The following is a 56,929-nucleotide window of genomic DNA, read 5'->3' on the forward strand; positions in this document are numbered from 1 at the left end:
CGTCCTCGAGGAACTCGAAGTAGGGCACGTTGATCGATTCGACGGTCTCGCCGTCGATGTGCCACTCGTCGTACTCGGACTGCATGCGCGCGTCGAGGAGCGTGACGTCCTCGCCCGCGTCGATACGACGCTTCAGTTCGTCGGGGGCGATCGATTCGACCGAAACGTCTGGCGTTGGGAAGTCCATGTCGTCCATCGTGTACACCGTTCAGTATCGGCCGCTCCCACATAAGAGTTTGCATAGTAATTCTACAATTGCACAATACCACTACTCGTGCTGATCACTCACCTGGCTCAGAAGGCGACATAGCGTGCAATGGGTGGGGCCATACCGATATCCGCTCGGTAGAGGAGTTCGTATACTGCACAATAACCGACATCCTTTTATGGTCGTAACCGATATTGTACGATAGCTCCAAGACAGAGCACATAGAAACCATGAGTTCGGAATACACCACCACGGAGACGCTCGACGTGAAAGGACAGTCCTGCCCGATGCCCATCGTGAAGACCAAGGGCGCGATCGACGACCTCGAGGCCGGCGACGTACTCGAAGTCGTCGCGACGGACTCGGGCAGCATGAGCGACATTCAGGGCTGGGCGGACGGCACCGATGGCGTCGAACTGCTCGATCAGGTCGAGGACGGCGACCTGTACACCCACTACGTCAAGAAGACGGCGTAAGATGAGTACCGACAACCCCACCACCTCGGTCGACGACCCCGACGGCGAGATCGACGCCGCGGAGCTGCAGGCGCTTCGCGAGCGCATCGACGAGCTAGAGGAGTCGGTCGCTGAGATCGACGACGCCGACGACCAGGGGAAGATGACGATCGTCGCGACGCAGGGGACGTTCGACATGGCGTACCCCCCGCTGATCCTCGCGAGTACGGCGGCCGCCTTCGGCTGGGACGTCGTCGTCTTCCACACGTTCTGGGGGCTCGATATCCTCCACGAGGAGAAATCCCAGAACCTCAAACTGAGCGCCGTCGGCAACCCGAACATGCCCGTCCCGAACGCGCTCGCCGCGCTTCCTGGCATGGACGCGATGGCGACGAAGATGATGCAAAAGCGCATCGACGAGAACGGCACGGCCACCATCGAGGAGTTGATCGACCTCTCGCTCGAGAGCGGCGTCGACCTGCAGGCCTGTCAGATGACGATCGAGTTGATGGACTACGACGAGGACGACTTCTACGACGGCGTCACCACCGGCGTCGGCGCGGCGACCGCCCTCCAGCATATGGCCGAATCGGACGTGCAACTGCTCGTCTAACCCGTGAGGAACGAGAATTCGGGCGGCGATGGAGCGCTCCAGTTGGAGACGCGGCCGAGCATGCGCGTCGTCCGCGCGGTCGCCGAGGCGGACGGCGTCGATCCCGTCGATCTCCAGCCGCCGCTCAACGACGTCGTCAACGCGTCGGCGCTGGATCGCCTGTTCGAACCACCTGGAAACGGAGCGGTCCGCCGTGGCCGGGTGTCGTTCGACTATCGCGGCTACGACGTGACGGTTCACTCGAGCGGGCGCGTCTCGCTCGAATAACGGCGCACTTCTCACCGACGAGTTCCGACGGCTCGATCACCGCAGCCGGTCGATCAGGTCCGCGAGCCGATCGGTCGATCTGCCCGTGAGCAGGTTCACCAGCGTTTGGCTCCGATCGTACGTTTTCTTCAGCGATCGAATCCGCTCGAGGTCCTCCTCGGCGCGCTCGGAATCGGCGTCCTCGAGTTTGGTTTCGGCGGACTCGAGCGCACGAGACATCAGATCGATCTCGCGCTGGACCTCCCGCCGCAGGAACTCCTGAACGACGTGCCAGAAGTCTGTCTCGGCTTCGTAGAACGCCTTTTTCCCCTCTCCGGGGAGGGAACGGCGGTGGACGAGGTGGAGTCGTTCCATCGTCTTCATCGCGGTGCTCACCGTGGATTTGGCGTACCCGCTTTCCTCGACCAGTTCGTCGAGTGATACCGGTGCGTTCTCGAAGAAGAGGGTCCCGTACAGCCGGCCGTAGCTTCGGTTCAGACCGTACACTTCGGCGCTGCGTTCGAGCGCTTCGATGACCTCCTCGCGAGCCGCAGCCACCGGATCGGTGTCGTCGTCGCTGTCGTTCATAGTATTCGGTATCTGCCGAAAATACTAAACGGTTCGCTTCCGCATATTCGGAATGAGCCGAATATGATGAACGAAGTAACCGAGCGAACGAGCACTGGCAGAACGGGCGAGACAGACGGAACGGAGCCCGATGTGGCGCTTCGCGGGGACGGACTGACGAAGACCTACGGTTCTCGACTCCCGTTCACGAGGACTGTCGACGTCCTGGAGGGGGCCGACATCGAGGTCCGGTCGGGCGAAATCGTGGGCATCGTGGGCGCGAACGGTTCCGGAAAGTCCACGCTGATGAAGATCCTCGTCGGCGCGCTCGAGGCGGACGCCGGGACGGTCGAAACCAGCGGTCGCGTCGGGTGGTGTCCGCAGGAGGGGCTGCTGTACGACCGGCTCACGATTCGAGAGACGTTCCGGCTCTTCGGGGAGGCATACGGGATGAACGACGAGGAGATCTCGTCGGCCCGCGACAGGCTCGCCTCGCAACTCGACTTCGAGCGGTTCCTCGACTACCGGATCGACCACCTCTCGGGGGGCAACCGCCAGAAGGTCAACCTCGGCGTCGCGCTGATGCACGACCCCGACGTGCTCCTGCTCGACGAGCCGTACACGGGCTTCGACTGGGAGACCTACCTCGCGTTCTGGGACCTCACCGAGGACCTCGTCGAGCGCGGGACCGCGATCGCGGTCATCAGCCACCTCATCAACGAGCGCGAGCGCTTCGATCGCATCTACGAGCTCCGCGACGGGCGGTTACACCCCGACGAGGTGGCCTGAGATGCGCGCGGTGACCGGCACCAGGGCGCGGCTCGCGGAATTTGGCCGTCAGCCGACCACGCTGGCGCTGCTGCTGCTCCTCCCCCCGGTCGCGATCGAAGTCTACGGGACCGCGCTCGAGTCGTTCCCGGCGCTGCCCGGCCTCGAAGCCGATCCCGCCACGGTCGGCCGGATGACGGGGACCCTGTTCGCGGTCGCCTTTCTCGCCGGCCTCATCGGTCTCTTTCAGGTGATCAGCGCCCGGAGCGGCGACGAGCGGCTCGCCCTCTGTGGCTTTCCCCGCCACACCCTCCTCGCGACGCGGCTCGCGACGATGCTCGTCGTCTCGAGTCTCGGTGCCGTCGTTGCCTTCGGAGTTTTCGCCTGGCGGACCGCGGTCGCCGCGCCCGCCCTCGCGTTCGGCGTGCTGGTGCTCGCCGGGCTGCTCTACGGCCTTTTCGGCGTGGTCGTGGGAACGCTGCTCCCGCGGGACCTCGAGGGATCGCTGGTCCTCGTCTTCCTCGCCGACCTCGACAACGTCCTCTCGAGCGACCTGTTCGACGTGGGCCGAGTCGCCGAGTTCGCCCCGCTGTACCATCCTCACGCGCTCTTCGAGGCCGCCGTCCTCGAGGGGACGCTCGCCGAGAGCCACCTCGTCCCGGCGCTCGCGTATCTGACCGCGCTGCTCGCGGCCGCGTTCGTCGCGTACACCACCGTCACCGGCGAGGAGGGGGTGCTGGCATGAACCGAACGCTGCAGTCGGCCGCGATGGGGGCGCGCCAGATCGGACGAACCCCTGTCCTGCTCGGACTGCTCGTCGTCTTGCCCGCCTATCTCGTCGGCGTCTTCACGTACGTCGCGCCGGACTCGCGAGTCGCCTTCGAACTCGAGGGCGGTGAGACGGTTCGCGTGAGCCTGACCGAGGCGTTCCCCGCGTTCACGACGCCGATGGTCGCGGCGCTGCTCGCCGGCATCGCCGGCCTGTTCCTGATTCAGTCGACCGCCGACGCCGACGCGCGGCTCGTGGTCGCCGGCTACCGCCCCGCCGAGGTCGTCTTCGCCAGGCTCGCGCTGCTGGCCGGCGTGAGCGCGCTCGCCACCCTGGTCGCCGTGGGCGTGATGCGGGTCGCGTTCGCACCCGACCGCCTCGGCTGGTTCGCCGTCGCGGTCCTCCTGACGGCCCTCATCTACGGCACGCTCGGCGTCCTCGTCGGCACGCTGCTCGATCGTCTTCCGGGCGTCTATCTGGTGCTTTTCGGCTCGATGATCGACCTCTTCCTCTTCCAGAACCCGCTGGCGACGGAGACGCCCGCCGTCGCGCGGATCGCGCCCGGGCACCACCCGCTGCGGCTCGCGATGGACGCCGGTTTCAGCGGCCGCATCGCCCTCGAGCCGCTCGCCTGGAGCGTCGCCGTCCTCGCCGTCTGCGGGGCGCTCGCGGTCGCCGCGTTCTACCGATCGGTTCGAACGTAGCTGCCGTTTTCGTCGTGGAGCGGCGGACCGCCTGCGACACGGGCTCCGGCGCTGTGCTGGCCATCGATTGCCGCTATCTATGACAGTCCGGATAGGATAGAGATGGCAATACCGACTCTACTGAGGGCGATACCGACCGAAACGCAGGACCGGGGGGCGACACCTCAGTCAGTACATATCGCCGAATCGAACAGCGGGATAGGGGTCTGATTCCATGTCCGTAGTATCGGTGGGTCCGCGTCGACCACGCCAGCAATCCGCTCACCTATGAGCTCATCTGAATCTACCATCCGCGTCGACCGATTCGTTTCGAACCTCCGCGCGTTCAGGTATCGCGAAGTGATGATGGCCGTCGCCACGCTCAGCGTGATCGCGGGAGCGATCGTCTTCTTCCCCGGCAGAGAGAACGTGAGCGCCGGCATCCAGTCCGACGTCTCGATCGGCCTGCTCGCGGCGTTCGTGCTCGTCGCGATCGTCGCCGGCATCGTCAAGGGGATGATCGGGTTCGGCTACGCGCTGATCACGACGCCGATCTTCGCGTCGGTGATCGATCCGACGTTCGCGGTCGTCGTCCTGGCGATTCCGCCATGGATGATCAATATGTTCCAGATCGGTGAGACCGACACCGGACTCGAGTTCGTCCGCGAGGAGTGGCTCCTCGTGGCGCTGGCCGTCGCCGGGACCGTCCTCGGTGTCGCCTTCCTCGCCGAGTTCAGCACCGGCCCCATCGTCCCCTTCCTCATCGGCCTGATCATCTTCGGCTACGTCGTCTTCCAGTTCGTCCAGAACTTCGTGACGGTCGAAGAGGCCCACCACCCGATCGCGCTCGGCACGGCCGGCTTCCTCGAGGGGTTCCTGCTGGCCGTGGCGAACCTCGGCCCGCTCCTCCCCGTCTACTTCCACACCTTCGAGCGCGACGCCGAGCGGTACATCGGCGGGCTCTCGATGGTGCTCGGAACGGTGTTCACGATCCGCCTCGTGCAGATGGCGCTGTTCACCGACCTGCTGACGACCTATCGACTGTGGCTCGGCTCGGTGATCGCCGTGGTCACGATCGTCGGCCTGCTGCTCGGCACGTACCTCCGCCGGCTCGAGGTCGACGAGGACCTGTTCAACTGGTTTGTCGTCGGGCTCCTCTTTCTCATCTCGCTCAATATCTTTCGGAACACCGTTCCCGCGCTGTTCTTCTAGACGCGCTTCCGGCCGTCTACGGACGGGAACGGCCGACTTCACTCGTCTTCCGCTCGCCAGTCCCACGGTGCCGTCACGAGGACGTAGCAGCCGACGCCGAGGAGGAGCAGCCCGTAGAACTGCGCTCGAGACCAGTTCGCCGACAGCGACAGCAGCGTGAGCAGGAGGACCCAGCAGCCGACGACGACCAGATCCGCGAGCAGTCGCCCGGCGGTGGTGGCGCCCGCTCGATATCGCGACCGCTGTCGGTCGCGTTGGTCGGGTGCGCTGCGATCCCCGCTCATAATTCGCCCCGCGACGCTCGAGTGGACGGCGCTCCGTTCGTCACTGATCGTCGTGATGGTGCCATCGTTCAGAAGTGGTAGCCGTATCGTTCGGTGAGTCGGTACGCAGCCGTTCCCCAGATGTAGTTCTGTCCCGGCCACCAGGTCCGGGCGTTGTTGAAGCCGGCGACGAGTACACCCCGATCCGGGGCCGCGGGGTCCGCTCGGAAGCTCACGGAGCCGCTGTCGCCGTCGGCCATGTCGCGTTCGTCGCCCCATCGGAGCTGGCCGTAGCGGGGCGACTCACCCGTAAGCGACGTGACGGCGTCGATCCCCTCGATTTGGCCCGCAGTCCGGCCGGTCTTGGCACCGACCTTCGTGAGCGACTTCTCCCGGGCGACGAGGTCGGCCAGACCGAGTCGGGTGAACTGGCCGCGGACCCGTTTTCTCGTCGGACCGGCGATCACGCTGTCGGGACGGTACGGGCTGTTCGGGGCGACCGCGACCACGTCCTCGATCGCGTGGTCGGCGTAGACGCGACCGATCGGGACCGCCTGCCCGTTCTCGAGCGGAAGTACGAGTTCATCGGTCGCGGGTTCGGTGCCCCCGAACGTGTGACTGGCCGTCGCGAACAGCGCCCGCTTCCCGCTCGGGTCGTAGAGCGTCGGCGTGAGCGTCGCCCTGCTGTAGCCCGCTCGACAGGCGACGCCGCCGGGAACCCGACCGTCGTCGACGTGAGCGACGCGCCTGAACTGTCCGCCGTCTCGCTGGGTCGTCGCCGCTTCGCCGCGCTCGATTACGTTGACGTCGTACGCGACCTCGTCGACGATCGTCTCGAGGAACTCGAGCGTCTGGTCGAAGTCCCGCGCGGAGACGTCGACCGTGATCGCCGCGCCCGGATCGTCGTAGCTACCCGGAACGACCGCGCTGCCGAGGTAGCCAGTCACACCGGTCCGGGCGAGGCGTCGGTTGAGTTCGAACGCCTTCGTGACCGCGGCGTACCAGTCGGCGGGGACGGTCCTCGTCCGTTCCTCGATCGCCCAGGGATCGCTCGGATCCGGTCTGACGAGGGCGGTCGCGATAGAGACTTCCCCGCCGCTCGCGCCCAGAAAGTCCTCGACACCGAGAACGTGGGCTACACCCAGCGCGTAGCCGGCCGTGCCGACCGTCCGGAGGAACTCGCGGCGGCCGCTCCCGCTTCTCGAGCCCCGCTCGCGGTTCGTCGATGTCATACTCTCGGTGGAGAACGACGCCGGCCGGGCCGAACGCATGGCGGCGGCGACCTCGCGTCAGCACCGAGTAAGGGGCGCGGTGGTAATGATCTTTCTGCCGGTTCCCACTGTGTGAGACGTTACCACTCCATGACGCGGTACGTTCGCCGGCCGTCCTCGCCGGTCAGGCGCGGTCGCGAAGCGCCAGTCCCCCGAGCCCGACCGCACCGACGCCGGCAACCGTCGCGGCCGCGAAAAACACACCGCGGACGCCCGCAAGTGGGACCGCCAGACCGAACGCCACCGGCGAGAGGAACTGGCCGGTGTAGCCGACGGAGGCGAGATAGGAACTGAACTGCCCCTGGCGGTCCGGTGGCGCGAACGCCTCGACCCACGCGAACGTCGACGGAAAGACGAGTCCGAGTCCGAGCCCGAACAGGACCACCGGGAGTGCCGCACCGACGGCCGTCCCGACCGCGGTCGCGAGTCCGAACCCCGCGATCCACAGGCCGAGCGCAGTGAACACGAGCGCGGATCGATCGACGCGACTGACGAGCCTGTCGTACGCGACCGCCGAGATGCCGCCGGCAGCACCGTTCGCGGCCAGATAGAGGCTGATCTCGAGCGAGGCGGTCACGCCGATGCCGGCCAGGAGCTGGGGGTAGAAGACGACGATCGCATACAGGAGCGCGTTCGCCCCGAAGTAGAGCAGGTATACCAGCGGCAGTCCCGGCTGGCGACGGAAGACGGCGAGGACCGTCGAAACGCCGCTCGGATCATCGCTGGCTGTGCCGCTGCCGTCCGCCCGGCCGGCGGCGCCATCCACGGACCGCGTCTCGGGAATCGTCACCGCCGCGAGGGCCCCGAGCGGGAGCGCGACGAGGTAGACACCGAAAGGGAGGTTCCACGCGAGGGTGCCGGCCGCCCCGCCGATCAGCGGCCAGACGGCGGCCCCGGCGCTGTTCGCGCTGCTCCGAAGGCCCAGCGCTCGTTCCATCGCCTGCCCGTCGTAGAGTTCGTAGATGAGCACGGTCACCGACGTGTACACCGCGGCGGTCCCGAGCCCGAGGACCACTCGAGAGGCCAGTAGCGGGTAGAACGAATCGACGAAGAGCCCTGCGCCCCCGCCGATCCCGTAGACGGCGAGCCCGCCGACGAACGGCTTCCGCGGGCCGACCCGATCGACGAGCGACCCGACGAACGGACTGGCGAGGACGATCACGCCCCCGTGGGTGGTGATGATAAGTCCCGCCGCCGAGCCGGAGACCCCCAGCTCGCGCTGGATCTGCGGGACGACCGGGCCGAGAATCGCCCCGGCCATGACCGTCAGCGTCGCCGCGGCGACCAGCACCCAGAGCGAGCGCTGGCGCTGTTCCGAAACCGTCACTGTGCAGTTCTCGAGAGCCGACGCTCAACAGGGTTGTGTTCGCGGTGATCCGGGTTCGTCCGTGATACGCCTCGTGTCCAGAACGTCCACGGACGGTTCCGCGAGTTTATTACTCGCACGCACCTTATACCGGCGATGACTGTCGACGAATCCGGAACGACGATCGACGCGGCGACGGCCGTCCGCGGCGGTGCCGCGGGGGTCGGGTCGTTCCTTCTCGGCTATCTGTTCACGTTCCTGTCGGCGGCCGACACCGGGGTCCGCGTCGCGGGCGCGTTTCAACCGCTGGCCAGCGCCGGCGGCCGCTTCGCGCCCGCCTGGAAGGTCGCCGGCTGGCTGTTCCTAGACGGTCACGCCGTCGGCACTCGCTTCGACGGTCGGACCGTCGACGCCGTCTCGCTTGCCGGCGTCGAGTTCCTGTATCTCGTCCCGCCGCTCCTGCTCGTCGCCGCCGGTGCTCTCGTCGCCGTTACGTCGGCCAGCACGACGCGTCGGCAGGGGCTGGTCGACGGCGCGACCGTCACCGTCGGCTACCTGCTTTTCGTCGTCGTGTTCGCGATCCTCACTCAGCACGGAAACGTCCGCCCGACGCTCCTTCGTGCGCTCGTCGTCGCTGGCGTCGCCTATCCGGTCGCGTTCGGCGGCCTCGGTGGCATCCTCGCCGTCGTCGCTCGAACCGACCGCTGACCGGCCACGGCGGGTGAAGAACTCCGGGAGAAACAAGTAACTGGGTGCGTGGTATATCATACCAAGTCAAATGTCGACAGACAACAGAGAGGATATCCGCGACCGGATCGAAAATAAGCGCGACGATCTCGTCGATCTCGTGAGCGAACTTGTCAATCAACGATCTGTTACCGGAAACGAAAAGCCCGCTCAGGAAGTGGTCTCGTCGCGCCTCGAGGCCCGCGGTCTCGAGGTCGATACGTGGGAACCCGATGCCGACGAACTGAGAGACCATCCGGGGTTCTTCGAGACGTCGTCCTACGTAGAGCAGGGGTACGACGACCGTCCGAACGTCGCAGCGACCAGAGACGGCGTCGGAGACGGTCGGTCACTGACGCTCAGCGGCCACGTCGACGTCGTTCCGGTCGACGAGGACGAATGGAGCTACGATCCGTGGGACCCCACCGTCGAGGACGGCCGCCTCTACGGCCGCGGCAGCAACGACATGCTCGGCGGCGTCGCGTCGATCATCGTCGCCTACGAGGCGCTCGACGAACTCGACATCGAACTGGCGGGCGATCTCACGATCCAGACGACCGTCGAGGAGGAAGACGGCGGCCCCGGCGGCGTGCTCTCCGCGCTCGAGCGCGGCTACCAGCCCGACGCGGCGATCATCACCGAACCCTCCGGCCTTCCGAACATCGGAATGGCGAGCGCGGGCGTCATGTACTTCCGAATCGACGTCCCCGGAAAGTCTGCGCACGCCGCTCGAGGCTACGCGGGCGTAAACGCCATCGGAAAAGCGGCGGAGATCTACCGGGCGCTCGACGAACTCGATCGAGAACGGAAATCGCGCATCTCGTACGAACCGGCGTTCCGGCAGAATCCGAGGCTCGAGGGCCACGAAACGAATCTGAACGTGGGCACCATCGAAGGCGGTGACTGGCCGTCGACGGTCCCCTCCGGCGTCGTGTTGGAGGGACGCATCGGCTGGCCGCCCGGCGAAACGCGCGAGGAGGTTCGGGCGGACGTGGAAGCGGCCGTCAGAGAGGTCACCGAGACCGACGAGTGGCTGTCCGACCATCCGCCCGAGTTCGAGTGGGTCGGCTGGAACGCCGCCCCGCACGAACTCGACACCGACGAGGAAATCGTCCAGCTCGCGCGGGAGAACGCCGAGACGATCACCGGCGAGACGACGACCTTCGGCGGCGGGAGCGGCGGGAATGACGAGCGATTCTACAACCGCTACTACGACATCCCCTGTCCCTCGGTCGGGCCGCGCGGCGAGAACATCCACGCTGCCGACGAGTACGTGGAGATCGACTCGCTCGTCGAGACGGCACAGACGCTCGCGCTGACGGCTGTCGACTGGTGCGGAACCGCGGAGTAACTCACAGCTGGCGGGTTCCGTCCACTCGTACGGGCGACCGTATCGATTTTAGGACGAGAAGTGAACGGCTACGTATGGACGATGTACACAAACTCGAGATTCCGACGCCGTTCGGCGTGGGTCGGGTGAACTGTTACGTCTTCGCGGCGAACGGGCTGACGGTACTCGATCCCGGGCCTGCGACGGAGTCGGCCTACGACAAACTCGCGGCCGGACTGGACGCCCACGGCTTCGCCGTCGCCGATGTGGACCGGGTACTCATCACGCATCCCCACATGGACCACTTCGGGATCGCCAATCGAGTCGTCGAGGAATCCGGCGCCCGGACCGTCGCACACCGGGACGCCACGAGACACCTCGCCGACCCGATCGAGCACTTCGACCGCGAGCAGGCCTTCTTCCGACCGTTTCTGGAGTCGATGGGAGTGCCGGAACAGATCGCCGGAACGGCCGTCACGCTCCCCGAAGCGTACACGGACTATCAGGAACCCCTGGCGGTCGACCGCGAACTGACCGACGGCGACGTCGTCGACGTCGGCGTCGATCTGACGGCAGTTCACACGCCCGGCCACGCACCGGGTTCGGTCTGCTTCGTCCCGTCGACGGAGTCGGTCGCGTTCACCGGCGATCACGTGCTCCAGCACATCTCTCCGAATCCGCTCCTCACGGTCGCACCGGGGACCGACGACGAACGAACGCGGAGCCTCCCGGCATATCTCGACTCGCTAGACAAGATCCGAGCGGTCGAGGCGGCGGTCGGCCACGGCGGCCACGGGGAGACGATTCCGGACCTGAACGGTCGCGCCGAAGAGATCCTCGACCACCATCACCGCCGAAAGGAGCGCATCGCGGACATGATCGACGAAACGGGTCCGATGACGGCTTACGACGTCATGCAGGAGATGTTCCCCGACCTCCCGGCAACGGAGGTCTTCCCCGGAATGTCCGAAGTGATCGGCCACCTCGACCTGCTCGAGGACGAGGATCGCGTCGCGATCAGCGAGGAAGATGGCGTCACGCAGTATGCGCTGCGGTGATACGGTTGGTGGGTCGTGACGGCGACTCCCGACGGATGCCACGGTACGGGCCGACAGTATGTCAGCAGCCTCGACGCAGTGGGCTACTACGTCAGGGCGGTGCACTGCCGAGGACATCCCGTAGCAGCCAGTGTCCTTCCTCCTACCCGTCGACGCGAACGGCAGCGAGCGCGGTGAGCCGACAGACGGTGAGCCCAGTGGGTCGGGAACCGGATGGTTTAGGCCGATCGCTGGTGACCGGCGTGGCATGACACAGTACTACGAGGATCTGGCCGTCGGTGACACCTTCGAGACGGGCGGCTACACGATCACCAAAGACGAGATCGTCGAGTTCGCGGAACAGTTCGATCCCCAGCCGTTTCATATCGACGAGGAGGCAGCCAAGGAGTCGATGTTCGGCGAGTTGGTCGCGAGCGGCCTTCACACGCTCTGTCTGTCCGTCCGCCTGTTCGTCACGGAGATCGTCAACGGCGAGGTCGATCTCGCGAATATGGGCGGACTCGGGATGGACGACCTGCGCTGGCACCAGCCGGTCCGGCCCGGAGACACGCTCCGCGTCCGGGCCGAGGTGCTCGAGAAGACGCCCTCGACGAGCCGTTCGGACCGCGGATACGTCGAGTTCCAGCGTACCGTGTTCACCGACGGTGACGACGAAGTGATGTCGATCCGTTCGCACAATATCGTCCGCCGCGCCGACGCCGGTAACTAGCGGTCGAATCGGCGTTCGAGCGAACCGGAGCGCTGCCCGCCACAAACGTTACTGTGACCGGGGTGGCAACACTGCTCGTGATAGAAGATGACATTACCGGAGCGATCGAAGCCGCAGCGGCGGTCTACGGAATACCCCTCTCCGACGAGGGGCGCGAGGAATACGCCGCCGAGGCGGAGGCGACTGCCGAGTTGCTCGGCGGTCTCGGCCCCACCGCCTTCGAGTCCGACGCCGCGGAGAACGTCAGGGACGGGTCCGACCCGTACAACGCCTTCCTGTATCGGTGCGAACTGTCCGGTGCCGAGACGGGGCCGCTCGCCGGACTGGACGTGGCGGTCAAGGACAACATCGCCGTCGCGGGCGTGCCGATGACGTGCGGCTCCGCCGCCCTCGAGTTCGAGCCGGCGTATCACGCGGCCGTCACCGAGCGGTTGCTCGGTGCGGGTGCGACGCTGGTCGGGACGACCAACATGGACGAGTTCGCGTACGCCACCACGAGCGAGACCTGCGCTCACGGTCCCGTCGAGAACCCCAGCGCCGAGGGCGTGCCGGGCGGCTCCTCGAGCGGAAGCGGAGCGGCCGTCGCGGCGGGGCTCGTCGACGCGGCGCTCGGGACCGACACCGGCGGCTCGATTCGGATCCCCGCCTCGTTCTGCGGCGTGGTCGGGTTCAAGCCCACGTTCCGGACCGTGCCGCGCTTCGGCTTCGCGGACCTCGCGATGTCGCTCGATCACATCGGGCCGCTCGCGCCCGACGTCGAAACGGCGGCCACCGTCCTCGAGGCAATTAACGGCCCCGACCGCCGGGATCCCTCGACGAAGGGGATGCGAACGCCCAGCCCGACCAGCGGGCTAGATACTGATGTCGACGGGACGACGGTCGGGCTCGTCACCGAAGCACAGGAGAGCGCCGACGACGACGTGGCCGCGGCCGTTCGGCGAGCAGCCGACCGATTAGAAGCGGCGGGCGCGACCGTCGAATCCGTGTCGCTCCCGGAGTTCGACGCGCAGGCGCTGGTCAACGCAGCCGTGACCGGCACGGAGTTCACGACGCTGGTCGCTCAGGCGGGCCAGGACTACGGGGTCGGGACCGGCTACAGCGAGCCGTGGCGCGAGGCGGTGGCGGCGATGGACGCGGACGAACTGGGCGAGAACGTCCGCGCTCGTCTCGTCGTCGGGCGGGCGTTGACGGAACTCGACGACGGTGCGGGCTACGTCGCCGCACAGAACGTCCGTCGAGAGTTCGCGGACACCGTCGACGAGCGCCTCGAGGCCCGCGACGCGCTCGTGTTGCCGACGACGCCGATGACCGCGCCCGATTACGGCGATGTCACCGACGATGCCGACCTCCTGCGGACCCTCGCCAACACCAGTCCGTTCAACCTCACCGGCCACCCCGCGCTCTCGGTCCCGGTTACGACGGGCCGGGACGGAAACGGCGATCCGATTGGCTGTCAGTTCGTGACCGACTGGTACGACGAGGCCACGGCCGTCGCGCTCGGCAGGGCGCTCGAGACCGACCGGTGACCGAGCGTCGGGCACGACACAGGGTGTGGCGGTCGGTCTCGTGTTCGGTCCGCTGCCATAGCACAGCTCGTACTCTGGCTCACGTCTCGAGCGAGACGGGTTCGACCGTCGCGGAGGGTCGACAAGGAGGGGTGTCACTGGCGGGCCAACGGGAAGGGGCACCACTAGCAGGCCACTACGATGGTCCCCCGCAGAGTACGGTGTGGTACTGAAGCGGATCGCCGGCGTAGATACACGGCATGGCCGCTTCAGAACCGTGCCCGAACTGTGGTGAAACCGATGTCTGGCTCGAGGAGCGAGCCCATTTCATCCAGTACGGCTGCAACCTGTGTGACCACACGTGGCAACGGGATAAGCGCACGTGAGCCGCGACGGGGTCGGCGAACCCGGCTTCAGCGAACGTGTCGTTCAGATCGAGTGTTCAGTGGCTACTATAGCCATCGCCGGAGCGGAACCCGTCGGTTCACTTACTAGATATGGCGCCAACCAGGCTATTTGTGACATGTATTTTACTATCTCATCTAGGAATTTTTATCCAGTAAGAAACCGACTAACACAGTATGTACGATCTCACCGCCTTCCAGCGTGACCTGTTGTACGTGATCGCCGGCCAGGATGACCCGCACGGACTCGCGATTAAAGACGAACTCGAGGACTACTACGAGAAAGAGATCCACCACGGGCGGCTCTACCCGAACCTCGACGATGTCGTCGACAAAGGACTCGTCGAGAAGGGCGAACTCGACCGTCGGACGAATTACTATACGATCACGGCCCGCGGCCGGCGCGAGCTCGAGGCCCGTCGAGAGTGGGAAGACGAGTACGTCGGCGAGTTACTCGCAAAACCGAAGTGACAGTGAGCGCGTCATCGGGGTGACACCATTTCAGAGGTCTGATCTGCTCGAGTGTGGAAGTAGAACTATCCTCGAGGACCGCTCAGCGGCGGTGGGGAGGAGACCCTCTGGAGAACGGAACTCTTCCAGCGGAGCGACAGGAACCGCTGTTTTCGGCTCTCGACTACGCCGATCGGTACTCGAATCGGAAGAGATGCCTTTTATCTGGGCGGCATCGAACCGTTGGGCACTGCTATGGAGTCTAACGATCGTGCTATCGTGAGTTTCGCGATGTTGTCTCACGCGATGGTACATACGTACGAACTCTCTATCCCGATCCTCATGCTGCTGTGGGCGGGCGAATTCTCGATTTCGATCGGGTTCCTCGCCGTCGTGGTCGCTGCCGGTTACGCGATGTTCGGGTTGGGGGCCCTTCCGGCCGGTGTCCTCGCGGACATCTACGGCTCGCGCCTGCTCATCGTCTGCTGTCTCGTCGGGATGGGTGCATCGTTTCTCGTCTTGAGTATCGCTCCGAGTCTGCCCGTCCTCGTCCTCGGACTGGTCTGTTGGGGGATCGCAGCGAGCATCTACCATCCGGCTGGCCTCTCGTTGATCAGCACGGGCGTCGTCGATCGTGGATCGGCGTTCGCGTACCACGGCATGGCGGGGAACGCCGGGATTGCACTCGGCCCGCTCGTGACCGCACTCCTCTTGCTCGTCGTCGACTGGCGGCTCGTCACTGCGTTCCTCTCGGTTCCCGCGTTACTCGTCACACTGTACGCGTTTCAGGCTCGGTTCGACGAGACCGCGGGGACGAGGGACCGACAGGAGGAGACCGATTCGAGCGATGGGGCATCGGTAACCTCGCTGTCGGAACTGTGGGCCGGTTCGAAAGCGCTGTTCGCCACCGGTTTCAGCCTCGTCTTCGCGATTGTAATGCTCAACGGGCTCTTCTACCGCGGGACGCTGACGATGCTGCCGGAGATACTCACCACGTTTCTCGAGCCCATCGTCGGGGACCTGCAGGTATTCGACCCGAGTTCCCCGATGGCGGAAGAATTCGAACCGTCGCGGTTCTTCTACACGGGGCTCCTGGTGGTCGGCATCGGTGGGCAGTACGTCGGGGGGAAGCTCACCGAACGAGTCGCGACCGAACGGGGACTCATGGTAGTGCTGGCATCGCTTTCGGTCACTGCGCTCGCGTTCATCCCCGCAGCACGGGCCGGTATCGCCACCCTCGTATCGATCAGTGCGGTACTCGGCTTTCTCCTCTTTATGATCCAGCCGCTCTACCAGGCGACGATCGCGCGATACTCTCCGGCGGACGCTCGCGGTCTCTCGTACGGCTTTACGTACGTCGGCACGTTCGGAATCGGGGCCTTCGGTGCCGCCATCACCGGGGTTATTTACGAAACGTTCGGTGTGTTCGCGATGTTCGCGACACTCGCCGGGTTCGCGCTCCTCGCAGCCGCTCTCAGTTATTCGCTGGTGGCTAACGGTTCCGCTGGAGCGGACTCGAGCACGGCTGAATCCGGTGGCGATTAGGAAGTTCCGAACTGCGGCCGGGAAGCGCTGCTGTTCTGAGCCCCCGTATACCGTGCGACCGCGCGTGACTCGTCGCCGCCGATGCTTTCGTATCGGCGGCGCCGAAAGGGTCGAACACCATAGTATGGCGTCGCTTCTCACGTTCGACGACGAACTCGTCACGGGGCGAATCGCGGACCGTCCGAACCGATTCGTCGTTCGCGTCCGGTTCGACGGGGAACCGAAGCGGGTGTTTCTGGGCGATCCCGGCGCACTCGAGGGGATACTCGAGCCCGGACGAGAGATCCTCTGCTCCCCCGTAGACGACGCCGACCGAGCCACGAACTACGATGCGATCGCGATCGACGTCGATGGAACGTTCGTGAGCGTCAGAACAGCGCTCGCGAACGATCTGTTCGAGGCGGTACTGACGAGAGGCGCTCTCCCCAGCTTCGAGAACTACGAACTCCGTAAGCGAGAACCGCAACTTCCCGACCACGGTCGAACCGATTTCCTCCTCCACGATCGATCCGAATCGCCCGTGTACGTCGAGGTCAAATCCTGCACCCACGTCGAAGACGGCGTCGCGAAGTTTCCCGACAGACAGACCGAACGCGGGCGCCGGCATCTCCGAAGCCTCGAGGCCCTCATCGACGATGGCTACGAAACGCACGTCGTGTTCGTCGTGCAACGTCCCGATGTCGATCGGTTCCGACCGTATCGAGCTGTCGATCCCGAATTCGCCGAGTTACTCGCGCGGGTTCGGTCCGTCGGTGTCGGGGTACACGCTCTCACGACCGAGTTCGATCCGCCACACTACCGACTTCGGAACGCGTCGCTTCCGATCGATCTCACGTCGTAGGACCGACCGTTGGTGTGTTACCCGGGTCAGCTCGAGTCGACATTCGACTCAGTTCCGGGCTTCAACCGCGGCTCTCGACGGCGTATCGATCGCGGATCGAGGTCTCGATCTCTACCCCGTCGAACGATACTGCATCGACCGCGAATCGCGTCACCGTCCCTCGAACTCCGGTTCCCGATCCTCCTGGAAGGCGGCGACCGCTTCCTCGTGGTCGGCCGTCTGCGAGCAGATCCGCTGTGCGCGGGTGGCGTCCTCGAGCGCGCGCTCGAGGTCGACGTCGAAGCTCTCGTTGACGAGTCGCTTGCTCTGGCCGAGTGCGATCGGTGGACGCCCGGCCAGTTCGCTCGCGAACGATGCGGCCGCCTCGAGCAGGTCGTCCGCGGGGACCTGCTCGCGCGCGAGGTCCCACTCGACGATCTCCTCGCCGGCGAGTTTCTTGCCGGTGAAGATGAGTTCTTTCGCACGCTCCTCGCCGATCAGCCGCGGCAGGAGGAAGGCACCGCCGTCGCCGGGGACGAACCCGACGTCGATGAACGTCTCGCCGATGACTCCCTCGTCGCTGACGATACGGAAGTCACAGGCCAGCGCCGTATCACAGCCGGCCCCGAGGGCGTAGCCGTTGACCGCCGCGATGACCGGCGTCTCGATGCCGCGGATAGTCCGGACGACGTTCTGAAACAGTCCCAGCCCCGTCTCGTACTCGGCGAAGTCCATCTCCGGGGTCAGGGGCATATCGTTCAGGTCTACGCCGGCACAGAACGCGTCGCCGGCGCCGGTAAGGACGATCGCACGGACCTCGTCTCGGTCGTCCAAGCGTTCGAACGCCTCGACTGCGCCCCGAAGCAGGGGTTCGTTGTACGCGTTCATCGCATCGGGTCGGTCGTACGTGACGCGGACGACGTGTTCGGCGGTCTGTTCGACTTCCAATGGCGCGTCGATTTCGATCATCGGTTGCTCCTCGTGAAGGGTGTTTCCAGCTATCGACTTGTACGGTTCCATCGGACTTGAAGGAAGCTGTGACATCGACTACGACGACGCCACCCTCCTGTTCTCAGACACCGACCAGACCCGGATGAGTCCCTCACAACCTCGTCGATCGAATTGGCAGCGAATAGACGGTTGTCTGGAGCCTGTTTGCGACGAAAATTACGAACGGACGACAGGGTAGGATGCTCCGACAGGGATTCGAACCCTGGTTATTGCCGTGAGAGGGTACGTCTTGCCTAAGTGACATACCCTGGTGCTTGCCCTCGACCCTTTATCCCGCATCGCCTGTTTTCGCCCGTGTGGTCGTCTCTAACGGGTTCGAGATTCATATAACACGGTGCAGTTGCCGAAAAGGCAATTGGAGTTCGTTGGATTCTACCCAGACCAATGCCCATCGGAGCCAAAGAACGGCAAACGCCTAGGTTCGCGGGGGTATATATGCGAGGCCAGAATGGGGGCTTCTCTCCATACAACCTATCACGAACAAATCGAGGGTTTATATTGCTGAATAGAGAGTGTAGTCAGCAGGTAGTTGCTATGCGCTTCTGAGGATTTCAACAGAGCCTGAATTCTCGGTCGTCCCCCGTTGCGGTTTTTCGAAAAGCAGCTAGATGTTCTCAAGATCGTGTCCCTGCTTATCATCGTTATTGTCACCATTTGAAGCGGAATAACAGAATTGCTCAACTAAGGAACCCCGTTGTGGTATCCCTCCCAAGGACTATTCTGCTGTTAGATGACCAGACGCTATGCGGTCAAATAGCGTGGCCCAAGGAACGCCAGAAGGAGTCACACGGCGACAGCTACTCCAATATACCGGTGTGACAGCCCTCTCTGGCACTGTCGCGGCCGAGGTTACAGCGGCACAAGAACAGGAGAGCGGTCCCGGAGATATTCAGACGGAAACGCCATTGATCGATGTCCATCTCCATATCACGCCGATCGATGGAACAACACGAAAAGCGTTCTCAGCAGAACAGGCGATAAGCTGGATGGACGACAACGGCGTCGATCAAGCCATCCTCCTTCCGCTTGAATCACCGACAAGCTGGTTCTTCCCAGTACCGACGTGGTGGATCCTGAACGAGGCAAGCAGGTTTCCGGATCGATTTATCCCCTTCTGTGCAGTTGCTCCACAGGCTGCAGACCAATTCGGTGACGACGTTATCCGGGAACGCCTCAGGACATACGCCGATATGGGTGCGCGCGGCATCGGCGAGTTGAAAGCACCGCTGCCGTTTGACGATGACAGGGTCCAAACTGTGTATGAGATGGGCGCAGAACTCGATCTGCCGATCCTGTTCCATATGGACGGCGTGAATCTGACTGATAAGGTCAGTCTGCCACGAACCGAAGCCATGCTGCACTCCTACCCGGAGGTGGATTTCATCGGGCATGGTGCAGGCTGGTGGTCCTCAATCTCTGGCGATATCGAGTCAGTGGCGATGGTGTGGCCAGATGGACCGGTGGCACCTGGTGGAGCGGTACCTCGGTTACTGGCGGAAAACGACAACCTGTATAGCGACCTATCCGGTGGGTCGGGTTGGAACGCTTTGACTCGTGATCCTGCGTTTGGGCAAGCGTTCTTGGAGGAACACGTGGACAGTCTTATTTTCGGTACGGATAAACTAGCTCCTGAGCAGACCGTTGATCAGTTTGCTCTCTTTCAGAGGTTCGATCTCGTGCCACAAGAGTGGGAACAAATACGGAACCAGAATATCCAAGAACTCCTCTAGTATCTCTCAGTCGATGCCGTACACAGTCACTGCACAAGCATCTTGGAAACCCGTCGAAATCCAAATTTCGACAGGAAATTTATGGTATCTATCAGTCCAATTGGTGCTGCTTTTCCTACTGTTCCTATACCGAAATGAAAGACAGAATATCATCACTTCTCGAACCCCAACACTTGATCTCTTTAATGACAGAACTATTACTTTTGTACCGGTTTTTCGGAAGAATCTGCTTATCAGGACCTATTAACCCTCGTGAAGAGGGGGAATTATTGCAGGTTGGAAATCCTGCCGCAGACAATTCATGGCAGCACAAAGATAATTAGATCCACGGCTCGCTGCTAAGGGGCGCAGGAAGCAGTTACGACAGGAACTGGACGATCTGGTCCCCTGGGCAATCCTTTATCCGTGGAAGGTTTCTAGTTCTGTGCAGTACCTATGCCCGGAGGTCCCCCTGTTTCCCATACAGACCACGTCAGGCCGATGTCCACACGTGGCGAGAGTGAGTATACAGCTCCAACGAAGTATGACGACTATCCAGGAAAGGCCGATTATGGGTCGGTCACAACTCGCTTTGAAGGCGAAATCGAACTTATCCATCCTGCGCCAGACATAGAAACGTTACTCCGAACAACTCATCTGACTGCGCAACTCCATCAGTATAACCGTGCCCAGCACGGTCGTGATTGGTCGTTCCCAAACGATGGCACGACGCTATACGATGTCGCTATTCTCGATGTGATTGACAAAGTCGTAGAGGTTGAAGGTCTCTCGCCCGATTCACTTGAGATTTCAACGCGCCGATTCAAACTTCTCTTTCTCAAGGAAGCACGGCAACCGAGAACACTCACGGCATTTTATACTGATCTCAAGAATTTTCCCTCGGTACTCGCCAAACTTGGCTACAGTGATGCGTCAGACCTCCCCAGTTACGAAACAGTCCGAATTGAATTGAAGAAGAACCTGCCTGAAGAACTGGCCGATCTGGAACGAGGACAGGAAGCGTTCAAGGCTGCTGTTATCCGCGCCATTTACGCAGTCTTTCGCAACGGGATCAAGGTACCTGAATCAGTAAGCGAAAAGTATCGGTTCGACGCCGTCGCCCCACCACTGTACGAACGAGCAATTCCTCGGTCAATCGAGCAGGATGCTCTCCGGAACTGGGTCCAGCTTCTACTTGATGAGACGATAAACCCACTCACGTTTCATCGGGACAAGCCACGTATCAGCATCGAACAGTACTTAGGGCTCTTCGCTGCCTCCGCATTTTCCGGCTGCGGGGTACAAACTGTTGCAAATACCTTCGACTATGTCTATCAGCGGGAGATGATCCCAAAGGGGAGCGGTGTCGGGAAATACATCAGAAACGACCTCCCGCTGAATGCAAGCCAGGCTGCGTTAGAAAACACAGAGAAGCACGCAATTACGAAACAGTTCGATGCTGTTCACCGTGAAACACTAAAACTCGCAGACCAGTATGGTTTTTTCTCTGAAGACCGCTCACTGGCCGTTGACCTGTACCGCATTGAATGGAACGGAGTCGAAAACGACCTTACCATCAATCGCCCTCCGAAGTCAGAAAACGATAACCGATCACAATGGACCTATGCAGTGTTCGGAATCATCGACACTGAAGCTCGGTTCACTCTCGGTGCGCGGTGGCTGCCAGAGAAATCGGCCTACCCAAGAGCCGTCAATCAACTCACACCGATCTCGAATGATTTCGTCGATGTCAAGGCATTATACGCCGACAGCGAACTGATCTCGGGCGCATTGATTAACGCGTTTCGTAGAATCGCGGACTCTAGTTGGGCGGTCCGAGCACCAAACGAAAAAACAGTGATAACGCCGCTGAAAGAGTATACACCAGAGAATCACATCGGGTACGTCCCCGCAGTATCGTGGAATACCACACCAAGCCCCGCTGCTGTTGCATACCCATACGATAGTAGTAACCCATCAATCGTTGAATTTACTGCCCACGAGTTGAAACGCAACGATCCAGTAGACACTAAGAGTCAAACGGATTTCTCCGACTTCGATGATCGTGAAGAAACACCTGGATCATTCCCTTCGACGCTTACGAAGACATTTGACGATCCGGAATCTGTACCTGGTGTCGGCAATGGATCAACGCACGCGGTATACCTAACTGACCGTTCTTTACCGGAGCGTTCAGGAGAGGGCATTCATTTCCCATACTATCAACGCTGGGCTATCGAAGAGTCGATAAATCAAATTTCAAATGACTTCATGCCGATAATTCACAGTGGCAACGAGAATCTCCGTCTCTACGGCGTGAACGTTGCGATCCTCTTTCAAAACTGGCACACACTTATCAACCGCGCTCTGTCTCCAGAACTCGGACTTCGTCGTAACGTCACGCACCAAGAACTCTTGATGGCCATTCTGGACGTAACCTTCAGTACTAGTTAATCAACAATCTACGTGATTGTTCGATCCAAAACTACTATCGTCGGTAATCATGGTGTGCGGGAAGCAAGGATCTGTGCTATACCGCGTGTTACTCCCCAGTAACGTCTTTCTCAACTCACACCTGTTGATGAGGAACGTTATAATATTGTAGATAGGTATTGCTGTACGAATGAGTCGATCCAGCAATATCATACACTCGGGTGTACGCGGCGAGCAGTTCTACAGCAGTCGTGAGTGGAGAAGAGAACCTGACTATGAGTGATGCGAGCATTGAACGCCAGCTTCAAGACATCAAACAACAACTCGACGCCGTTGAGGAACCGCCAGCAACAACGCTCGGCATTCTCGGTGAATCGAAACGCGAGAAATACTGGGAATCACTGTTAGTATACTTCCTCGACAGCGATAACCCGCATACTCTTGGCACGACTGCCCTCGAAGCATTTCTGAACGCAATCGCATCACATCCTGACACGACATTCACTGCTCCGGATACTACGACTAATCTCGACGAGGTGAACGTACAAACACAGGTCTCGACCGGGCATGGCCCCGTAGACATCCTGATACGCTACCGGGACGAGTGGTTCATCTGCACCGAACTAAAGGTCGCATCTCCCGAAACTGGCAATCAAACAGACCGATACGCGAACGCTTCACACCTCGGCGACATCACCGTCAATCAGTACGACGGAACACGCGAATATATCTACCTCGCCCCTAGGTACTCAGCGCCACCAACAGCCGCCGAATTCACAACCATCCCTTGGAAGCACGTCGTCGAACATCTTGTCGAGGCACTGAGTAGCGACATCAAGCAGTACTACTCGAAGAGCAACGCGCAGTTCGCAGACTTTCTCGACACAATACAACGAGCACTCGGAATGACAGATACAAACACGATCTCAAAGGAAACAGAACTGTACTCAAAGTATGCAGAAACCATCGACCGACTTGTAGACGCTTATGAGCAGGACAAATCAGCACTCTTCGACGAGTTCGAGGCTATTTTCTTTGATGATCCACACTTCTCGCGTGAAGAGTGGCGTGTCAGCCGGCACGGCAGAAACTACATTAAACTGTACAAACCCAGCTGGCAAGGCGTCGGGGAAGGCGTCAATATCGAATACGAACCACACATCCATCTAAAACGATCGGACCCACGAATCCGCCTTCGACTGGATGTCGAACAGGGTAATAAGCACGATGTACGCGACGAATTACGTGAGAGACTCGGTACAGACCTTTCAACAGAACTCGAAGTGAGCGGATGGAAAGATGTTGACGAGAGCTACGCGTTCCTCACGAAATCGATTCTGCTGGAATTCGATGCTCCAGAGCAGTCACTTCACGACGCGGTCCGCGAACTGAAGCAGTTCCACGAAATTATGAGCCCACATATCCAAAAGATAGTCGCTGAACGCGGAAATCAGTAAGTGAAGACCAGCGAGGTTATCGGTACGCTTCGATCGAGTCTTCGAATGCCTCGCTAAGTATCCGTACGAGATCCGGATTTTCCACAGCGAGTTCGACGAACGCGTCGTTTAGCGCTGCGGTATACGCTTCGAAGAATCCGTCGTGCTCGTTAATTCGAATCGGGTACGTCCCTCTGATCATGGTTCGCTTTTCTCCTGTCGTTGCAGCGTTTGTTGATTCGAGATAGGCTTCGATACTGCGTTTCCGCTCGGTGAACTGCTCGTTGTAAATGTCTCTGAACGCCGTGGGGTTCGAACCCATACACCGGAAGTTGAACCGCAGTTCCCGGTCCTGGACTGCCGTGTCTCTGTTGCTGTCGTCTCCCATTCGATGGTAGAACCCGATTCTGAGGTCATTCCTGTCACTTGCACGTTGTACTAGTACTTCGTCTTCCTGCTCTCGCCGTCGCCATCCGTACTTGAAGACGTGCTGCCAGTCACCACTATTGTCGTAGAAAATCCAGCGCTCGTCCTCGTTCGCACCGCGGTCTACAGTTACGTCCGTGTAGTCCTCGTTCGTCGGTGACCCGGGCGTGACACGGTCATGTTCGAGTGCAGCCCGCACTCCTGTCCCCACTGTGTAGTGTAGTCGTTCCACTCGCTTTCGAACGCCGCCGTCACGTCCGTAATCGCATCAACGTGGTCGAGGTACAGTGCTATTTTTTCCTGATCGTTCGTGGGTTGGTCACTCATGCCTGCGATTTCCTGAATGTCGTCTTTTAGGTCGTGCAGTTGCGTGGCAGTGCGCTGGGGATACCGTGGAGTGTGGTCTGCCAGGAACGGATCAAGGACCTCCGATACGAACGTTCGCCACGTGAGGTTCGCAAAACATGCACCACTCGCCTCGGCTCGATCCGCCTGATGCATGTACAAATAGTACTGTCCAGATTCGTACTCACTAACGAGTCGGTCGCCGAATTGAGAAGCCTCACAGTAGAATTCAGTTCCGGTCTCGGCCGCTGAGAACTTCAACTCGATCAGTATGAACCACTCGTTCGGCACGTCCAACAGTAGATCGAGGTACCCTGGCGACGCGTCAGTATCTCGTACTGCACTCGGTTCATGCCAGACTGGAACTTGCTGGTTGACCCGTACGTCGGACAGGTCATACGTGTCCTCTTCGAACTGACAGGTTTCTGGAAGCCCGTCTAGAAACGCCGCGAGAAAATCAGTCCCCATCTGGTGTGGCTGCTCCGGATCGAGCAAGTAATACAACAACCGGTTGATGTACACCTCAGCACGTCTCTGCTTCCCCAACCCGTATTCAACAACGTTCATCGTCGAGCGAGGGGCCGCTGGGACGTCCGTAATCCCTTCCCATTGCTGACGAAGTACCTGTAACTCCTCAGCCACGTCACGATTCCCGTCCATTACTCTCCCTTAGCAAAACCACAACTATCACACTTGTTAACCCACCGACCAAATACAAGTGGATTACTTCAGTATGCTTCCACGCTGGCGCTGGAATGCTGAACGGACATCTTCATAGTCGTCGTAGGCCGAGAGTGCCAGACCGAGTTTGATCCGCGCTTTCCAGGGTGGTAGATCGCCGGCCGGAATCGCCCCGTGATCACGCAGCGTCTGGCTGCCACCTGGACCGCCGTACCGGGCTCCCACAGCACCGTCGAAACAGCGCGTTGCGACAACGACCGGGACACCTGCATCAACTGTGTCGGCAACCGCGTCACCGATTTCGGGTGTCGTGTTCCCGATCCCACTTGCCGCTAGGACGAGTCCGTCAACGCCATCGGCGACGGCGCGCTCGAGTTGTCGGGCGTCGATAGCTAAGCCACTTGAAATCAATTCGACCCGCGCCGTCGTCTCGACGGTGGGAAGCGATACTGACTCGCTACGAGGATCGCGCCGGAGTGAGAGCCCGTCAGCCGTGATTTCTGCGACTGGCCCTGCATCGGGTGATGCATACGCATCGGGACGACCTGCTCGCGCCTTCGTCACCCGCCTGGCCGCGTGGACGAGGTTCCCGAAAGCGATATAGGTACCATCCGCAAAACGGTCGTCAGCCGCGACACGGACCGCCTGCAGAAGATTCGCCGGTCCATCCGCGCCCGGGCGATCAGCGGGGCGCTGTGCGCCGGTAAACACGACCGGAATCGTCGTATCGACCACCAAATCGAGGTAGTACGCAGATTCTTCCATCGTGTCGGTTCCATGGGTGACGACGACACCGTCAACACCGTTGTCCGCTGCGCGCTCGACAGCCCGAGCTAACGATGCGACGTTCGAGAACGAGAGATGGAAACTGAGTTGGTCACAGACGGACTCGACATCGATCTCCGCAATCTCTGTCAGTTTCGGAACGGCAGCGACGAGATCGTCTCCGTCTTTGGAAGGCGTCGCCCCGCTCGGTCCAGCAGTCGATGCGATCGTCCCACCGGTACTCAACACGCGAACCGTTGGCATGCGCTGGTATTTCGACTGCCGTTACTTTGCTTCATGGCTCGTCGTCCTCCGGCGGCGTTTCACAGATAATTCTGACCACATGAGGTGTAAGATGTATCACGCGAAAGCCTGTGGCCAGCAATCTGCTCAATTTCCCACCGAGATCGTGGCGGAGTAATGGCTGTGTGGAAAAACTTGTCTCACGAGTCCGGTTGCTGACTCTGTGCGTCGGATCCTGAGCCTGAGGGGGTTATCGCCGTGACCGCGGATCGGACGACTGGTGAATAAATGGAGCACTGACATCGTGGCCAGCAACGTGCGCGTTTAGTTTTGCCGCTGCTGGCGACTCTCTGACTGCCTCATCGTCATAGCCTGCCTCAGTGAACACGTCGGTGATCCACCGCTTGCCGCGGAGATTGAATTTCTGGTGGTAGGCCTCTGCCAAATGGAATCGATCGAGTGATTCGAGACGTGTTTCGAGCCGGTCGCGGTTGAGATCGCTCTCGTCCAGAACCGTCAACAGTTGGTCGTGTTGGGCAGCCGTATCGGTGAACATGATGTTCTGATATTGTCGTTTCTGGGGCTGGTGATACAGGTCGTGTTCCGCAAACGCACGCTCGAGGAGATCGGTGAACGAGAGCCGTTCGGGATCGTATTCCATCTGGACGACTTCCGTGTGATCGCCAAGGACCTCGTAGGTCGGGTCGACTTTCGTCCCGCCAGCATAGCCGACTCGCGTCCGCACGACACGTCGATCGCGCCGAACGCCGCGTCAGGGCCCCAGAAACAACCGAGACCGAACGTCGCGGTCTTCATGTCTTCCGGTACTTGGTTATCGATATCTCCGACGCGAGCAACAGTCCTCGCGTGGGAGGGGCGTCAGTCAATACGCCCTGAAGTCTGGGACAGTGACGCCGAAGCGGGGATACACCCCGTACTCTCACAAGTCAGAGGCAGAGTCCACGGACAAGCCCCACCCTCAACGAGCGAACCCGTCAGGGTGAGCGAAGTAGGGTGGGGTAGTTGACCAGAGCAGCATAGCTACGTCCCCGTCCCGTACGCGAGGACGGTACGCTGATCAGTGCTGTCCCCGGTTTCGACGCGTACCGGGAACGAATCGTCCTGAGCCACAGGATACGTCTCGAATAGGAGCTCGAATCGTTTCGTTCCACCGGCAGGAACCGTCACAGTGCGACTGTCCACGAGCTCCGGATCGTCGCCGACCACCAGATCGACGTCACGCGTCACTTCTGCAGTCCCCGTATTCTCGATAGCGGCAGTTACTTCCAAGACCTCGCCACCGGTCACTGGACTGTTCGTGTCCAGAATCGTCACGGGAACCTCTCCCTCGCCAGTATCGTTCCCTGCTTCGTCGAAGCCTTCGAACACCCATGGATTGACCGCCGTAAACGCGTTCTTCTCGTCGATCACCCACGCCTCGATCTGGCACGTATGGCAGCCGCCATCGATCTGGAGCGAAGCCGTGTCACTGGTCCCACTGATGTCGGACACGTCAAGAATCACGTCAGACTGCGTCATCCACCAGACGACACGGTCTAGTTCGGTGGCGGTACTCGACACATCGAGTTCGAGCGTGGTCGGTTTGTCGGCGGCAAGCTCACGGGAGGATGGCCGCGTAGCATCGACGGTTGGCGGTTCAAGTCCGTTATCAGCCACCGTCACCTCCCAACGCGAGCCAGCGTTTCCATCAGCTGCGGTTACGGCCGTATCCACGAGATGCGTCCCTGTAGCGTCGAACGTGTGCGTAAAGAGCTCTCGACCAACCTCGGAGAAATACGTTGCAGGCCACGGCCCGGCCGGTGTCGTGACATATTCGCCGTCAACATACCAGTGCGTGGTGCCCTGCTGATCCAACATCTCGGAATCAATTTCGAAGAGAACCGTCGTCCCCGGTTGGACCGTGAGATCCTGTTCGCGGTTGGGATACGCATATTGGGCGTCAAACGAGTCGATTCCCGTGACAGTAACCATCGTCTCTGCGATGTCCACCTCAGTTGCGACCTGGACCGGGAACGTATCATCAGTGCGTACCGGGTACGTCCGGAACTGCAGATACTCGACGGTCCGCGTCTCGCCTGCGTTGACCGGCACCGTTCGCTTGCCCACCACTTCTGGATCTTCGCCCACGACCAGACTCAGTTCGACTCGTTCATCAGTGGAGGCACTGTTCTCAAGTTCGGCCGTCATTTCGAGGAGGTCGCCGCCCGCAAGTGGGGTATTTGCCTCGATAATGTCGACTGTGATATAACCGGTTGCCCCGCTACTGGATGCTAGGAGCGGAACTGTGCCGACCCCGACTCCAGCCCTTGTCAGATACTGCCGCCGGTTCATATCACATCCCAGCACACCCAGTCGCAAGAAGATTACATATGTACAAGGTGATGTGATTCTTCAGCAGCAACGTGCAGTATAGCGAACCACGGCGATCCCTCTTTCATCTTTCACTGACTCACCAATCATCAAGAGAACTATTGCCAGTACTGCTAGAACGGATGGGAGAGACAAGGCCGAGTACAGTCCATCGTTGAATAGGTCGTTCTGACCCGTTATTCATCATCCTATCCTTCCAGTATATATCATCGATGTAATTGCTCGCGCTTATTCAACTCACCTCGAATCTTTGTTAGAATCGAGGCTGTGATTACATCTGCGACAGCTGTTCGTTTAATGCGCCGATCGATTAGTCCCCCTCCTGTTTCGCTGCGTGCGCTTGAGGGGGACCTCTGCGCCGGCGTTTTAGAACAGGGGAAGGGGGATGTGAGGGAAAGGATCCAGCCTCTGAAAGAGAGGGCAACAGAGGCAAATAGTTGTTGTTGGCAATAGCTATTAACAGTTGGTGATAGTTCAATTGGCCAACAGAATTATTTCCTCATGATGACAATGTCCCTCTGGCGAGGGGAAAGGATCTGTTCGTCGACCCAGCCTTGATCTGCTCCGAGACGCACCTCGCCGTTTCCGAGATCGTTCCAACGTGAGGCCAATTGTCATATTGTCACACTCGATCCCGGGCCTTCCATTGACGCATCTGGAAGGGGGCTGAAACGCCGATTTACCTGTCGGCGTTTTCCAATACAGTATATTTATCTCTGTTGAAATATTTAGCACCTGATACAAACATCGTACTGAATATAGAGGATAGATACAGCAGATACCGGAGTTATATTTCACTCGCCCGGTGGTGAGTTGATTCGGTATAGCGAGCGGACAGTTCGAACGCATCGCGCTAGGTTAATACGGCGCCGGGATGGACCGTGTCGGTGTGTCGAGCGAGGACGCCACGTTAGATGATACGATGGCCGTGACGAGCGAGCGCGCCCGCTGGGGACTGCTCGCGGGCGCGATTCTCATGTCCGTGGCGCTCGGCGCCTACGAACTCGTCCCGGCGAGCGTGACGCCGCTCATTCGGGAGTCGCTGGGAGTCAGCGCCTCGGAGGCCGGCCTCCTCGTCAGTGTCATGTTCGGGACGGCGGTTCTTGCGAGCATTCCGGTCGGGATCGTGCTCGACCGAACGAACTCACGGTACGCCGTCGCGGTGGCGGTCGGTCTCCTTCTCGTCGCCGGAGTGTGGGGTTGGCAGGCCGCGACCGCCGGCGCCTACTGGTCGCTCGTCGCCTCACGCGTCCTCGGCGGCGTCGCCTACGTCGTCGTCTGGAACGCAAGCATCGACATCGTCGGGCGCTCGTTCGACCCTGCTAGACAGGGGACGGCCGTGGCGACGTTCACCGCGAGCGGGCCGGTCGGCTTCGCCATCGGGCAGGGCACCGGCCCCATCGTCGCCGAGCAGTTCGGATGGCCGGCTATCTTTCCCATCTTCACGGGCATCGCGTGCGTAGGAGTGATCATCTTCTGGCCGATGAGTCGCGGCAGCGGACACGCTACCGGGACGCCGGCGCCAACGCTGTCGGACCTCGGCCGCGTCGTCACGAACCGCCGCGTCTGGACGGTCGGCCTCGTCGGGTTCCTCGGCTACGCGCTGTATCTGTTCGTCAACAGTTGGGCTCCATCGTACCTCACCGAAGACCTGCAGCTGTCGCTGGGGCTGAGCGGTGCTCTCGTCGCCCTGTTTCCGGCCGTTGGCGTGCTCTCGCGGGTGGCCGGCGGTGTTCTTTCGGATACCCTCTTCGCCGGCCGCCGCCGCCCGGTCGTTCTACTTTCCTTCCTCGTGGCGACGCCCGTCATCACGGGCTTTACTGCGATTCGTACTATCCCCGTCGTCGTCGCGGCGCTGCTTGTCGCCGGGTTCGCCATCCAACTGTGCCTCGGCCTCGTCTTCGCGTACGTCCGTGAGTTGGTCGAGCCAGCCGTCGCCGCGACGGCCGTCGCCTTCCTCACGAGCGTCGGCCTGGCGGGGGCGTTCATCGCACCCATCGCCGCCGGGCGGCTCATCGACGCCTCGAACTACGAGACGGCCTTCCTCGTCGCTGGCACCCTCGGGGCGCTCGGAGCGGTCCTGGCCTGGCACGCGCCGGAGCCAGGAGAGACGTAGGCCCGACCGCCATCCAGAGTATCGACGAGATTCGTCTGGACGACAAATCGGTCATCGTCGAGAAATCGATCGGGCCCTGCAAGGACGCCAGCTCGCTCTCGGGACGGGTGTGGCCGACCGGTATCTCGAAGCAGCGAGTGCGGACGGCTCGACTGGCGCACGCCCTGTGGTCAAGTGCGCCGTATTATCCCTGATGTTATAGTGGACGACGGTCTGTACCGCTCGGTGCCCCCAGTTCGGTGGTGGCAGATACGTACTTTGTATCTTGCAAAGGCGTAGCAAACCATCGATTTTCTGTCAGAAGGGGTGTGCGAGATACAGAGGGTTAGTGCAGCATGACGACTCCGTTTGTTTCACGCCGAAAGGAGTGAATCAGACACTCGTTGCAAGTGCGTACTGACCGGCATGAGAACAGGCCAGCTAAATCCGAGTGAGACCACAAATCAAAACGAGTTTTTGAGAGTAGTGGGTGTACTATACACATGCCCTCTGAAAAGGTCTGTCCGGACTGTGAGGAACCATTAGAACAGATGGAGTTACAAGGAACCGACGTCATGGGTACTCTCTCTCTCGTCTCAGAAGCGTCAGACGACGGATTTCTTAGCAGCTTCCGGGCAGACGAAATTCTCACACCAGTTCCATACGTCTGTCCTGAGTGCCGACGAACTCTCGTATATGCGGAATAGTGACCGAGAAACCGGGTACAAGACTCCTCACGAATTGTATTGTCAACAGAACGAGAACTCGGCCCAATTAGCCACATTGCCTCATCCACTGATCGATTACCTGTACTGAACGATCACAACTTTCGCAGATCGAACCGAATCCCGTGGAACATTCGCGCCTTGTATGCAGCATGCCGGGTAAAACCTATCATCGCTTGAGGGTTTCCACGAGGCCATTCTTCCGAAACGACATAGAGGCACAGTCGGTGGCTGTGATATTAACTCCGGATGCTCTTCCTAAGGTATTCTCCCCAGCATTTACCCCATGAGGTCGTTTTCGTACACCTCGTGACTTCGAGCCGCCGGTTGTCTGGATGATAATAATTCGTATTATTAACATATATTATAGATAAGATTTGGACAACTCGCATACGCGAGCCCGCCGGAATCGGTGATTTGAGATATGAGCACCGACGCGAACACGACGTGACAGATCGGGATGGTACAGCCCCAGCACCGGGACCCGTTTGCCCGCTATGACGACAGCGAGATCATCTGCTGTCGCAGCACGAAGACGGGTTGGACGTGGTACTACTGCATGGTCAGCGGGACGCCGATGCGGTACCACGAACTCAATGATTTTCGCCGCGAGTCACCGCGCGGACCATCGTCGCCGAGACGACAGCACTGGAGAGCGTCGACGTGGCCTACGTCGATCGGGCACATTTGGGCGTGCTACGGGATGGAAGCGAGGGAGAGTAACGTTAGAGAATCCCGATTGTATGAAAATAGCTCATTTCGAGGTACGATCAACTACCTGTTGGGAAATTCGATAGAATACCTTTGTCACTACCATGTCCACAAAAGCGGAGATGCGGTAACTTGTGAGCGTTCCTCCAGACGGATGGAAAACCGCGAGCGGCATGGATAGCGGGAAACCGCCCACTCGCGATCGGTGGGGGTTCGGGACATGTCTCGCATTGGGAACGTGACAGGTGATCCGAGCGCCGCGAGTCCTTCGAGTTCAACGCCAACAGGATGGTGGACTTAGCCTGAGAACTAAACGATACTGATGCTGACCCCATCCTCTATTGGGCGAGGTAGCCTCCTTCAACGGGGAGCGTCACACCGGTTACTCGCGACGATAGGTCAGAGCCGAGGAAGAGTACGGCATTTGCGATCTCCTGAGGATCGGCAAGGCCGGGCATCGGTTCGGTTTCTTGAAATTGTTCTTCCATCTCCGGATGTTCTTCGATCGTACGTTCGATCATCTCGGTGCGTACGATTCCCGGAGCGACTGCGTTCGCACGGATCCCTTCGTCAGCGTACTCAATCGCAGCGTACTTTGTGAGATGGCTCACGGCTGCTTTGGCCGCGCCGTAGCCACTGTATTGGGGGACTGCAACTTCGCCGCCAATAGACGAAGCGCTGATGATTGAACCACCATTATCGGCGAGCATTGCGTCGATGGCGTATTTGATGCCGTACCACACACCTTTCAGGTTCACATCGAGAACCTGCTCGAAGGAGTTGTTATCGTACTCGTGAAGTTGGGAAACGGGACCTTCGATAGCCGCGTTGTTGTAGAGGATATCTAGACCGCCATACTCCTCAACGGCGGTTTCGATCATCTGTTGGACGTCATCTGGATCGGACACATTTGTCTGAACGAAGGTCGATTCACCGCCGTTTTCCGTGATTTCTGCTACGGTATCGGAACCGTCCTCGTCTATGTCGGCAACGACGACCGACGCGCCATGATCTGCGAATGTCTTTGCGGTCGTGCGGCCGATTCCGGACGCTCCGCCCGTAATAACAGCGACTTGATTGTCGACGAGTTCCATCAAAGCCTCTTTTGATGCCAGAATACAATAGACGTAGGCCTGCGATAGTAACTGTTACAGCGTTAACACTCGAAGAATCACCGAATCCCCACGTGTCGCGGATTTCAGTACGTTCATCAGTGACCGCGTTAGCCAGACGAAAAGCGTTAGCCGTCGATTCGAGCCGGTGTCGATCGACTCGTCAACAGGCGTCGTTGCCCGGCCGATGAGCGGCGTCGGGCCGGTCGGTGCTACTCTCGAGGGCATAGAGGGTCGCATCGATGTACTCGGCTTCGAGTTCGGTGGGGTCGTACGTCGCCGTGTACACCGTTTCATCGACGACGACAGGTGTCCCGGCCGTGTTCTCACTATCGAGTACATACCCCCACTCGTACTCGCCAGACGCCGCGTCGATCGCGAAGACGAGCCCGTTGTAGTAGGCCGGCACTTCGGGATCAGGGCTCGACGCGGGTCCGTACTTGCCACCGACGTACAGTGTCCCGTCGGCCACCGTCGGATCGCCGGCGAGGTAAGCGTCCGTCTCGTAACGCCACTGCAGCGTCCCGGTTTCCGCCGCGAGCGCCGTGATCGTCGTACTCCGCCCACCAGCGTTCGTCGGATCGCCCACGTGGGTTACGAAGTAGACGCGCTCATCATCGACCGCAAGTCGGCTGATGTATTCGTCGTCCTCGTCGCCGACGAAGGGGTACATCCAGCGGAGCGTGCCATCGACTGTCGACCGTGACTGAATAACGTACTCGTTTTCCCCCTCTCTGCGTTCGATGCCGAACACGCGTCCGTCACGCACCGTCTGGACCGTTGCACCCCCGCCGGTCTCGGCGGAGACGTTCCACTGCACAGAACCGTCATTAGCGTCTAACGCACTTCCGGTACTGACGAACAGCGTTCCGGTGGCGTAGCTGATCTGGCCACCGACAGTGTCGGTTTTCCAGATTGTTTCTCCGGTACTCGGATCGAGCTGACAGACACTCTGATCGTCAGCCGATCGAGCGAGACGCGACGTGTAGAGGTTCCCTGCCGCGAGGAGGGGATCGGCCCAGTCCAGGTGATCATCCCTGTACCAGCCCGTCTCGCCGGTATCGGCATCGAGCGCGACGAAGCCACCGTGACCGTCTTGGGAGATAGTTGGCGGATTCGTCGCGACATAGAGCATTTCATCGCCGACTGCAGGCGTTCGGGGAGCAGGGAGGTCGGTTCGCTTCCACAATTGATCGCCCGTCGTGGAATCATACGCAACGACGTATCCCGTGCTGTCGTAGGTCCCGGTCTCCGTCGCCACTGCAAGATACAGCGTTCCATCGGCGAGGACCGGCTCGGCAACATGTCCTTGGCTGCCGGTGCGCATCGTACCGTCGAGGGGGAGCGTCCAGTCGGTGGTCGCGTAGGGAGCGGGGCCAGCCTCGGCTATCGCACCTGTTCGCTGTGGCCCCTCCCGAAACGCCGTCCAGCCGTGGGGTTGCTCCCACTGATCGGCTCCAGTGGCCTCCTGAGCAATAGCGATACCACCGACGCTTGTAGCACCGGCTGCAACACTGACCGTCTTCAGAAACCCTCGTCGGGAATCGTCGAGCATGTACGCTTCCGTCCCGCCGTCCAGTCGTTACTATACGTCTATTAGCCTCATTGAGGAAAGAACAACGATCGATTCGTCGGCGTCCTCAAGCGCTCGTATCGGCATCTCTCTGAGGGGCGCCCTCTCCCGAGTGGAACCCCTTACTGACATATCCGAAGCTGAGAGACCAGACTTGACTTTCGACTCGAAGAACTGGCTCACCACGGCAAAGACGAATTCCGTCTCGACCCGATCAGGATTCCTCGTTTCATGTCCCTGAAGTAGGCTCCCAGGAGGACGGGAACCACAAACGCGACCACAAAAGAACACCCTTGCTTGAACCCCTGGTTTCCCATCATCATTTTGGAATCGGTGTAGTAGTAAATAATATCTAGCAATACGTATTTCACCTCCATCGGTTCGCATTTCGGTCGAGCGAATCCGTGCTGCATTCGCGCTGTGTATCTCGCATGACCGTGTGTAAAACATTCACGTTCCAACAAGTTCCCATGACCGATACAGAGCGCGTATCTTGCGCGAAGAGTGCCTATAATTCTCCTCGCCTTATACTACTGCCTCCAACTGCGGAGGGTTTTTCCATCTGGGTCGGGAGTAACTGAAGCAGTGCCCGATTCACAATTGACGAATATACTTCGAGAAACCCTCGCCCTCTTCGAAGCGGGAGGGGCACCCATGACGACAACCGAGGTGGCCGAACAACTCGACCTCGGCCGCCGGAGCACCTACGAGCGCTTAGAACGACTCGTCGATCACGACCGACTCGAAACAAAGAAAGTCGGGGGAAACGGACGCGTGTGGTGGCAGCCATCCACGAACGGACAAGCGTTCACGATGGGGTGGGAAAGGGATGCGGCAAGCAGCGACCTCGGAGAGGTCTTTGATCGAATATCAGACAGTTTCTATGCCCTTGACGAAGAACTCCGCTTTCGCTATCTGAACGACACCGCAGCAGACCTTTTTGGACTGGATGAGGACGCGATTGGTTCGGACATTCGTAACGAGAATCTCACAGAGACGTACGAGAACGCACTGTATGAGGCTCTTGAAACACAAGAGGCCGTAGTCTTCGAAGACTACTATCCTCCGTGGGATAAGTGGTTTCTGAACGCCATCTATCCCTCAGAATCGGGCCTGTCGGTCTACTCCCGCGACATCACCGAACGGAAGCGACGTGAACGAGAACTGACCCGTTACGAAACGATCGTCGAAACGAGTCCGATCGGCATCACGATCGTTGACAGTGACGGCGAAATGCAGTTCGCTAACGACCGCGCTGAGGAGATTTACGGTCGGAGCAAAGCCCAGATCAACGACCTCAGCTTTGACGATTCCGAGTGGACCGAAGTCGACGTTGACGGCGACCCACTCCCGGATGACGAGAAGCCGTTCCCGCGAATTATGGAGTCCGGAGAACCCGTGTTCGATCATATCAGTGGAATATGTAGACCGGCTGGAGAACGAGTCTGGGTCTCTATCAACGGAGCGCCGGTCTACGACGACCACGGAGAGATCGAGAGTGCTGTGTTCGCCATCGAAAACATCACCGAGCGCAAGGAGCGCGAACAGGCACTCAGGGAGAGCGAGGCGCGCTATCGGTCGCTGACGAACGACGTCCTCGACACATCAGACGTGGGAACGTTCATCCTGAATCCCGACTTCGAGGTCGTCTGGATCAACGAGGCGATCGAGGAGTTCTTCGGACTCGATCGCGAGGCGATCGTCGGTCGGGACAAACGAGCGCTTATCGAGGCGGAGATCGCGGATATCTTCGAGGAGCCCGAACGGTTCGCCGACCGCGTGACCGCCACCTACGAGGACAACACCTACACCGAGGAGTTCGAGAGCCACATCCTCGGGGAGGGGAGCTTCGAGGAACGCTGGGTAACCCACTGGAGCCAGCCCATCGAGTCCGGGCTCTACGCCGGCGGTCGCATCGAGCATTACACCGACATCACCGAACGAAAGGAGCGCGAACGGGCCCTCGAGGAGTCCGAACGGCGCTACCGGACGCTCGTCGAAAACTTCCCAAACGGTGCGGTTGGCCTGTTCAACGATGACCTGCAGTACACGGCCATCGGTGGGGAGTTGCTGGACGCGACCGGTGTCTCGCCGGAGAATCGAATCGGAAACAGCGTCTACGACATCTATCCGGACGATATCGTCGAGGAGGTCGAGCCGTACTTCGAAGCCGCGCTGGAGGGCGAGGCGAACTCGTTCGAGGCCGAGTACAACGATCAAAATCTGTTCGCCTACACCTTGCCCCTCAGAAACGACGATGGAGCGGTGTTTGCGGGGATGCTCGTCGTCCAAGACGTTACCGAACGACGGGAGTACCAGCGCAAACTCGAGGAGTCGAACGAACGGTTAGAGCAGTTCGCCTACGCCGCCTCCCACGACCTCCAAGAGCCACTGCGAATGGTGACGAGCTACCTCGAACTGATCGAGAGCCGGTACAGCGATGCGCTCGACGAAGACGGTGAAGAGTTCCTCGAGTTCGCCGTCGACGGCGCCGAGCGGATGCGCGAGATGATCGACGGACTGCTCGAGTATTCGCGCATCGAAACGCGTGGCGATCCGTTCGAGTCGGTCGACCTCGACGATGTCCTCGATGACGTTCGCGAAGATCTCCAAATGCGGATCGACGAGAGTAACGCTGATATCACAGCCGACGATCTCCCGTGTGTAGATGGCGACGCCAGCCAGTTGCGCCAAGTCTTCCAGAACCTGCTGAGTAATGCGATCGAGTACAGCGGCGACGAGCCAACGCAGGTCGACATTTCTGCCACGCGTGATGACGACCAATGGCTCATCTCAGTGCAGGACAACGGTATTGGGATCGATCCTGATGAACAGGAGCGTATCTTCGAGGTGTTCCAACGACTGCATACCCATGAGGAACACTCGGGGACGGGCATTGGCCTCGCGCTGTCCCGGCGGGTCGTCGAGCGCCACGGCGGCGAGATCTGGGTCGACTCCGAACCCGGAGAGGGGTCGACGTTTTCCTTTACGCTTCCGGTTGTCGATACCTAAACAGCCTGTGCTGACGTCGGCATCCTCGCTACTGCGTGAGCAGAGAGCGCTGCAGTCGCGCTCTGTATTCTCAGCACAGTCTCGATAAATTATCTGCGACTGAGGGTTTCAACAGGGCCGCCCTAACGGAAGCACGGAAAGTCGGCCACTGTACTGAAACACCGGCGGCCAAGCCGGTATAATGTGTGCCAAGACCCTTGTAGGCGACGGTCAAACGGAATCTGGCCCGGCCAACGGTCTGATATCGGCCGGGAGTCTCTCACGGCGTTTGTTATTAGTAAACACTTGTCAACTAGCAGCATATCACAGTCATGTGGGAACTGTGTTCCTCAAGCAGGTTATGTCTTGAAGGAGTGGTAAACGGCCGGAAAACGGACGTACCGATTTCTTGCCACTAACAGGGAGTCACGAACGGGGTGTCTGGCAATCCCCCTGCGCCTCTATTGTGACATTCCTTGTCAATAAACACTTGGCAACTGAAAGCAGGTTTAGTCATGGGAAAACCAGCCTTTCGGCTGAATGCCCACGGATCGTGGATCACTGTCTACGTTGAAAGGGAGAGGGGGAAGTGACACCAGGGCAGGGAACATGCCTCTGACACGGTAGGTGGTGGTTCGGCCTGCCCAGTTCAAAGATAAGACTCCGTCGTGGGTATTAGTCTTTTCAAGACCAGTGGTTTCTCGAGAAACGCCGGCCAGAAGCCAGCGTGTGAATCCCCATCCCTCAGGTGGTGTGTCAATCGGGGTAGGTCTGAGATCGAGTGTGACAATATGGTTATTGCGTTGGAACGATCCCAGGGGTGCGGCGAGAGATCCGATTGTCTCGGGTCGGACGGGTCCGCTGAGCACGACAGCTCCCCTCGCCGTCTGACGATTGGAAGCACCCTTGCTTCAACCTATTGGCCGAGCGGTACTATTGAAAACTGGTTATAGTAATATCCAAAGGGAGAGGGAGCCACTTCATGAGATGTGAGTTGCTATGTACGTCTGTTCTTTAGGTGGTTCTCGCCACAAGGTGGAGATATAGTAGGAAGTCGTTCTCTCCGAGTTCTCACGTCCGACAGTCATAATTCGGTCGATCGCTCCTTAAGAAGCCTGGTTATTCGTTAAAAGGGGCAGGGAGCCCCTTCGACATGCTACTATCAAGCCGAGCGAGTGAGTGACACTCCGCTGTCCGCAACATCGAACGCGCCATCGAGGACTCACACCCGTGAAATCACGCGTTCAAACAAGGCCGAGAGGATGTCTTCAGCACGACCGTCAGTACGAAGCGCAAGGCAAAGGACGGTCGAGTCACGCCGACTCAGTTGCCAGGACGTCGCTGTCCACGATCTTCGCACTCGATCGGCCCGGCCTCGGGGAATTGATAGCTCTCGTCGATCATATCCTCTAAATTAAAGTCATCGCCACTGTCTGAAGCCAGTATCGACGATTACGGCTACGTGTCGTGTGGTTCGGGGCGGTGTTCCGGACCTCGTCGGCGCGAGGATGGACATGCCACTCGGCCATCGAGGCCCCCTCACATCCGGACGACGATCTCGCCCTCCTGCACCAGCACCTCGTGGTCAACGAGGCGGTAGCGGTCCGAGTGCAGACACTCCCCGCTCACGACGTCGAACTCCCAGGCGTGCCAGGGGCAGCGCAGCACCTGCCCCTCGCGGGTCCACTCCAGGTCCCTCTCCAGGGTGTCGCGGTCGAAGCAGGCCTCCGTCGTTCCGTCGAGGGTCCCCTCGCACATGGGACCGCCCTGGTGGGCGCACCAGTTGGTGTAGGCGTGGTACTCGCCGTCGATGTTGAACACGCCGATCTCGCGGCCCTCGATCTGGACGAGCACCCGCTCGCCCTCGCCGAGTTCGCCGGCATCGCAGACGACGTGGTCGGTGGTCCCGCTCATATGTCCAGCCCGTAGGCATCGATGGCGTTCCCGCCGAAGACCATGTCGCGCTCCTCGTCAGTGAACTCCGCGAAGAACCGGTCGATGGCGCCGGGGTCGTCGAAGTCGTAGTGGGGGTAGTCAGTCGAGAATACCAGCGACTCCGGCCCGATGATGTCGAGCAGCTTGAACATGTTCTTCGGGTCGTTGAACTCCTCCAAGGGCTGGGTCGAGAAGTAGAACTGGTCGCGGAGGTGCTCTTCCGGGCTCTTCTCGAGGTAAGGCACCTCGCTGCGCCACTGGCCGTGCTCGCGGTTGAGCCGGGCCATCGCCCAGGGAATCCAGGTGACGCCGCCCTCCAGCATCACGAAGTCGAGTTCGGGGAATTTCGCGGGGACGCCCTGTGCGATGAGGCTGACGACCGTGTGCTGGATGGACCAGGACTGGGCCAGCGGGTGCCAGGCGAACATCTTTTCGTACTCCTGGAGGAACGGGGCCTTCGAGACGAAGTTCGTGACGTGGTACGTGGGGGTGAGGTCGTGGTCGGCCAGCGCCCGGTAGACGGGGTCGTACTGGGGGTCTCCGGGGGGCTTCTGGTGTTTCGTCCCCGTGAAGATGAACACGCCGACGATCTGATCGTGGTCGCCGATGCGCTCGATCTCCTCGACCGCCGCGTCGGGGTCACGCATCGTGATGTTCGCGAGCCCGTAGAAGTCATCGTTGCCCTCGAGGAAGTGCTCGATGAGCACCTCGTTCTGGGCGCGCATTTCCGCAATGACCCGCTCGGTCTTCCAGGCCCGCTCGACCGCCGAGAGGAAGTTGCAGATGGGATAGTCCACGCCGATCTCGTCCATGAGCACCTCGCGGATGAAGTCGGGGTGCGTGTTGGCACCGTTCTTCTCGCGCTCGATGAGGAACTCTTTGCGCCCGCCGAGCGGCTTGGGGAGGCCAGGGCTCGGGTAGCGGTAGCGGTCGGGCGTCCGCTCCGGGTCGACGTAACCCGCCCAGGGTTCGTCCATCCGTTCGGCCGTCGCTTCGACGACCGGCCCGCCGTAGCCGATGTGGACGTCCGTGTCGACGATGGTCGTGTCCGACAGCGAACTGCCGACATCGCGTTCTGTCGCCATGCTCCCTTACATTGTGGTGTGTTATCAAGAAACTTTCTAGCGTTCATATTTTTACATGGGTTGTTCCAAATTCCCGGAGCCGACGGGACGGGCGATCCACTGGGTCCGTCGGACAGTCGACGGCTGAAACTGTCGGACGTACCGACGTTAAGATAGTCGCCACCCAGGATGGCGAATTCCTGCATAGAGAGGATGAATCCAGCGCGATTCTCTCGTTTGTTTCACGCCGAAAGCGATGAACCACCCGCTCACTACACGTGCGTATTGGACGATAAGACCCCAGAAAGTATTCATGACCTCTCCCAGAAATCATTCTCTGATGAAATCTAAGGCACTTCGGATATTTTCTTTTCTTATAGGAATTCTACTTATCGGTGCTCTATTCTATCCAGGTACATTCGCACAACCGTCTAGTGAAGACGTCAAACCCTATGGCACTTCCCATCAATCAGCCGAGGAATTCAGTACCACTGACGAAGAAGAAGTCGGTGCTTGGGGGAATTTTGACCGTCTGTATACGCTATTCACTAAACTAGCGACTCTTGGCCCATATGCTCTCTTTCTGACCTACCGAGCTGTGACTTCGCGTACGCCAAATCCAACTCTATCCTCAGTGGGATACGGGGCTGTTATCCTCGTACTCTCCTTTGTCTATCCATATATTCTAATGTTTACAGAAATACCACCAGCAACGTGGCCTCGCAAATTGCTGGTTTGGATAACGTGGGTTATGATAGGCATAGAAATCTGCCGCGATATCGGTCTTTTCCAATCAGAGAAAAACTAAAACGGGTGCCGATTACAGAGAGGACACTTCCATCATATAGAGCGTGTCGAACCAAATTCTAAGTGCACTACCTGTACTTACCGTGAGTATTGTGTCCAAGAACTCGGAGAGAGTCGGACAGAATCGGCCCGATCTCCCCCTCCAGCACCACCGAAAGAACTAGATTGCTGGCGGTTTTTGTCCGGAATGCAGGCAACCCGGACGCATGGATCTCCAACAGCACGAGAACCGCGACGACATGAAGGTCTGGCTCAGCCAGAACGAAGTAGAACAATTGCTTGAGGTCGCCGACAATACCCAGCAGCGGATCGCGTTCGCGCTCGGAGCGCGGTGTGGCCTCCGATCCCATGAGGTCCTCGAGGTTGCACCGGAGGACATCGTTGATACCCACGCTGGGACGATGCTCCGCGTCTGGCACGGGAAGAGTGACAAGTTCCGAGAGACGCCAGTCCCGCGAGATCTCGCGACGACTATCCGAACGGTCGACGACGTGCGCGACGCGCCGACCAGCTCGTCGCTCGTCGAAATCACGAGTACGCGGTCACTCCGGCGGTAGGTTCGATCGGCTGCTGGCCAACTGTACGACGAGACGGGAGATGCCGGTTGGGATCACCTCGGCTTCCACGGTCTTCGACGGACTTGAGCAACTGCACTCGCCTCAGACGATGTCGACCCGCTCTTGATCTGTGACTGGGGCGGCTGGAACGATCTTGAGACCTTCCTCGAGCATTATCGGGGTAGCTACAGTCCAGAGGCACAGCAGCGTGAACGGGAGAAAGTTAGCTGGCTATGATCGATTGCTCAGTATAGATGAGAGAAGTATCGATCAGAGTGGACCGGTCATATAGTAGTAGATTCGGCATGGTCGTAGAAAATACTGATAGCTGCTCGGGACCAAACATTACAATTGGGATTGGAAAGATGAGTAAGCTCAAACAATTGCGGAAGAAGGCTCGCGGGAAGAGGGGAACCAGCAAAACGTCGCTGTACGAATGCCGTAACTGTGGCCAAAAGTTCGCGACAGGCGTTGACCAGTGTTCCACCTGTAAATCAGCAGAGATTGCTCAATACGAATTCTAAGGAGTCTCCGCCCGGGGCGTTTTCCACGACATATCTGGTACGGACTTACCGAATATGCTCTGTTCGCATATCTACGGAACGGCTGGTTCAGTAGGGCGGGCGTGAAACAAACGAGGTCGTCGTGCTGCACTCATCCACTATATTCAGCACGCGACTCTTGACAGTGGAACGATAGCTCGGTCAAAGTCTGCTGAATACAGAGCGCACCTTCGGCGGGTGTCGAACGAACTAATGTCTGCCAACGTTCGTCGAGAGAGTCATAGCCAAGGCACTGTGGAGCAGTGACGGTTGCCCGCGCGGGAAACGCGGCGCTGGACGACGCAGGAGGGATTGATCGAGATACCCTCTGTATCTTGCACGCCGTTTGTGGCACTTGGAGAGTAGGCTGAGGAAGTCGTGCAAGATATAACGCACATACCAGTTGCGAGATCGATGCCGAACCACTACGTACAGCGAGGGGTACGTAGTACTGGGTCACACTCCGACATTGGAGAAAGGGCTATGCGTATCTAACGCGAACTTCCATCGGTTCTCATCGAATGCCACAGCTAGCGCGTACGATTGCCATCGTTGGGCCGGATGGAAGTGGGAAAACCACTCAGGCGAAACTCCTTACCGAGCGCTTGCAAGCCGCCGGCTACGACGCACAGTACGTTCACGCGCTGTACTATCTTTCCGACAACATCCCCTGTGCCGACCGACTCCGGAGACACCTCGGCCCACGGAAAACGCGTACCCAAGAGACGGAACATGGCCTACTCTACTTCGTTCGACGAGTACTGTTCGGGCTCGTTGGTTTTTGGTTCGCGCTGCTCACGATTGGGATGGTTTCCCTCCAGGTTCGCAACAGGAGGCAAGTCGTAGTGTTTGACCGGTACTACCACCAGTTCTTCTATGACGTGTACGGGTCGGCAAGTATCCCGCTTTCACGTCTCCTTCCCCATCCGTGGCAGATGATTTACTTGGATGCTGACCTCACCACGGTCCAGATACGGATGGACACTGTGGATCAAGCGGTCGATAGGCAGTACTATGCCACTGTAATTGACCTGTACGACGAATGTGCGACTCCTGAGTGGCTATCCTTCCGTGCAGAACTACCGATTGAAACGCTTCACGAGCAAATCTTCCAGGCAATCTGGGACCGATCAGGGCCGGATCATCTCACAACAGCGGCGATCAGATGAGACCCATTCTCTTTCGTGGGAAACTTGTTGGTTAAGGAGGGGAGAAAACGTCAATGGTTGGCCTGTCACTGTCTCACCGTTGAAGAGTTCAAGCAGTTCAATCAGATCGTTACCGACTTCATTGACACACTGTGAGCAATATAGCCCCTCTATCCGGCAGGTTGCTTCTAGCGGAAATCTGGTAATTCAGTCAGCCACTGCTGAATACAGAGCGCGTAGTCAGTAGCGTTTCAATCGACGCTGGCCTTTATCATTACTCTCAATGTAGCGTAACGTATGGTCGCTCTCGTGGCACGGAGTCACTCTTCCACTGCCGCTGCAGCGCTCATCGCCGCTCTCAGTGGGCTTGCTGTGGTCTGTCTGTACCTCGGCGCCGGCGTACTCGTCGCAGGATGGAGTGTCAGCGGGTTCCTCGTTCGTCTCTCGGTTGACATTGTCGGGTATGTTCTGGGCATGATCGGCCTCGTCATCGCCTTCGTCGGCCTCCCCATCGCCATCTTCCTCCGGTTTGACCTGCTCGCCCCCCTCGTGATTCTTGTGCTCGTGATTCTCGGGTGGCTCATCGTCGGTGCCGTACAGGGTATACTCTCACTGCAGACGATTTTCGGTCTCGCCCTCTACGTGACTTACCTGTCGCCGCTCGCTCTCGTTCTCTACGCCATCTTTGGTGGGAGCGAGTATCTGCTCCAAACCAGAAGAGACAGTCGATAGAACCGTCCCAATCATGGTTCTATAGTACCGCTCTGTATCTCGCACACCGCTTCTGACAACAGTTCGGCAGTTCGTCAAGACCGTGCAAGATACACAGCGCGAATGTCGCACAACATCTGACCTGATTTGCGACGGTGGTGATCGCTCAGTACGGGTGACAGACATAGCAGCAGAACTAATCAAAACCCAATGATAATGAATACTACAATATAGGATATCAATCCAAAGAGGGCGACAGCCCCCATCCAGACGAAGATTATGAGCCCTGCCTGTCTTCCGGTTATCTTGTCACCTTCGAGGAGTTCACTAACTTGGGCAAGGACATCATCAAGCGCCATAGATGGTCTTCATTGGTGATATGTAAAAGAGTGACTCAATTCTTGAACCAAAGACGATTGCTCAGTTCGCAGACCTACCTAACGGCTCGTTTGTGAGTGATCGCACTGGTGAATGCACTTTATGTACTTCTCACCGAAGTGGCCGAAGTTCAGCCCCTCCACACGGACACTGGTCTCCCGTTCCAATTAATCGTATTTCGCCATTTGGCCAGAGCCGGGCGGCATACGGTGACCGACAAGCAGTACAGACGGCCACAATCCGATTCGCGTCTTCTGCCGCTTTCATATCTATCCTTGAGTCAATAGTTGACTTTGCTCCAATCCCTACTCAGATAGGGCTACGACTCGATCGATCATTTTAGGAGAAGACCTACCGTTCGGTACAGCGGTTATACGGTTCGAAGGTCGTCTGTCGCCTGTGACCGGATGGCGGCTGCCGCAACTTCGTCTGCCCGCCTGATGAGTTCCGCTTCGATCGTCGCCGGTTCGACTGTCGTTCGACTCGTATGGGAGAGCACGATGTGTGCTAGTTCGACTGGCAAGTCCACCGCTGCAACGACGTAAACACCGTAGTAGGGATGTCCGAGCAGATTGTAGACTGGCGTCTCGGTCATTCCATCAAATTCGGCGAGCTTACTCACGTCGTGGATGAGTGAACCAGCGACAACAGTATCCAATGAGAGAGTGACCTCGCGCTGATCGAGGAGCGTCTCTGCTAGCGTAACGGCACAGGCAGTTACGTCTCGAACGTGGCTTACCAGCCGTTCGTCTTCCAACCCCAACGCACGCTGTGTCGGGGGCAGCCACGGAACATCGGTGAGGTCGTCGATGTCGTTCTCTTCGATGGCCGTCGCCCACGCACTGGCGACGCCCGCTTGAAGATCGTCGTCTTCGATCACCTCGAGTTCGGGAAACGCGTCCCAGACTCTATCCTCATTCATGCCTCTAGTATCAGTATTGACCAGTAAAAACACCCGTTGTGCAGTGACGCTCAGTTTGTGTCTGTACTTACCGCGAATACTCTGTCCGCGAACTCGATCCTTGAGGACAGTGATAGGTACAAGCCGAGGCTATAACAGCACCGAAGCCAACAATCTCCCGTACAAGAATGCTCACGGAGGACCGCGGTATTGGGATCACCGAGGCGCTTCATGGGTCAGCGCAGGACCCGGTTCTCGTGCTTTTCGCACTTCTAACACAACTCGGTGACGTGTGGTTCCTCTTTCTGGTGGGCGGCGTACTTTACGTCGCCGGGGATGAATTCCCGCGGTGGGGGATCGACCGGCGGCGTGGCCTGTTCGTCCTTGGACTCCTGCTCACGTATGTCGCCCTCATCGGGGTACTCAAACAGTTCTTCCTGCTCCCTCGTCCGGCAGGAGCAGGTGAGCCGCCCGTCGTCGAGTGGATACCATCTCTCTTGCAGCCAGCGTTCGCTAGTATTTCGACAGGGGACGGGCCGGGATTTCCGAGTGGTCACGCCCTTGGGACGACGATGGTATGGGGTGGATTCGCGCTCGTTGTCGTAGAGGACAAACTATCACGTCTATGGCTCGGAGTCGCGGGCGCTGTCGCCGCTCTCGTCTCGCTCTCACGGCTTGTTCTGGGAGTTCATTACCTCGTAGATGTTGTGGTCGGGGCTGGCCTTGGGCTTGTGATATTAGGGATTCTCTACGTAATCACCGACCGTGGCACTGTTCCCGGTCGGGTGCTGCTTGTTGCCGTCGCCATCGCGGCGCTGGGGTTACTACAGGGAGTTACTTTCGAGAGCGTGGCCGCGCTCGGAAGCGCCGTTGGCGCATGGCTCGTCTGGCGTGGCATCGCTGATTCAACGCCAGCCCATCCGTCGAACCGCTGGGAGGTCGGTGCTGGGTTCGCCGTCTTTGGACTCGCGGGCGGTTTCTTTGTACTCCTGTACGCTCTCGAACCACCACTGATGGTCACGTTTTCTGGTTCCGCCATCGCGGTCGGTGGTGCCGTTGTCGCCCCACTGGCCGGTGAGAAACTCCTCGGTTGGAACGGCTTTTGACCACTTGGCTGAGAGGCGGTGTTCTACTCAGACAGCGCGTCAGCGAATCCCACGATTCCTGATCTGGGGACTGATGAACGACGGTTCTGGTCTACCGGTACGGGGATCACAATCGTCAGTTCTGTATCGTCGTGACCACAGCTGATGGCTTGGCAGCACTTCCCCAAAATATCGATATAGCAGGTGGATCGCACGCACGATGTTCATGAATTAGTCCTTGCGTCCATTGCCAGCATCATGACCACATCCTCTCACGATCAGTTCGGGGAATGATCGCACAGTGCTTGACAGGAGAGTCTCATGCGATACCTCCGAGAAGGTCCCCGACAGTGTAGGCAACGACAGCAGCGGCCATGCCGATGACAAACATCTCGACACCGTTCACGTACCATTGGCGGCGCGTTACAAGACTCCGGCTCGCACCGACGATGAAAAACGCGAGCCCGGTAAACGCGATTGAGAACGAGAAGGCGGTGTCAAGTTCGAGAATATAGGGGATTAGCGGTGCCCACCCGGCAACAACGAATGCGAGGAACGTAACGAATGCGGTTCGCCGTGGTGATTTTCCGCCGTCCAATTCCTCTGGGGGATCTGTATCGTTGTCTCGAACGGATCGTTTGTAATCGAGTTCTGAGCGACGACTGAGATAGTTACTCATCCCCATCGAGAACCCGTCAGCGAACAGATTCGCCGCACCGAGGATGAGGACGATTGAGGGGTTCAGCGCGGCTCCAGCGACACCCGAGACGACGGCGAACGTCGTAACGATACCGTCGTTCGCGCCATAAATGACTTCAGCGAGATATTTGCCAGATGATTCCACGTCGTCGCCGAGGACCCGTTCTATGATCACTTGTGCGGATAGCACCTGTTCTTCAATAAATATCCCCTAGCTGCCGTGATCAGCCCCCTGCACAATGATTTCATGCTCCCGAACCAATGTCCAATCATGGGCGAACGCATTCTTGTTCCCTACGATGGATCGCCTCTCTCTCAGCGAGCACTTGAGAGGGCAATTACGAAATACCCAGACGCCCAGATCACCGCCCTCTACGTGATCGACCCGTTGCTCGCCGTGTACGAAGCAGAGGCGAAGGGACTGCCCGCGGCGAGCACGTGGCACGACCGGATGATCGAACGGGCCAACGGGATCTGTGCTGATGCAACGGAACAAGCGAGCAACTATGACTGTGAAATCACGACGGCCACCGAGAATGGTCGTCCTGCCCGCACCATCTTGGAGTATGCAGACGAACACGAAATCGAGCATATTATCATGGGAAGCCATAGCCGCGAGGGTGTGTCCCGGCTCATCCTCGGAAGTGTCGCAGAACGAGTGATACGACAAGCACCAATGCCGGTAACTATCGTTCGATAAAGCCGAATGAGTGAACAGAGACCAAGAACCCGTTGATGCGAAACGTCTTTTGTCGTAAATTTGGGATATATTCTATGGATCGTCTCTCGACCCTCTTGGTGTACGTACTCGTCGGTTTCTCTGTCTTCCTCGTTGCTATTTTTCTTCTCTCATTCGGTCCATTAGGTCTGTTCTTGTTCGTTTTTCTCATTCTCCTCGTAATGGTGATTCTGTCGTGGAGCGATACGGACGAACCACCGGTTCGGGCTAATTGTTCGGAATGCGGTGCACCGAATGAACTCGACCGAGATCGCTGTGAGTACTGCAATTCATCACTCGAAACAACCGCTGGCAACTGATTATTTCATTCCGCCACAATCACCACCCCATAGTCAGTAAGAAGATCTATTGATCAGGTGATTCAGCACAGATATCTTAGAAGAAACAACGTCGGTTTGCTGCATCTATCATCTGAGTCGGTCACATCGTTTTGACAAGAATTGGACAACCCATGTACTGTGTGCTGAACTCAGGGTGTATATTGGCCACATGATGTTCCAAATTTCGGTGTTACGTACAGGGGAGAAGTACATCAGGTCACCGATCAGGAGCTGTCAGTATCCCGGTTTCGGTTGGAGAGTGCGCTGAGCGCGATAAGAAGGTAACCCAATCCGAAACAACGAATCACTGTAACCAGTCCCTCGTTCCACTCTATCGTCTCCGGTCGTTCGTAGGCGTAGTTCTCGCTCAATTTGAGTGCCTGCTTCGGAATGAAGAGTGCGACAGCGCCCGCAATTCCGAGAACGTACATCGATGCTGTGTATGCTTTTCCCCCGATAATGCTGACGAGTAGGAAGACGATCCCTTCTGCTCTGATCGCAGGAGTGAACCAGGACTTCGCGTTGACCTCGTCAGGGTTCTTGAGAGCAAATTGCTCATAGAGGTAGCGAATCTTCGCTGGAAACAACGCGATTATGACTCCGATGAGACCAATAATTGTTCTGTACATGTGAAAATAGTACGCCTCGCACTGTTTTAAACTGCAGTTCTATTGAAACCTGCCGAACTCGAACACTTGAGAGCGGTCAAATGCACAATAGGCATATCTACGGAACGGCTGGTTCAGTAGGGCGGGCGTGAAACAAACGAGGTCGTCGTGCTGCACTCATCCTCTATATTCAGCAGGGCATTTCTGATGCCTATCCGAGAGATGGACAGCTGCTCCGGTAACGCCTTCGCCTGTACTGAGCGATCACCGCTCTCGGAGATCGGTCACGACCTTGTGCCGCATTCGCGCCCTGTATTCAGCACGGTTCCTAAATCCTATCTCTGTGTGAGAGTTTTAATAAACCTAGATGGGTCTACGGACGGCGACACGAGCCGAGCCGATCACGTCGCTGCCCGCCGCCGTCGGCCGGATCGGCGTCGTCCTTCCGTCGTGACCTACGCCGTATCCTCGGTTGCAGAGAGTTCGTCGTCGATGGCAGCCATCACATCGTCCCCTCAGTCCCAGTGTCGGCAACAGGTCCCCACACCTCATCCGGTTCGCCGAGCGTCAGTTCCGTATCGGCCAACTCCGCCGATTTCCCCTGCTCGAACTGCTCGAGCGGGATTTGGTATCAAATGCAGGACCGTCTCACTCTCGATCGCATTAGGCAGAGTCGTCTCGGAAGCGTTCGATGAGGTGCTTGAAGCCCGTTTCCTCCTCAAACACGTCGTAGTCGTCGTCAGCACCAACGAGGAGGGTTACAGTCCGCTCATCGTCGTTGTCGAGGTCTTTGGCAGCGGCGACGGCGTATGCGTCTCCGATAGCTGGACTGTACGTGGCTTTCAAATCCGACGCAGTTTCCCAAAGGTCATCGATGTTGTACTCGGTCACGCCCATATCTCGGAGGTCGTCGATATGGGCGTCGGCCTTCTCCACAGATGCTTCTCGAATGGTAATGTATCGGAATTCAGCGAGGTTGATGGTGGCTATATACCCATCGAGTTCCCCATCGTACACGCGGTCGAGCCAGCGTTTGACCTCGCCTGCTCCCTGTTCGTCGAACGAAAAGGCGAGCAGTGCCTCAGCATCGAAGACGACCGTCATTCCTCCTGCTCCGACAGTCCGTACTTCTCGTCGGTCGCCGTCTTCTCTCGCTCTCGCTCTTTACGGAGCAGTTCCGTGGCCGACTTCCCACGTTCCTCTTTTTCAGATGCAAGTGCGCCTCGAAGCTCGGACGGGCGCTTGACCGGTCGAATCACGATCTCCCCCCTCTCGTTCTCAACGAACCGGACTCGGCCCGGTGTGTCGATGTGGAGTTTGTCACGGAACTCTTTGGGAATCGTCGCTTGCCCCTTGCTCGTGACGGTGACGGTCGTCCCGTCGTCTGCGTCGCTCATACGTAATGGGTCGTGCTTAGTAATACTTTAGCCTTTGTAATACTCTCCTGAAATGCCGCTCAACACCCATATTTACCACAATAATGAATCCGAATAAAAGACAGGCTACTACCTACTGCGACCACTATGCTCGGAAATCACTGCACAGACAGTCCGTCCAGGGAACCGTCCGTCACGATGGGTCCAAGGATGATGACGCAATCCGATTACGTCGCCGCCATCATCCCCGCGTCTCGGTTTCCTCCTCCCGTTGAGACGGAGCCCAAGATGCACCGACGGTCCCGTTTTTATACGGATGTCGGAGTCGAATCCCCCTCTCGGTTGAGCGATGACGGGTTTCGAATAGGACGCCACCGGTACGGGAAACACCAGCTTGGAGTTCACCACCCTCGTAGGCGCCTTCGGCCCGGTAACGGATGGTCTTCTGCCAGCTGTAGCCCAACGTTTCGAAGGCAGTCCGGTACGGGGCGATGGCGGGCTCGTCACCATGATTGACAGCGGTTACGCTCACGAGGTACCAATTCATCTCGTCTGGCGGGGTCGCCGTCTGGGGTTGGCCATCTACTTCGTACTCGAACCTGTCGATGGCCTTCAGGTCCTTGACCGTGAGGTGGATACCGTTCGGAAGTTCACAGGTGTCGCCGTAGGAAAGAGACTGACCAATCGAATCGATGCTGATCGTTCGCTCGAATGGGACTAAGCGAAGGCGGAGCGAGCCGATGAACGGCGTTGTCGCGGTAGTTTCGATGATCGCTTGCTCGTCCGGTCCGAGTTCGTACCCCGTTTCAATGAGTTGGCGCCAGTCCCCACCGGATGGTGAGAGTTCGAGTGTGGTCGTCCCATGCTGTTCCGTGTCGGCCGTGTTTCTGAGAACGGCCCCAAAGTGTGTCTCGCGTCCAGCACGGACGTACTCCGGATGCGTGAACTTGACAAGTTCGATCCCATCTGGTGGTGTCTGCTCAGTGGGCGTTGGACTGCGCTCATCACTGGGGCTGGAGGAACAGCCTGCGATGGCGACTGTCGGAAGCGCTACGAGGACTTGGCGGCGGTGCATGGCCGTCGGTCACTGCTATGTGAGAATGAGCCTTCTGTTTCGGGTATCACCCCTGCTACTCTGCTATCCGCTATTCTCGTGTTTGGTACATCCTCTGGCTTTGTTGAAACCCTCAGTCGTTGATACAACCAGCCTGCTGAATACAGAGAGTTAGTGCAGCACGGTAACCCCGTTTGTTTCACACCGATAACAGTGAACCTTCCGCTCCCTACCCATATGGACCCATTATAAGTGTATAGGACTTTTGATGAACCGGAGTGGACTCTCCGAGACATTCCGAGCAACATTCCCTCGGGTTGGAGGGCCGCTACAACAGTCGAGTCGATATAAAGAAACCCGAAAGATTTATAAAGGAGTTTATAAGGCTTGGGAACCTACTAGCAGTGAGAACTCGAACAGTGTACTGTTCCTTCTCAGGAAATACCATGACTAACTACGACGTTTTGCGGGAGTTCGATGCGGGAATCACAAGGGAGCAGTTGGAGCAGGCGGTTGAAAGTTCGGGCGAAGCCATTGAAGAACTCCGAAGCGGGGGCGTGCCGATGTCGTATCTCGGTTCCCAAACGTTTCTCAAGGAGGATGGATCAATCGGGGCGACAATGTGTCGGTACGACGCAGACTCTGAAGCGACGCTCCGCGAACACAGTGAGCGGGCCGGTCTTGCTGTGAGCGATATCTTCGTCGTCGGTCCCCCGCACGCTGGGCTGGCCCCAAAGACCGTCGGCACGTCGAAATCGGCCTGAAGCGCCGGTTACAAGCGAAAGAACAAAACTTTATTTGAGAAACTGGGCCATGGATACTTGTCCTGTACTGATCAAATCGGGCGATCCTTGAATCCGGTACTGGGAGTGCAACATTCGCGCTCTGTATTCAGCAGACGAGATCAGAACTGATGAATCGTTGGTAAGAGCGGCGTGCTGAATAGAGAGGATGGGCTCTGTTGAAATCCTTAGTGAGTTATAGGTTCAGTCGGTAGTTTGAGTAGATGCAGACCCTCCCAAAGTCTCGGTTGCTCCGATTTGTCGAGCAAGCATTTCAATTAGCACAACGTGCCGTCGCTCGATACTCCTCGAAGTTCTCGAAACAACGCTATACGCTCCATCAGCACATCGTTCTCCTCTGTCTCAAAGTTCGAAAGGATACAACGTATCGAGCACTCCTCGACGAACTCATCGAAATGCCCCGTATTCGGAGCGCGATTAATCTCACTGAACTGCCTGCCCCATCAACACTGTGCAAAGCGTTCGATAGACTCGATATGGCTGTCTGGCGAGTGCTGCTCAGTCTCTCTGTTTCACTGCTCCCGACTAACGGCGTTGCGGGGATTGATGCTCCGGGATTCGACCGCAGTCACGCCTCAAAACACTACACGAAACGAGCCAAACTCACGATTCAGCAACTCAAAATAACACTGCTAGTCGATTCCAAAGTGAATGCAGTCCTTGATTTACACGTGACGACGACACGAAAACACGATAGCCAGATCGCTCCGTCGTTGATCAAACGCAACCCCGAGACTATCGACATCCTGCTCGGGGACAAAGGCTACGACGACCAGAAAATCAGACAGCTTGCCCGTCAACACGAGATTCGTCCACTAATTAAGCATCGTGAGTTCACATCGCTTCACAAGGCATGGAATGCACGCTTAGACGCCGATCTCTACGGCCAACGGAGTCAATCAGAGACAGTCAACTCAACGCTCAAGCGGAAGTACGGCGCGTTCGTCCGTTCACGACGTTGGTGGAAGCAGTTCCGTGAACTCACTCTTGCGTGTATCGTCCACAATCTTGACCAAGCAATCTAACGACCATTAAAGGGCAAGTAATGATCGGTAAGTGTGACTCTTGCCAGATGTTCGTCAGAAGTGCCGTGCAAGATACAATGCGCGAATACAGTATCGGACCAACTTTCAATTCGGGTCAGTCAAATCGGTCAGTACAGAGAATGAAGACGACGAACAATACATATTCGTACAATACGGCTGATTTAGGTCGAACGGAGGAGAAGTCGATCCGATATTCTGTCACTCGTAGGCCTCGTACGGCTCGACCAACGTCAGGAGATCTTGTTCCAGTTCACCGCCAACAAACCGGACGTGCCCCGTTTCAGCCTCGTAGTCGATTATCCGAGCCTCCTCCAGTTTTGGAAGATGAGTATGGTGAAGTGCGATTCGGACGCGTTGTTGGTGTTCGTCTGACTCCCGTCTCGGGTCTTCGTTCCGAACCCGGTCTGCAACGCGATCTACGAGCGCATCGTATTCCAGTGTCTTCTCAAAAGCGTTGTCCAACGCGTTGAGGGTGGCGCGTCGGTGTTCGTTCGCTACTGCCGACAGAATCGTATCGGGGGAGATCGATCTCTCACGCCCCGAAGAACCGGTACCCTCATCAATTGACTGTATATCACGTGTCCCCAGCTTTCGACTCTCATCCATACTCACATAGCGTAGTCCCATCTACCTAGCTCTGTCCCATGATGCATAATGGAAACAGTCAGTCCATTTCCGCTGCTGACTCGGGCGTGAGAAGTGCGTACCTCCCGAACGTCCCAATGGCACGACGCAGTCGCTCCGTCACTGCTTGATCGGAAATTCCGAGTTCGTCAGCTAACTCTGCGGTCGTACACCCTCGTGGAATGTCGTAGTATCCCCTTCGAATGGCAAGCGTCAACGCTTCTCGTTGGGGCTTACTCAGGCCGTACCACGGACCGGCCTCAGGGTCCGTCGGATTATATATGCGGGTTAGCTCCAGAGAGATGTGCGCGGCCTCACAGCAGTCCTGGCACTGACTCATTGCTTCGCGGTCTGAGAACCGTATCTCGAAATTCCACCCTTCCGGCGATCCAGTCGCACCCAGTATCTGCCCGTCGTGTTCCAAGATGCACTGAAAAAGGTGATCCTGGCTCGCATCCCAGTCGAGCCTGATTAGCGTCCTGTCGTCGAACACGTCCATCTCTGTGACGCTGTTGACAGTTGGATAGCGTTCGACGGCCTCGAGAAAGCCGTTTTCGACCGGTTCGTAGACCCAGAAGAGCGGCACGGTCACGTCCCCACTCGGGACGAGCGTTTCCAGTTCGATGGCCGAGGCTTGCTCTAGACCGAGGATTTGCCCGAGTTCAAAATTATCGGATGGGATGCGAACCTCCGTTATCACACTCATACTCGCTTGTAAGACTAGATTGTCCGGTTGCACAAAAGGAGATGACATGGTGCATCATGGCCATCCGGGTGCCAGAGGTACACCCCCGCTCGCAGCGCACACCATCTCCGCCAGCAACGGTGTGTTGACTCGTCTCGAAGCTATGGTACACCACCCATGCCGGTTATTCGTCTGCCAGACGAAGGCTTCCGCATGGCGACTGTGATGGAGTTTACGAGTCCGGTAGCGGAGTTTCCGCTGGGAAGTGTGTTCGAGAACCTGCCGGGCGTGACCGTTGAACTGGAGCGATTGATTCCACACGAGACGCTGATTATCCCGTACTTCTGGGTGCGTGATGTAGAAACGGAGGATATCGAAGCTAAGTTCGAGGCACATTCCGGCGTGAGAAACATTCGAGTGGTCGATAGCGTCGAAGACGAGTATCTCATGCGTGCCGAGTGGGAGTCAGAGTACTTCGGCATCCTGAGCGCGCTTGCCAAGGCCAACGTCGTCGTACTTTCCGGGATTGGAACGAAAGAGGAATGGCGGTTTGAGGTACGCGGTGAGAGTCAGGAGACGCTCGCTGAGTTTCGAGAATACTGCCAGGAAAACGACATTCAGATAGCGATCACCGCCGTCCACGCCATGCTTCCGATCCAGGGAGAGGGCTACGAGTTGACCGAGACCCAACGCGAGGCGCTGGTACTAGCCTACGAACGGGGCTACTTCGACTCCCCACGCGAGGCGTCGCTCGAAGAGATTGCCGACGAGCTCGGTATCACCCAGCAGTCACTATCGTCACGACTCCGTCGGGGACATCGACGCCTAATTGGAGCGACACTCAGCAGTTCGTCGTGACCGTTCGGATAGCCCACCGTTTAAATATGCTGTATTATCAGTAGCCCAGTTGAACCGACTCAGACGTCTAGAATCAGGCTAGATGGGTACAACGATATCTGGGGTTGGAGTCGAAGCGGTTGAGTACGCTCAGGAATCTGGGACTGTTCGCACCCAGTTCGATCAGGAGAAGACACCAGCGAGCATGGCTGTTGTCGCAACGCTGGCGGACGTAATGGATACTGATCCTGTAGAACTCGACCCGCTCCATTCCACTGTTGACGCCGACGAATTAGATGCGCTCGTCCGCGTTCGCAACGGGACAAACGGGGATACCCACGTTACGTTCACGCACGAGGAGCACACGATAACCGTCCACAGCTACGGTGTGGTCGCCATCACACCAGAACACGAGCTCACAGCGGAGAAATACGAAAGGGACGAGGGAAGATGACGTCTGAGGAGGCCTCGCTTCCGTCGAAGGAGGAATTGAACGCGGAGCTGAAAGCCCTCCTTCGCAGGGCCTACGAGAGTGGAATCGATGTGGAAGGCGGATTCGAATGTCGGAATGGGGGCGAACATCCTGACTGGGACGTGATCGTCACCGAAGTCGAAAAGAACGAGCATTCGGAGTGAACGACTTCGAGTGTGGCTGGATCGGTAGCAACTACTTGACCTGTGAGAGACGAACGCTGTAACCAAGATCGCATCAAACGGGTACTCTCAGCGCAACAGCGGCGAGTATTACGTGCGCTCCTCGACGAGAGTTCGATGTCTGCTGACCCGATTCTTCGTAAGGGAGAGACTCTCAACTCCGCGGAGTACCTCACGATTTGTTACGAACTCCATCACGTCCTACTTCCCGAATTATCGGATGAGGGGTTCATCGAGTTCGACAGGTTCGAAGACAAGGTACGGCGAGGAATGAAATTCGACGAGGTACGTCGGTTTCTTGAACAGATCGATGACGACCATGACGAGTAACCTGGTTCTGTCTAGTGGGAGGGACTCGATGTCGATTAACACGGGCTGCACCGAAAGGCACAGGATTCTGTGCATCCATAGATTTCTGTATGCCCAGCATCACGGTCAACGTTGACGACGACCTCAAAGAGCGAATGGAAAAGCACCCGGAGATCAACTGGAGTGAGGTCACACGACAGGCCATCCAGGAGAAGATTGAGACGCTCGAAATGATGGACGAACTCACTAGCGAGAGCGAACTCACCGAGCGCGACGTTCAGGAAATCGCCGATAGAATCAACGAACGTGGACGCAAGCGCGGCGAAGAAGAATCGGCGTAGACTCGATGAATGAAGCTGGTCATTGACGCCAACGTCGTCATCTCTACACTCATCGCTGATTCGAAGACGCGGGAACTCATCGTTACACTCGAACCGGATCTTTTGACACCTGCGTTTGTCCACGACGAAGTCGAGAACTACGAAGCCCTGA

Annotated in this window: 55 protein-coding genes and 3 pseudogenes (1 of these 58 cut by a window edge); 34 read left to right on the forward strand and 24 right to left on the reverse strand. The window is 58.6% G+C overall.

Annotation, left to right across the window (positions count from 1 at the left end; genetic code table 11):
- A partial coding sequence (locus tag NDO75_RS05770) for a rhodanese-like domain-containing protein (RefSeq protein ID WP_310905185.1) occupies positions 1-196 on the reverse strand: 196 nt, incomplete at its 3' end.
- A 242-nt stretch (positions 197-438) separates the two neighbouring features.
- Between NDO75_RS05770 and NDO75_RS05775 the strand changes: the two genes are divergently transcribed.
- Genes NDO75_RS05775 through NDO75_RS05785 form a run of 3 tightly spaced genes read left to right on the forward strand, consistent with a single transcriptional unit; the run spans position 439 to position 1,543 of the window.
- On the forward strand, positions 439-684 hold the full coding sequence (locus NDO75_RS05775) for a sulfurtransferase TusA family protein (protein ID WP_254764375.1): 246 nt from the start codon (positions 439-441) through the stop codon (positions 682-684).
- A gap of 1 nt (position 685) precedes the next feature.
- The gene (locus NDO75_RS05780) at positions 686-1,276 is read left to right on the forward strand and encodes a DsrE/DsrF/DrsH-like family protein (RefSeq protein ID WP_310905187.1); all 591 of its coding nucleotides are present in this window, start codon (positions 686-688) and stop codon (positions 1,274-1,276) included.
- A 3-nt stretch (positions 1,277-1,279) separates the two neighbouring features.
- Positions 1,280-1,543 (forward strand): HalOD1 output domain-containing protein, encoded by a 264-nt coding sequence (locus NDO75_RS05785; RefSeq protein WP_310905188.1) that lies wholly within the window; start codon positions 1,280-1,282, stop codon positions 1,541-1,543.
- Positions 1,544-1,579: 36 nt separating this feature from the next.
- On the opposite strand, the gene NDO75_RS05790 is transcribed toward NDO75_RS05785, so the two are convergent.
- Positions 1,580-2,110, reverse strand: coding sequence for a hypothetical protein (locus NDO75_RS05790; protein ID WP_310905189.1), 531 nt, complete (start codon positions 2,108-2,110; stop codon positions 1,580-1,582).
- A 66-nt stretch (positions 2,111-2,176) separates the two neighbouring features.
- On the opposite strand from NDO75_RS05790, the gene NDO75_RS05795 reads away from it, so the two are divergent.
- The 4 genes from NDO75_RS05795 (at position 2,177) to NDO75_RS05810 (ending at position 5,521) form a co-directional block, all read left to right on the forward strand.
- Complete coding sequence (locus NDO75_RS05795) at positions 2,177-2,878, forward strand: ABC transporter ATP-binding protein (RefSeq protein WP_310905190.1); 702 nt, start codon at positions 2,177-2,179, stop codon at positions 2,876-2,878.
- A 1-nt stretch (position 2,879) separates the two neighbouring features.
- On the forward strand, positions 2,880-3,602 hold the full coding sequence (locus NDO75_RS05800) for a hypothetical protein (RefSeq protein WP_310905191.1): 723 nt from the start codon (positions 2,880-2,882) through the stop codon (positions 3,600-3,602).
- Positions 3,599-4,330 carry a hypothetical protein gene (locus NDO75_RS05805; protein WP_310905192.1) on the forward strand — a complete coding sequence of 244 codons (732 nt, stop codon included), beginning with the start codon at positions 3,599-3,601 and terminating at the stop codon, positions 4,328-4,330. Before NDO75_RS05800 ends, NDO75_RS05805 begins: the two co-directional genes overlap by 4 nt.
- A 267-nt stretch (positions 4,331-4,597) precedes the next feature.
- Positions 4,598-5,521, forward strand: a complete 924-nt coding sequence (locus NDO75_RS05810; RefSeq protein ID WP_310905193.1) for a sulfite exporter TauE/SafE family protein — start codon at positions 4,598-4,600, stop codon at positions 5,519-5,521.
- 38 nt (positions 5,522-5,559) lie between these two features.
- Here the strand turns inward: NDO75_RS05810 and NDO75_RS05815 are convergent, their stop codons facing one another.
- From NDO75_RS05815 to NDO75_RS05825, 3 genes are all read right to left on the reverse strand, one after another.
- Positions 5,560-5,805 carry a hypothetical protein gene (locus NDO75_RS05815; RefSeq protein ID WP_310905194.1) on the reverse strand — a complete coding sequence of 82 codons (246 nt, stop codon included), beginning with the start codon at positions 5,803-5,805 and terminating at the stop codon, positions 5,560-5,562.
- Positions 5,806-5,873: 68 nt separating this feature from the next.
- Positions 5,874-7,016 (reverse strand): hypothetical protein, encoded by a 1,143-nt coding sequence (locus NDO75_RS05820; RefSeq protein WP_310905195.1) that lies wholly within the window; start codon positions 7,014-7,016, stop codon positions 5,874-5,876.
- Positions 7,017-7,179: 163 nt separating this feature from the next.
- Positions 7,180-8,382, reverse strand: a complete 1,203-nt coding sequence (locus NDO75_RS05825) for an MFS transporter (RefSeq protein ID WP_310905196.1) — start codon at positions 8,380-8,382, stop codon at positions 7,180-7,182.
- Positions 8,383-8,517: 135 nt separating this feature from the next.
- On the opposite strand from NDO75_RS05825, the gene NDO75_RS05830 reads away from it, so the two are divergent.
- From NDO75_RS05830 to sfsA, 8 genes are all read left to right on the forward strand, one after another.
- Complete coding sequence (locus tag NDO75_RS05830; protein WP_310905197.1) at positions 8,518-9,069, forward strand: hypothetical protein; 552 nt, start codon at positions 8,518-8,520, stop codon at positions 9,067-9,069.
- 70 nt (positions 9,070-9,139) lie between these two features.
- Positions 9,140-10,438: an ArgE/DapE family deacylase gene (locus NDO75_RS05835; protein ID WP_310905198.1), complete on the forward strand. Its 1,299-nt coding sequence runs from the start codon at positions 9,140-9,142 to the stop codon at positions 10,436-10,438.
- Between the two features lie 74 nt (positions 10,439-10,512).
- Complete coding sequence (locus NDO75_RS05840) at positions 10,513-11,475, forward strand: MBL fold metallo-hydrolase (protein ID WP_310905199.1); 963 nt, start codon at positions 10,513-10,515, stop codon at positions 11,473-11,475.
- Positions 11,476-11,722: 247 nt separating this feature from the next.
- Complete coding sequence (locus tag NDO75_RS05845) at positions 11,723-12,184, forward strand: MaoC family dehydratase (RefSeq protein ID WP_310905200.1); 462 nt, start codon at positions 11,723-11,725, stop codon at positions 12,182-12,184.
- Between the two features lie 77 nt (positions 12,185-12,261).
- The gene (locus tag NDO75_RS05850) at positions 12,262-13,710 is read left to right on the forward strand and encodes an amidase (RefSeq protein ID WP_310905201.1); all 1,449 of its coding nucleotides are present in this window, start codon (positions 12,262-12,264) and stop codon (positions 13,708-13,710) included.
- 560 nt (positions 13,711-14,270) lie between these two features.
- Positions 14,271-14,564 (forward strand): PadR family transcriptional regulator, encoded by a 294-nt coding sequence (locus tag NDO75_RS05855; protein ID WP_310905202.1) that lies wholly within the window; start codon positions 14,271-14,273, stop codon positions 14,562-14,564.
- A 285-nt stretch (positions 14,565-14,849) separates the two neighbouring features.
- A complete protein-coding gene (locus NDO75_RS05860) occupies positions 14,850-16,088 on the forward strand; it encodes an MFS transporter (protein ID WP_310905203.1) in 1,239 nt (412 codons plus the stop codon).
- Between the two features lie 124 nt (positions 16,089-16,212).
- Entirely contained in the window at positions 16,213-16,929 is a 717-nt protein-coding gene (gene sfsA, locus NDO75_RS05865) for a DNA/RNA nuclease SfsA (protein WP_310905205.1), read from the forward strand.
- Positions 16,930-17,079: 150 nt separating this feature from the next.
- Here sfsA and NDO75_RS05870 read toward each other — a convergent pair whose 3' ends face one another.
- Entirely contained in the window at positions 17,080-17,877 is a 798-nt protein-coding gene (locus NDO75_RS05870; RefSeq protein ID WP_310905207.1) for an enoyl-CoA hydratase-related protein, read from the reverse strand.
- A gap of 857 nt (positions 17,878-18,734) precedes the next feature.
- Here NDO75_RS05870 and NDO75_RS05875 point away from each other — a divergent pair.
- From NDO75_RS05875 to NDO75_RS05885, 3 genes are all read left to right on the forward strand, one after another.
- A complete protein-coding gene (locus NDO75_RS05875) occupies positions 18,735-19,649 on the forward strand; it encodes an amidohydrolase family protein (RefSeq protein WP_310905208.1) in 915 nt (304 codons plus the stop codon).
- Between the two features lie 480 nt (positions 19,650-20,129).
- Positions 20,130-22,082 carry a hypothetical protein gene (locus NDO75_RS05880; RefSeq protein WP_310905209.1) on the forward strand — a complete coding sequence of 651 codons (1,953 nt, stop codon included), beginning with the start codon at positions 20,130-20,132 and terminating at the stop codon, positions 22,080-22,082.
- Positions 22,083-22,336: 254 nt separating this feature from the next.
- A complete protein-coding gene (locus NDO75_RS05885; protein ID WP_310905210.1) occupies positions 22,337-23,518 on the forward strand; it encodes a PD-(D/E)XK nuclease family protein in 1,182 nt (393 codons plus the stop codon).
- Between the two features lie 16 nt (positions 23,519-23,534).
- Here the strand turns inward: NDO75_RS05885 and NDO75_RS05890 are convergent, their stop codons facing one another.
- From NDO75_RS05890 to NDO75_RS05905, 4 genes are all read right to left on the reverse strand, one after another.
- Entirely contained in the window at positions 23,535-23,885 is a 351-nt protein-coding gene (locus NDO75_RS05890) for a hypothetical protein (RefSeq protein ID WP_310905211.1), read from the reverse strand.
- A gap of 167 nt (positions 23,886-24,052) precedes the next feature.
- Positions 24,053-24,928, reverse strand: a complete 876-nt coding sequence (locus NDO75_RS05895; RefSeq protein ID WP_310905212.1) for a PD-(D/E)XK nuclease family protein — start codon at positions 24,926-24,928, stop codon at positions 24,053-24,055.
- 63 nt (positions 24,929-24,991) lie between these two features.
- Positions 24,992-25,978, reverse strand: a complete 987-nt coding sequence (locus tag NDO75_RS05900; protein WP_310905213.1) for an asparaginase — start codon at positions 25,976-25,978, stop codon at positions 24,992-24,994.
- Positions 25,979-26,207: 229 nt separating this feature from the next.
- Positions 26,208-26,702 (reverse strand): peptide-methionine (S)-S-oxide reductase, encoded by a 495-nt coding sequence (locus NDO75_RS05905; protein WP_310905214.1) that lies wholly within the window; start codon positions 26,700-26,702, stop codon positions 26,208-26,210.
- 82 nt (positions 26,703-26,784) lie between these two features.
- On the opposite strand from NDO75_RS05905, the pseudogene NDO75_RS05910 reads away from it, so the two are divergent.
- Positions 26,785-26,961, forward strand: a pseudogene (locus tag NDO75_RS05910) (RNA-guided endonuclease TnpB family protein); the annotation flags it as partial.
- A gap of 37 nt (positions 26,962-26,998) precedes the next feature.
- Here the strand turns inward: NDO75_RS05910 and NDO75_RS05915 are convergent.
- Positions 26,999-28,309 carry a hypothetical protein gene (locus tag NDO75_RS05915; RefSeq protein ID WP_310905215.1) on the reverse strand — a complete coding sequence of 437 codons (1,311 nt, stop codon included), beginning with the start codon at positions 28,307-28,309 and terminating at the stop codon, positions 26,999-27,001.
- A 961-nt stretch (positions 28,310-29,270) separates the two neighbouring features.
- Between NDO75_RS05915 and NDO75_RS05920 the strand changes: the two genes are divergently transcribed.
- A complete protein-coding gene (locus tag NDO75_RS05920; RefSeq protein WP_345784893.1) occupies positions 29,271-30,464 on the forward strand; it encodes an MFS transporter in 1,194 nt (397 codons plus the stop codon).
- A gap of 1,753 nt (positions 30,465-32,217) precedes the next feature.
- On the opposite strand, the gene NDO75_RS05925 is transcribed toward NDO75_RS05920, so the two are convergent.
- Both NDO75_RS05925 and NDO75_RS05930 read right to left on the reverse strand, forming a co-directional pair.
- On the reverse strand, positions 32,218-32,973 hold the full coding sequence (locus NDO75_RS05925; RefSeq protein WP_310905218.1) for a glucose 1-dehydrogenase: 756 nt from the start codon (positions 32,971-32,973) through the stop codon (positions 32,218-32,220).
- A gap of 181 nt (positions 32,974-33,154) precedes the next feature.
- Positions 33,155-34,546: a PQQ-binding-like beta-propeller repeat protein gene (locus NDO75_RS05930; protein ID WP_310905219.1), complete on the reverse strand. Its 1,392-nt coding sequence runs from the start codon at positions 34,544-34,546 to the stop codon at positions 33,155-33,157.
- Between the two features lie 672 nt (positions 34,547-35,218).
- Here NDO75_RS05930 and NDO75_RS05935 point away from each other — a divergent pair.
- The gene (locus tag NDO75_RS05935; RefSeq protein WP_310905220.1) at positions 35,219-37,576 is read left to right on the forward strand and encodes a PAS domain-containing protein; all 2,358 of its coding nucleotides are present in this window, start codon (positions 35,219-35,221) and stop codon (positions 37,574-37,576) included.
- A gap of 1,518 nt (positions 37,577-39,094) precedes the next feature.
- Here NDO75_RS05935 and NDO75_RS05940 read toward each other — a convergent pair.
- On the reverse strand, positions 39,095-39,469 hold the full coding sequence (locus tag NDO75_RS05940; RefSeq protein ID WP_310905222.1) for a Rieske (2Fe-2S) protein: 375 nt from the start codon (positions 39,467-39,469) through the stop codon (positions 39,095-39,097).
- On the reverse strand, positions 39,466-40,575 hold the full coding sequence (locus tag NDO75_RS05945) for an amidohydrolase family protein (protein WP_310905223.1): 1,110 nt from the start codon (positions 40,573-40,575) through the stop codon (positions 39,466-39,468). Before NDO75_RS05945 ends, NDO75_RS05940 begins: the two co-directional genes overlap by 4 nt.
- 992 nt (positions 40,576-41,567) lie before the next feature.
- On the opposite strand from NDO75_RS05945, the pseudogene NDO75_RS27720 reads away from it, so the two are divergent.
- From NDO75_RS27720 to NDO75_RS05960, 3 genes and pseudogenes are all read left to right on the forward strand, one after another.
- Positions 41,568-42,155, forward strand: a pseudogene (locus NDO75_RS27720) (site-specific integrase).
- Between the two features lie 826 nt (positions 42,156-42,981).
- The gene (locus NDO75_RS05955) at positions 42,982-43,629 is read left to right on the forward strand and encodes a hypothetical protein (protein ID WP_310905225.1); all 648 of its coding nucleotides are present in this window, start codon (positions 42,982-42,984) and stop codon (positions 43,627-43,629) included.
- Between the two features lie 276 nt (positions 43,630-43,905).
- Positions 43,906-44,340 (forward strand): hypothetical protein, encoded by a 435-nt coding sequence (locus tag NDO75_RS05960; protein WP_310905226.1) that lies wholly within the window; start codon positions 43,906-43,908, stop codon positions 44,338-44,340.
- 179 nt (positions 44,341-44,519) lie between these two features.
- Here the strand turns inward: NDO75_RS05960 and NDO75_RS05965 are convergent, their stop codons facing one another.
- Together NDO75_RS05965 and NDO75_RS05970 are read right to left on the reverse strand one after the other, a co-directional pair.
- Complete coding sequence (locus NDO75_RS05965; RefSeq protein WP_310905227.1) at positions 44,520-44,678, reverse strand: hypothetical protein; 159 nt, start codon at positions 44,676-44,678, stop codon at positions 44,520-44,522.
- A 389-nt stretch (positions 44,679-45,067) separates the two neighbouring features.
- Complete coding sequence (locus NDO75_RS05970) at positions 45,068-45,619, reverse strand: HD domain-containing protein (protein ID WP_310905228.1); 552 nt, start codon at positions 45,617-45,619, stop codon at positions 45,068-45,070.
- Between the two features lie 167 nt (positions 45,620-45,786).
- Here NDO75_RS05970 and NDO75_RS05975 point away from each other — a divergent pair, with 167 nt between their 5' ends.
- Entirely contained in the window at positions 45,787-46,704 is a 918-nt protein-coding gene (locus NDO75_RS05975) for a phosphatase PAP2 family protein (RefSeq protein WP_310905230.1), read from the forward strand.
- 298 nt (positions 46,705-47,002) lie between these two features.
- On the opposite strand, the gene NDO75_RS05980 is transcribed toward NDO75_RS05975, so the two are convergent.
- On the reverse strand, positions 47,003-47,557 hold the full coding sequence (locus tag NDO75_RS05980; protein ID WP_310905231.1) for a VIT1/CCC1 transporter family protein: 555 nt from the start codon (positions 47,555-47,557) through the stop codon (positions 47,003-47,005).
- A 96-nt stretch (positions 47,558-47,653) separates the two neighbouring features.
- Here NDO75_RS05980 and NDO75_RS05985 point away from each other — a divergent pair, with 96 nt between their 5' ends.
- Positions 47,654-48,082: a universal stress protein gene (locus tag NDO75_RS05985; RefSeq protein WP_310905232.1), complete on the forward strand. Its 429-nt coding sequence runs from the start codon at positions 47,654-47,656 to the stop codon at positions 48,080-48,082.
- Positions 48,083-48,665: 583 nt separating this feature from the next.
- On the opposite strand, the gene NDO75_RS05990 is transcribed toward NDO75_RS05985, so the two are convergent.
- From NDO75_RS05990 to NDO75_RS06005, 4 genes are all read right to left on the reverse strand, one after another.
- Entirely contained in the window at positions 48,666-49,070 is a 405-nt protein-coding gene (locus NDO75_RS05990) for a hypothetical protein (RefSeq protein WP_310905233.1), read from the reverse strand.
- Positions 49,071-49,712: 642 nt separating this feature from the next.
- Complete coding sequence (locus tag NDO75_RS05995) at positions 49,713-50,153, reverse strand: PIN domain-containing protein (protein WP_310905234.1); 441 nt, start codon at positions 50,151-50,153, stop codon at positions 49,713-49,715.
- The gene (locus NDO75_RS06000; RefSeq protein WP_310905236.1) at positions 50,150-50,446 is read right to left on the reverse strand and encodes an AbrB/MazE/SpoVT family DNA-binding domain-containing protein; all 297 of its coding nucleotides are present in this window, start codon (positions 50,444-50,446) and stop codon (positions 50,150-50,152) included. The genes NDO75_RS05995 and NDO75_RS06000 overlap by 4 nt, the downstream gene beginning before the upstream one ends.
- 220 nt (positions 50,447-50,666) lie before the next feature.
- Positions 50,667-51,500 (reverse strand): hypothetical protein, encoded by an 834-nt coding sequence (locus NDO75_RS06005; protein ID WP_310905237.1) that lies wholly within the window; start codon positions 51,498-51,500, stop codon positions 50,667-50,669.
- 425 nt (positions 51,501-51,925) lie between these two features.
- On the opposite strand from NDO75_RS06005, the gene NDO75_RS06010 reads away from it, so the two are divergent.
- On the forward strand, positions 51,926-52,243 hold the full coding sequence (locus tag NDO75_RS06010; protein WP_310905238.1) for a nickel-binding protein: 318 nt from the start codon (positions 51,926-51,928) through the stop codon (positions 52,241-52,243).
- A 242-nt stretch (positions 52,244-52,485) separates the two neighbouring features.
- Positions 52,486-53,307, forward strand: coding sequence for an IS5 family transposase (locus tag NDO75_RS06015; protein ID WP_310905239.1), 822 nt, complete (start codon positions 52,486-52,488; stop codon positions 53,305-53,307).
- Between the two features lie 219 nt (positions 53,308-53,526).
- Here NDO75_RS06015 and NDO75_RS06020 read toward each other — a convergent pair whose 3' ends face one another.
- Together NDO75_RS06020 and NDO75_RS06025 are read right to left on the reverse strand one after the other, a co-directional pair.
- Positions 53,527-53,955, reverse strand: coding sequence for a hypothetical protein (locus tag NDO75_RS06020; RefSeq protein WP_310905240.1), 429 nt, complete (start codon positions 53,953-53,955; stop codon positions 53,527-53,529).
- Positions 53,956-53,992: 37 nt separating this feature from the next.
- On the reverse strand, positions 53,993-54,658 hold the full coding sequence (locus NDO75_RS06025; protein WP_310905879.1) for a helix-turn-helix domain-containing protein: 666 nt from the start codon (positions 54,656-54,658) through the stop codon (positions 53,993-53,995).
- 192 nt (positions 54,659-54,850) lie between these two features.
- Between NDO75_RS06025 and NDO75_RS06030 the strand changes: the two genes are divergently transcribed.
- The 6 genes and pseudogenes from NDO75_RS06030 to NDO75_RS06055 form a co-directional block, all read left to right on the forward strand.
- The gene (locus tag NDO75_RS06030) at positions 54,851-55,495 is read left to right on the forward strand and encodes a helix-turn-helix domain-containing protein (protein ID WP_310905241.1); all 645 of its coding nucleotides are present in this window, start codon (positions 54,851-54,853) and stop codon (positions 55,493-55,495) included.
- Between the two features lie 82 nt (positions 55,496-55,577).
- Positions 55,578-55,928: a HalOD1 output domain-containing protein gene (locus tag NDO75_RS06035; RefSeq protein ID WP_310905242.1), complete on the forward strand. Its 351-nt coding sequence runs from the start codon at positions 55,578-55,580 to the stop codon at positions 55,926-55,928.
- On the forward strand, positions 55,925-56,110 hold the full coding sequence (locus NDO75_RS06040; protein ID WP_310905243.1) for a hypothetical protein: 186 nt from the start codon (positions 55,925-55,927) through the stop codon (positions 56,108-56,110). The genes NDO75_RS06035 and NDO75_RS06040 overlap by 4 nt, the downstream gene beginning before the upstream one ends.
- 135 nt (positions 56,111-56,245) lie before the next feature.
- Positions 56,246-56,458, forward strand: coding sequence for a hypothetical protein (locus NDO75_RS06045; protein WP_310905244.1), 213 nt, complete (start codon positions 56,246-56,248; stop codon positions 56,456-56,458).
- An 89-nt stretch (positions 56,459-56,547) separates the two neighbouring features.
- Complete coding sequence (locus tag NDO75_RS06050) at positions 56,548-56,778, forward strand: hypothetical protein (protein WP_310905245.1); 231 nt, start codon at positions 56,548-56,550, stop codon at positions 56,776-56,778.
- A gap of 9 nt (positions 56,779-56,787) precedes the next feature.
- Positions 56,788-56,929: pseudogene (locus tag NDO75_RS06055) on the forward strand (PIN domain-containing protein) (it continues 275 nt past the right edge of the window).

The sequence above is a fragment of the Natrinema sp. 1APR25-10V2 genome (assembly GCF_031626495.1).
GTDB lineage: Archaea > Halobacteriota > Halobacteria > Halobacteriales > Natrialbaceae > Natrinema.

Excerpts from the sequence above, each read along its gene's own strand:
- NDO75_RS05775 (WP_254764375.1), top strand. The coding sequence starts at position 439 with ATGAGTTCGGAATACACCACCACGGAGACGCTCGACGTGAAAGGACAG.
- NDO75_RS05780 (WP_310905187.1), top strand. The coding sequence starts at position 686 with ATGAGTACCGACAACCCCACCACCTCGGTCGACGACCCCGACGGCGAG.
- NDO75_RS05790 (WP_310905189.1), bottom strand. The coding sequence starts at position 2,110 with ATGAACGACAGCGACGACGACACCGATCCGGTGGCTGCGGCTCGCGAG.
- NDO75_RS05795 (WP_310905190.1), top strand. The coding sequence starts at position 2,177 with ATGAACGAAGTAACCGAGCGAACGAGCACTGGCAGAACGGGCGAGACA.
- NDO75_RS05800 (WP_310905191.1), top strand. The coding sequence starts at position 2,880 with ATGCGCGCGGTGACCGGCACCAGGGCGCGGCTCGCGGAATTTGGCCGT.
- NDO75_RS05805 (WP_310905192.1), top strand. The coding sequence starts at position 3,599 with ATGAACCGAACGCTGCAGTCGGCCGCGATGGGGGCGCGCCAGATCGGA.
- NDO75_RS05810 (WP_310905193.1), top strand. The coding sequence starts at position 4,598 with ATGAGCTCATCTGAATCTACCATCCGCGTCGACCGATTCGTTTCGAAC.
- NDO75_RS05815 (WP_310905194.1), bottom strand. The coding sequence starts at position 5,805 with ATGAGCGGGGATCGCAGCGCACCCGACCAACGCGACCGACAGCGGTCG.
- NDO75_RS05820 (WP_310905195.1), bottom strand. The coding sequence starts at position 7,016 with ATGACATCGACGAACCGCGAGCGGGGCTCGAGAAGCGGGAGCGGCCGC.
- NDO75_RS05830 (WP_310905197.1), top strand. The coding sequence starts at position 8,518 with ATGACTGTCGACGAATCCGGAACGACGATCGACGCGGCGACGGCCGTC.
- NDO75_RS05835 (WP_310905198.1), top strand. The coding sequence starts at position 9,140 with ATGTCGACAGACAACAGAGAGGATATCCGCGACCGGATCGAAAATAAG.
- NDO75_RS05840 (WP_310905199.1), top strand. The coding sequence starts at position 10,513 with ATGGACGATGTACACAAACTCGAGATTCCGACGCCGTTCGGCGTGGGT.
- NDO75_RS05845 (WP_310905200.1), top strand. The coding sequence starts at position 11,723 with ATGACACAGTACTACGAGGATCTGGCCGTCGGTGACACCTTCGAGACG.
- NDO75_RS05855 (WP_310905202.1), top strand. The coding sequence starts at position 14,271 with ATGTACGATCTCACCGCCTTCCAGCGTGACCTGTTGTACGTGATCGCC.
- NDO75_RS05860 (WP_310905203.1), top strand. The coding sequence starts at position 14,850 with ATGGTACATACGTACGAACTCTCTATCCCGATCCTCATGCTGCTGTGG.
- sfsA (WP_310905205.1), top strand. The coding sequence starts at position 16,213 with ATGGCGTCGCTTCTCACGTTCGACGACGAACTCGTCACGGGGCGAATC.
- NDO75_RS05870 (WP_310905207.1), bottom strand. The coding sequence starts at position 17,877 with ATGATCGAAATCGACGCGCCATTGGAAGTCGAACAGACCGCCGAACAC.
- NDO75_RS05880 (WP_310905209.1), top strand. The coding sequence starts at position 20,130 with ATGTCCACACGTGGCGAGAGTGAGTATACAGCTCCAACGAAGTATGAC.
- NDO75_RS05885 (WP_310905210.1), top strand. The coding sequence starts at position 22,337 with ATGAGTGATGCGAGCATTGAACGCCAGCTTCAAGACATCAAACAACAA.
- NDO75_RS05890 (WP_310905211.1), bottom strand. The coding sequence starts at position 23,885 with ATGGGAGACGACAGCAACAGAGACACGGCAGTCCAGGACCGGGAACTG.
- NDO75_RS05895 (WP_310905212.1), bottom strand. The coding sequence starts at position 24,928 with ATGGACGGGAATCGTGACGTGGCTGAGGAGTTACAGGTACTTCGTCAG.
- NDO75_RS05900 (WP_310905213.1), bottom strand. The coding sequence starts at position 25,978 with ATGCCAACGGTTCGCGTGTTGAGTACCGGTGGGACGATCGCATCGACT.
- NDO75_RS05915 (WP_310905215.1), bottom strand. The coding sequence starts at position 28,309 with ATGAACCGGCGGCAGTATCTGACAAGGGCTGGAGTCGGGGTCGGCACA.
- NDO75_RS05920 (WP_345784893.1), top strand. The coding sequence starts at position 29,271 with ATGGCCGTGACGAGCGAGCGCGCCCGCTGGGGACTGCTCGCGGGCGCG.
- NDO75_RS05925 (WP_310905218.1), bottom strand. The coding sequence starts at position 32,973 with ATGGAACTCGTCGACAATCAAGTCGCTGTTATTACGGGCGGAGCGTCC.
- NDO75_RS05930 (WP_310905219.1), bottom strand. The coding sequence starts at position 34,546 with ATGCTCGACGATTCCCGACGAGGGTTTCTGAAGACGGTCAGTGTTGCA.
- NDO75_RS05935 (WP_310905220.1), top strand. The coding sequence starts at position 35,219 with ATGACGACAACCGAGGTGGCCGAACAACTCGACCTCGGCCGCCGGAGC.
- NDO75_RS05940 (WP_310905222.1), bottom strand. The coding sequence starts at position 39,469 with ATGAGCGGGACCACCGACCACGTCGTCTGCGATGCCGGCGAACTCGGC.
- NDO75_RS05945 (WP_310905223.1), bottom strand. The coding sequence starts at position 40,575 with ATGGCGACAGAACGCGATGTCGGCAGTTCGCTGTCGGACACGACCATC.
- NDO75_RS05955 (WP_310905225.1), top strand. The coding sequence starts at position 42,982 with ATGCCACAGCTAGCGCGTACGATTGCCATCGTTGGGCCGGATGGAAGT.
- NDO75_RS05960 (WP_310905226.1), top strand. The coding sequence starts at position 43,906 with ATGGTCGCTCTCGTGGCACGGAGTCACTCTTCCACTGCCGCTGCAGCG.
- NDO75_RS05965 (WP_310905227.1), bottom strand. The coding sequence starts at position 44,678 with ATGGCGCTTGATGATGTCCTTGCCCAAGTTAGTGAACTCCTCGAAGGT.
- NDO75_RS05970 (WP_310905228.1), bottom strand. The coding sequence starts at position 45,619 with ATGAATGAGGATAGAGTCTGGGACGCGTTTCCCGAACTCGAGGTGATC.
- NDO75_RS05975 (WP_310905230.1), top strand. The coding sequence starts at position 45,787 with ATGCTCACGGAGGACCGCGGTATTGGGATCACCGAGGCGCTTCATGGG.
- NDO75_RS05985 (WP_310905232.1), top strand. The coding sequence starts at position 47,654 with ATGGGCGAACGCATTCTTGTTCCCTACGATGGATCGCCTCTCTCTCAG.
- NDO75_RS05990 (WP_310905233.1), bottom strand. The coding sequence starts at position 49,070 with ATGTACAGAACAATTATTGGTCTCATCGGAGTCATAATCGCGTTGTTT.
- NDO75_RS05995 (WP_310905234.1), bottom strand. The coding sequence starts at position 50,153 with ATGACGGTCGTCTTCGATGCTGAGGCACTGCTCGCCTTTTCGTTCGAC.
- NDO75_RS06000 (WP_310905236.1), bottom strand. The coding sequence starts at position 50,446 with ATGAGCGACGCAGACGACGGGACGACCGTCACCGTCACGAGCAAGGGG.
- NDO75_RS06005 (WP_310905237.1), bottom strand. The coding sequence starts at position 51,500 with ATGCACCGCCGCCAAGTCCTCGTAGCGCTTCCGACAGTCGCCATCGCA.
- NDO75_RS06010 (WP_310905238.1), top strand. The coding sequence starts at position 51,926 with ATGACTAACTACGACGTTTTGCGGGAGTTCGATGCGGGAATCACAAGG.
- NDO75_RS06015 (WP_310905239.1), top strand. The coding sequence starts at position 52,486 with ATGCAGACCCTCCCAAAGTCTCGGTTGCTCCGATTTGTCGAGCAAGCA.
- NDO75_RS06020 (WP_310905240.1), bottom strand. The coding sequence starts at position 53,955 with ATGGGACTACGCTATGTGAGTATGGATGAGAGTCGAAAGCTGGGGACA.
- NDO75_RS06025 (WP_310905879.1), bottom strand. The coding sequence starts at position 54,658 with ATGAGTGTGATAACGGAGGTTCGCATCCCATCCGATAATTTTGAACTC.
- NDO75_RS06030 (WP_310905241.1), top strand. The coding sequence starts at position 54,851 with ATGGCGACTGTGATGGAGTTTACGAGTCCGGTAGCGGAGTTTCCGCTG.
- NDO75_RS06035 (WP_310905242.1), top strand. The coding sequence starts at position 55,578 with ATGGGTACAACGATATCTGGGGTTGGAGTCGAAGCGGTTGAGTACGCT.
- NDO75_RS06040 (WP_310905243.1), top strand. The coding sequence starts at position 55,925 with ATGACGTCTGAGGAGGCCTCGCTTCCGTCGAAGGAGGAATTGAACGCG.
- NDO75_RS06045 (WP_310905244.1), top strand. The coding sequence starts at position 56,246 with ATGTCTGCTGACCCGATTCTTCGTAAGGGAGAGACTCTCAACTCCGCG.
- NDO75_RS06050 (WP_310905245.1), top strand. The coding sequence starts at position 56,548 with ATGCCCAGCATCACGGTCAACGTTGACGACGACCTCAAAGAGCGAATG.